The organism is Roseovarius sp. D0-M9 (genome assembly GCF_037083805.1).
In the GTDB taxonomy this organism is placed as follows: domain Bacteria; phylum Pseudomonadota; class Alphaproteobacteria; order Rhodobacterales; family Rhodobacteraceae; genus Roseovarius.
Window position 1 is genome coordinate 1 of sequence record NZ_JBAPKZ010000018.1, and the last position, 57228, is coordinate 57228.

The following is a 57228-nucleotide window of genomic DNA, read 5'->3' on the forward strand; positions in this document are numbered from 1 at the left end:
GCGCGGCTTCGACTTGGGCAAGGTCGATCTCTGTTGACCACAATCCGTCCGCGAGGACGATCTCGATGTCGATGCTCTCACCCAACGTGCGGCGCAGCATATCCTCCATACCGGTAATCACGGCATTTAGGTCGATCACCTGAGGCTGAAGCGCCTGCTTGCGCGAAAACGCAAGAAGCCGATTGGTAAGATCGGCACCACGATCCGCCGCCATGGCGGTGATGTCGGCATAATACCGCAACGGATCACCCTCATCGAGATTGCTTTGAATCAGCTCTGTATTGCCAATGATGATTGTCAGCAGATTGTTGAAATCATGGGCCACGCCGCCAGTCAGTTGCCCGACGGCTTCCAGTTTCTGTGATTGCCGCAGCCGCTCCTCCATTTGCAGCTGGTCGGAAATATCGGACATGCTGCCAAGAACCCGGACGGCACGCCCTTCGCCATCGCGGATCGCAAAAGCACGATCCTCTACATCAGCCCAACTTCCGTCGGCCCGGCGGAAACGATAACGGTCGTGAACTGCGTCGATTTCTCCCTCCAGAAGCTTATCTGTTGTTTCATTGATCCGCTTTTCATCGTCGGGATGCAGGTTCTCACGCCAGACGGCCAGAAACGTGTCTTCGGGATCGGGATGATGTCCGAATTGCCGCGCCATCCCGCCGCTCCACCAAAAACTACCTTCGGCGATATTCCAATCCCAAACCGTGTTCCCCGAAGCTTCCGCGATCAGGCGAAACCGCGTTTCGGAGAGGCGCAATGCCTCCTCGGCGCGACGCCGATCGGTGACATCGCGCTGGACCGCAACGAAATGCGTTGCCGCCCCCGCGTCGTTCGTGATGGGCACGATGTCGAGCTCCAGCCAGTATTCCCGACCGTCTTTCGTATAGTTGATGAGTTCTGCTCGCACCGGCGACTGCGTTGCCATTGCCGTCCTGATGCGTTCCAATTCGGAGCGCTGCGTTCTTGGACCTTGGAGGATGCGCGGTGTCTGACCGATTGCCTCCTTGCGGGTATAGCCAGTGATGCGTTCGAAGGCATCGTTGACATAAACGATCGTGGAGTTGCCGGGCGCGTCCGCCGTCCCCGCTTTCGTGATGATGACGATATCGTTGATCTGCGCGACGGCAGCTTCCAGCAGCCGCAACTTTACGGTCTGCCTTCGCTCTTCGGTGATGTCAGAGAAGTAGACGGCAAGTCCGTTGGGAGTCGGATGCGCACTGACGCGGAAGGTGCGGCCAAGCGGACGATAGAGCTGTTCGATGCGCACGGTCTCGCCAGTGCTGAAGGCGCGTGAATATTCGGTTTCGAACACGCTGCCCGAAATCTCGGGAAACTCATCAATGATACGGCGTCCCATCAGCTCTTCTTGCGTGCGCTCCAGCAAGGACGCGGCCCTGCTGTTGAGGTAGGTAAACCGCCAATCGTTGTCCAGCATGTAGAATGCGTCGCCGATACTCTCCAGCGTCTCGGCAAGGCGCGTGGTTAGCTCGTCCGCTTTTCGCTGGGCGGCCGTCAGTTCTGTGACGTCCTGCATCGCGCCCTGCACGGCGATGATCTTGCCGCTATCATCCGTAACCGGAACCGCCATCGAGCGAACCCGAACCCGGTTTCCCTTGGCCGTGATCAGGTCGCGAACAGTGTCGAAAGGTTTTCCGTCTCTGGCGCAGTCTTCGAAATCCTTGACGGCTGCTTCGCGCTCTTCCGGCGCGAAATAGCCGAATCCGTCACCGACAGTCGGCGGCGTGCCGGGTGGCAGTTCGTGGATCGCTGCGACGCCATCCGTCCAGGATACCTTGTGCCCCTCCAACGTCACCCGCCAACCGCCCAGCTTGACCGCGCGCCCGGCAATCTGAAGTAACCTTTCGGACTCTTCCGCCCGGTTGCGCACCGTCACAAGCTCGGACACGTCCTGAAACGATCCGTGAAGAGCGATGATCTTGCCGGTTTCGTCCCGCTCTGCTTCGCCGGTCACACGAACCGATAGCCTGCGCCCTATGGCGGTATTGATCTGGAATGTCTCATCGAACGGTTTTCCATCGTCACGGCAGATCTGGGCCAGATGCGCAATCCGAGGTCTGTGTTCGGGTATGTAATAGTTGATTCCCTCCGCGAGCGAGGGCGAAAATCCGTCTGGTTCGTCGTGGATGCGGGCCGTCTGGGGCGACCACTCCAGCCGGTCAGCCTGCACATCATAGTGCCAGGCGCCGAACTTGGCCGATGTGCCCGCGATTTCCAGCATCCTGTTCGCATGTGCCAGAGCGTTCGCCGCCTCGACGCTTTGGGTGACGTCCTGCACCACACCGCGCAGCACGGGCGCGTCGGCAGGGCCGCCTATCTCCGCCACGCCGTGGACATGAACGACGCGCCCGTCAGGATGAAGGGCCGCGTGAGCAAAGGAAAAAAACGTATCCCCAGAGGCCATGAATTCATCGACACTGGCGCGCAAGGCCGCGCGATCATCGGGATGAACCAGCGCGAAGTAATCCTCGAAACTGTGCCCGAACTGATCGGCAGTGGTGCCATACATGCAATAGACATTATCCGACCATTTCAGCCGGTCTTCGGCAATCGCATAATCCCAGGTTCCGGTGCCAAGCAGCCGCTGCGTGATCCGTAGCCTCGTGGCAAGCTCGGAGAGGTGCAGATTATCAGATTTCAATGCGCGCGTGTGCGCAACAAGGTCAATCTTCGCCGGTTCCAACCTTAGGCCATCCTCGACGGCGTGATCGCCTCCAACCGCGTCGATTGCGTCGGTCACGTCCTGCATCCGAAGAATAAGGTGAAGGAGGCGGTCGTCGGGGCCAGTCACCGGCGTGCAGGATACGGCCCAATAGCGCTCTTCGCCGCCGGGCAACAGAAAGCTCTGAAATTCGAGCAGATCGGGTGCGCCCGTGGCAATGACACGGTCAAATGAACCGCGCAGCTTCGCGTACTCAGTGTCGTCTGGCTGGTCTGGCAGCGCGTCGAAAAGACCATGACCCACAACATTCTGGCGCTGGAGCTTTACCGCCGCAAGATAGGCGTCGCTGACGGCGACGACGTCAAAACTGGTCGGTGAAAACACGAGGAACATGCCCGGCACCGAGTCGAACATGATCTGAAACTGCCGAACCAGCCTATCGCTTGATTGGCGTGCCACCTCTTCGCGCGCGCGCGCGTGCTGCGCCGCCTGCTCGGCGATCACGAAACGCGAAACATCCCGCGCGACGATCAGTTCGGCGCATTGACCGTGGTGGTCGATCGTGTGGCCGGTGATGTCGACGTAGATCACCGCGCCAGATTTCAGCTGGTGCCTCCAGACGCCTGCCTCGTCCCGGCCTTCCGTGACCGACGTGACATTTGCATGCAGGGCCCGCAGATCCTCATCCGGGCGAATATCCGCGATGGTCATCGCAAGAAATTCCTCGCGCGAGTATCCGTATTTGGCGATAGCAGCGTCGTTGACAGCCAGAAATCGGAGCGTGTCCAGTGCGTAGACCCACATCGGATCCGGATGATGCACAAAGAAGCTGTCGGTGACTATGTTCAACCTGAAGCCTCTCGTCGTTCAATTTCTCCGAAGCGGTAGGATCGTCATGTAATTGAACAGGAAAATTACATCACGCACATTGATATCCAGATCAAACCTTACACTGACCGCATTCGGACGTTTTTTCAAGTTTGAAGGCGGATGGCCGAGGAATCGTTCCATGAAGCCCGGTTGATCGTGCGCGCACTGGTCTGTCATTCTCTGGTGCATGCCTGTGTGCCGGAACACGCTTGGCCGCGGCGGCGGCGTCGGTTTCGCCGGCCTTAAACAGCCAGCCGAACGCCCCCGATCGTTTCAAGACTATGCTTCGGCCCGACAGAGTTCGGGGCCGCTGCGAAACTCCTCCACGAGGAAATCGACGAACACCCTGATCCTGGGCGCGAGGTTGCGCTTGTCAGCGAAGAGCACCGCGATTTCAGCGTTCTGCTGGGAATAGTCAGGCAGCACGCGGATCAGTTCTGCTGATTGCAGCTTGGCTGCGACCAGATAGGACGGCAGCCGCGCAATTCCGAGGCCTGCAAGCGTCGCATGAAAGACCACGTCGGTGCTGTTGCCCTCGAAGTTGCCTTTTGCCTCGAAAATCGCGCTGTCGGCATCACTGTGCCAGATCCACTCGTTGCGCTCATGACTTCCTGCGATCCGCAGGCAGTTGTGCTGCGCCAGATCCGCAAAGCTCTTTGGCTGGCCCGCGTGCTGCAAGTAAGCGGGCGCAGCGCAGAGAATCCTGTGGCTTTGCATCAGCTTGCGGACCACGATGTCGGGCATCTTGCGCTGCTCGGCAAAGCAGATGGCCGCGTCGAAGCTTTCCGCTTCGATGTCGATACCCCGGTCGGTCAGGTCCAGCTCTACGCTGACATCTGGGTAAGCCTTGAGGAACTTGGGTAGCACCGGCACCAGCTGCGACTTTCCGAAGGCCACGCTGGACGCGATTTTCAGCTTGCCACGCGGGGATCCGTCGAGGCTCTGAATATGTGCCTCGGCATCGGCAAACTTCTCGGCCAGCGCTTTGCACTTGGCGTAGAATTCATGGCCTTCAGGGGTCGGAATCACCCCCTTTTGGGTGCGGTTCAGCAACCGCTGGCGAACCTGATCCTCCAGCAGCCCGACCTGTTTGCTGACCGCCGAGGGCGTCTGGCCCTCAGCGCGCGCGGCGGCGGATATGCTGCCGCGCTCGACGACCTTAACAAAGAGCAGCATCTGGGACGAAATATCCATCCGTGCGGGCCTCCTGTTCCATTCTGTCATAGCGGCTATGCGGACTTGGTGAGTTGTGAGCGCAACCAAAGCCCCCTACCTCTGCAGTGCAGCATAAATTCCGCGCTGCAGCAATCACCGGAGAGTAATCATGAAAGATACCCAATCACTTCAACAACTCGGCGGCGATTTTCTAGGCACACGCATGGTTTTTCAGCAATGCGTGGGCAGTATCCGGGCGGCCATCGGCCGCCGCAGACTTTATTACAAGACAATGAGAGAGCTCTCGGCCCTGCCGGATCGAGACCTCTCAGAGCTAGGAATTCCCCGCAGCCACATCACGCGCCTTGCATGGGAGACAGCATATGGCAGTTAGCATCAAACAGGTCGCACTCGACGTGCGCCGCTTCACCTTAAACGACGTTCACCTGTTCAACTGGACAGCGCCGGTCGGTGCCGCACTCATGCGCTCCGGAGCGGGCACGGTGCGCATGAGTGCGGCGCTGATGCACTCGGTGCAGGTCAGCCGTGTAGAGAAAATCCTCCACGAGATGAACGACCATCAGCTGGACGCGATCGGCATCAAGCGCTCTGACATCAACGCCTACGCCAAGAGCCTGATGACGGAGAAATCCGGCGAAAGCTGAAGACCGCGCAANGCGATCGGCATCAAGCGCTCTGACATCAACGCCTACGCCAAGAGCCTGATGACGGAGAAATCCGGCGAAAGCTGAAGACCGCGCAAGCGCTGAATATTCTGACTGATTGCGCCTCCGCGCAACGGTCGTCCCGAGAAAGTGCTGGTTCTTACTCCTCCCGGAACCAACCAGCACGAGCGGCACAGTCCTGCCTTCCTTGGCTGACTGCCGCAGGGGCCGGCATCCTCACCTCCTCCCGAGGATGCTGGCCCAACCTTCCCCACGCATAAGACGGGCCCACTGAGCGGCCTTATCGATCGCGCTTTTCTGGCCCGCCTTATCCGATGTCATCCGAATTGGGGCGCGCAAGCTGATCAGGCACTTGGTGAAGGCAGAGCTGCCCGCGCCGATGGCCGCTGGCATTGGTGACGCGATGAAGAAGGCGCAGGGATGCCAGTAATTGTTTCTGGCGTCGCAAGCACATGCGGTGGCATGGGAACCGGCGCCGCGCCGAGGTGGTTTGATAGACGAGTGAGGCTTGGACCAAGCTCGATCAAACGGAGAAGACATATGACATACGTCGATGCATTGTTGTCCGGTCAGGAGGGGCCTCGCCCCGGAAACCCGGGCGAGCCAAATCCCGGCCCCGCAAACCCCGGGCGTCCCGAGCCGGGAAAGCCGCCCTCGGAAGTGCCGCAGGACCTGCCGCCTGAGGATGTGCCCGAACCGCCTTCGGAATTACCGCCCGACCTGCCGAACGAGGTGCCCCCCGGGGGACCGAATGAAGCGCCACCCGGCACGCCGAACGAAGTGCCGACGCGCTGAAGCGCTCCACCAAAACTCTGAATCACAGCTTTGTCGAAGCGCAGTGCGTGACATGGAACGATGCGCGCGCTGCGCTTATCGCAGGGTGCGCAAAAGCTCTTGCGAAGGCTCTCCCGTGGCGGGCAATCCCTGACTGCGCTGGTAGGCGCTGATGGCGCTGCGGGTGTTGGGGCCCACGACCCCGTCGGTGCCGCCCGTGTCAAAGCCGCGTGCCGTCAGCCGCGTCTGAAGCGTGACGCGGTCGTCCTTGGTCAGACCGGTGGCGTCTGGTGGAAAGGTGCTGCGCAGCGGGCCTGCGCCGCCGATGCGGTCCGCCAGATGGCCGACACCGATCGCATAGGCATCCGAATTGTTGTAGCGCTTGATCACACCGAAGTTGCTGGTGACGGCAAAACGCGGACCACCCGGCTGCGGCTGGATCACGTTGCCCGAGGCTGCATCGCCGGGCATCAGCTCGCGGCCCCAGGATGTGCCACGGCTCCATCCGTTCTTGGAAAGGTAAGCGGCGGTGGAGGCCAGCGAATCGCTGGGATCCTCGGACCAGATATCGCGCCGCCCATCGCCTGTGTAATCCACCGCAAAGAGTTCGTAGGACGTGGGGATGAATTGGGTGTGACCCATCGCGCCCGCCCACGATCCGGTCATGCGCTCCGCGTCGATATCGCCGTTCTGGATGATTTTGAGCGCTGCAACCAGCTGCTTTTCAAAGAAACTTCCGCGCCGCCCATCAAAGGCGAGCGTCGAGGTGGCCGAGATGACGGGCACATCTCCGCGGCGCTCACCATAAAAGCTTTCAAGGCCCCAGATCGCCGTGATGATCTCGGCGTCGACGCCATAACGCGCCTCAAGCGCGTTTAGCGTGCTCTGGTGCCGCGCGAAGGCGGCGCGGCCCTTGGCGACACGTTCGTCCGAGGCGGCGATCGACAGATAATCTTCGAGCGTGCGGGTGAACTCGGTCTGGTTGCGGTCACGCTTGACCACACCCGGCAGGTAACCGGCCCCGCGAAAGCCCGCCCGCAACGTCGCGTCCGAAATGCCATACCCGCCCGCGCGCTGGCGAAATGAGGCGACCCATGCATCATAATCGGCATTGGGTGTGGGCCTCAGGTCGTCGTCCAAGGGTTTGGAGACGGCTGCACCGCCTGTTTCGGCGGCCCCGGCCATGCCCAGGCCGCGCATGTCGCCGCAGGCCGATAGGCCGAATGCGCCAAGGGCGAGGCCAAAACCGCGCCGTGTCAGGCCCGCAGGCCGATTTGCCGCTCGGGCGCTGTCGCCATCGGGTTGTGCCGCGCCGTGAAGGCGCGCGCTGCTCGCCTTGAGATCACTCGTCATGCCTGCCTCGCTTTTGCTATTATTGCGTCCAGCCTATGGTATTGCTGGCGGCTGCAAAAGTGGCCCTGCACGCTATGTGGGGGATTCTTGCCGGTCCGGAAGACTGCGCAGGCAGGGCGCTGCCCGATCCAGGCGCGAAACACCGCCGAGCCTTGGTCGCAATTTCGCCGTAGGGTTGAACTATGGGATCATTTGACGCAGACTAGGCGGAATTTGCGCCATCATGTGGCTGACCGGGTCTCCTTTTTATTGCTGCCGGGCCAGCGGTCTCTGAACGCACCGCTAGGAATTTGCACCCAGAATGCTAAACGGGGCTCTTACATTTCTTCTGAAGCTCAAGCGCATACACAAGCGCGTCCTTCAGCTGTGCGCTGATGAAGGCCAGCATCGAGGGCAAGGTTGTCATGGTCACCGGGGCCGGCGGCTCGATCGGGTCCGAGCTTTGCCGGCAGATCATCCAGCAGCGGCCCCGCGCGCTGATCCTGTGGGAGATGTCCGAACTGGCGCTCTACACCCTGAACAACGAGCTGTCCGAGACCATCGAGGCGCGCGGCCTCGACGTGCGGCTTCTGCCCTTGATGGGGTCGGTGCAAAATCCGCGCCGCCTGACCGAGACGTTGACGCGTTTCGGGGTCCAGACGATCTACCACGCCGCCGCCTACAAGCACGTTCCCCTGGTCGAGCAGAATGTCGTCGAGGGATTGCGCAACAACGTATTCGGGACGGTCACGGTTGCCCAGAGCGCGATCGAAGCCGGTGTCGAGGCGGTCATCCTGATCTCATCCGACAAGGCGGTGCGCCCCACGAATGTAATGGGCGCGTCCAAACGTCTGGCAGAGCTGATTTTTCAGGCCGCGGCGCGGCGCCAGAATCAGACGACCTTTTCCATGGTGCGTTTCGGCAACGTGCTGGGCTCGTCAGGGTCGGTCATTCCGCGTTTCCGCCGCCAGGTCGAGCAGGGCGGGCCTGTCACCGTGACGCACCCTGAGATCACGCGGTACTTCATGACCATCCCTGAGGCGGCGCAACTGGTTATCCAGGCTGGCGCGATGGCGACCGGGGGCGATGTCTTTGTGCTGGATATGGGCGAGCCGCTCAAGATCGTGGATCTGGCCGATCGCATCATTCGGCTGAGCGGGCTGAAGCCCTACCGCGTGCCGCCCGAAGGCGAGGCTGCCGCCGTCGATGGTGCGCCTGCCGATGGCGACATTGCCATTCATTTCACAAGCTTGCGCCCGGGGGAGAAGCTCTTTGAAGAGTTGCTGATCGGCGAGACCTCGGGGCACACCCTGCATCCGCGCATCATGACAGCGAGCGAGACATGCATTGCGCCAGAAGTTCTGGACGATCTTCTCGACGATATCCTGACCGCTTGCCAGATGCATGACATAAACGGGCTGCGCGGACTGATTACGGCTGCACCGCTGGGGTATACGCCCGCTGGCCCCGCCGCGGATCTTCTGAGCGGCGAGGATGACACCTGGTCGCGCGAGGCCGCCGAGTAACCCATTGGATGAGAGACCCATTCGGCGTCGACATTGAGTGGTGGTGCGCACCTTTAAGAAGCAGTTCGGACGTGCCGGCGAAGGGCCCAAATAAACCACAGAGCCGTTGCTCATTCCGGGGTTCTGTGGCAAAACTTGGCAGAGCAGATTGAACGGAAGAGTTTAGACATGACCGACTATGCCGCGCGCCGCACAATGATGGTCGATACGCAAGTCCGCCCGGCGGATGTCACCAAGTTTCCCATCATCGATGCGATGCTGAGCGTGCCGCGCGAGGCGTTCGTGCCCCGCGGTCTGCGGGAGGCGGCCTATGTTGGTGAAAACCTTGATCTGGGGTCGGGCCGGGTCCTGCTTGAGCCGCGCACTCTGGCCAAGATGCTGGACGCGCTCGACATCCGCGGCAACGAGTTGGTGCTCGATGTGGGCAGTGCGCTGGGATATTCCTCGGCGGTGATGGCGCGGATGGCCGAGGCTGTCGTCGCGCTCGAGGATGATGAGGCGATGAGCGACGAAGCCCAGGACCTTTTGCTGGAACATGGGGCAGACAACGTCATCGCCCATGCCGCCCCTCTGGCGGGCGGTGCGCCCGAGCATGGGCCATATGATGTGATCGCCGTGCAGGGCGCTGTGCACGAGGTGCCCGACGCGCTGATCGACCAACTGAAAGAGGGCGGACGGATGGCCTGCCTCTTCATGGATGGTGCGCTGGGCTCGGTGCGTGTGGGTTACAAACTGAATGGCAAGATGAACTGGCGCTTTGCGTTCAATGCATCTGCGCCGGTTCTCCCTGGATTTGAAAGGCGACCAGCCTTTGTATTTTAACGCCAAACCCCCCAACGCCGGGCGCCGTGATGATTTGCGAGTACGTTTTGAAACTGGCATGGCCGAAAGGACGACACCGATGATGACCCCACCCAAGACGGCAGGGCGCAGGGCGCCGCGCCTTCGCACCGGGGCCGCACGCGGCTGGCTGGCCGCGATGGCCCTCTCCCTCTTTGCGCCCGCAGCCATGGCCGACACTCTGGCTGATGCGCTGGCCGGGGCCTACAACACCAGCGGCCTGCTGGAGCAAAACCGCGCCCTGTTGCGCGCCGCTGACGAGGATGTGGCCAGCACGGTAGCTGGCCTTCGCCCGATCATCAGCTGGTCGACCGACATCACGCGATCTTACAATCGACGCTCGGGCGGCGTGGGCGCTGGCGCTGGCCTCGGCAACACCAGTTCCGGCGCGACCAATCTCAACGCCGGTATCACCGCCGAGTGGCTGCTTTACGATTTCGGACGCACGCCGCTGAGTATCGATGCCGCCAAGGAGCTGGTCCTTGCAACGCGCCAGTCGCTGATCGGGATCGAGCAGCAAGTGCTCTTGCGCGCGGTGCAGGCCTATATGAACGTTCAGCGCAATACCCGCTTTGTCGCACTGCGCGAGAACAACGTCCGTGTGATCAATGAATCGCTGCGGGCGGCGCAGGACCGGTTCGAGGTCGGTGAAGTGACGCGCACGGATGTTGCGCAGGCCGAGGCGCGCCTGTCGCTGTCGCGCAGCAATCTGGCCACCGCGCGCGGTGATCTGGAGCGCGCGATCGAGGAGTATGTCTCGGTCGTCGGCAAGCGCCCCGGCGCCCTCGAGCGGGCGCCCAGCCTGCCGCGCCTGACCCGGGCCGAAGAAACGGCCAAGCAGGTCGCACTGCGCAGTCATCCCGAAATGCTGGCCGCGCAATACAATGTCTCGGCGGCCAAGCTGAATGTGCTCGTGGCTGAGGCGGCGATGAAGCCGCGCGTGTCGCTGAATGCCTCGGTCGGGGTCAGTGAGCGCCTCAACGGCGATAGCGAAAACGAGACCGGCAATTTTGGCATTCAGATCGGTGGCCCGATCTATCAGGGCGGCGCGTTGTCGTCGGCCAAGCGCCGTGCATTTGCGCAGCGCGATGCCCGGCTGGGCGAGCTACACCAGACCCGTGACCAGATCCGCCAGAATGTTGGCGTTGCCTACGCGATTCTCGAATCCGCCCGCGCCTCGGCTGAAGCGTCGGCCGAGCAGGTCCGCGCGGGCCGTGTTGCCTTTGAGGGCGTCAACGAGGAGGCCAATCTGGGCGCGCGCACGACGCTGGATGTGCTGAACGCCGAGCAGGAGTTTCTTGACGCGCAGGCCAACCAGATTTCTGCGGAGGCCGATGTGATCATCGCGGCCTATTCGGTGCTGGAATCCACGGGCGAGCTGACGGTGCGCAATCTCAACCTCGCCGTGCAGACCTATGACCCTTCGGCCTACTACAATCTGGTCAATGACGCGCCCGCCGCGCTCAGCGAGCGGGGCAGATCGCTGGACCGGGTGCTGCGCAAGATCGGAAACCAGTAAAACTGCGCCTATCTGTTGTGCGAAACCCTCCGGCCCGGTAACATCGGGGCCGAGGCAAGAAACGAGGGCGATAAAACAATGTCCGATCCCGTCACGAATGTCGAAATCGAGGATGTGCTGTCGTCGATCCGGCGCCTTGTATCGAACGACGGGCGCGCCCTGAAGCCGGAGGCAGAGGCCACGAAACCTTCGCCCGAACCTGACAGATTGGTGTTGACGCCATCGCTGCGCGTCGATGAGGCCGCGCGCAACGCGGCGGCTGATACCTCGGGCAGCGTCGATGCTCCGGCACCGTTGGATTTGACCGAGAGCGACCGCGTGATCGACCCCGCCCCAGAGCCGGGTCAGTCCCATGGGGATCAGATTCTGGCCGATAACAGGGAGGATGACGACCCGGCGGACGAGATCAGGACATCCGGGCAAGGGGATGCAGACTGGGATGAGGCGGACCTGAACGACCCGGCGCAGGACGAGGAGTCTGGGGCTGACTCATCGGAATTCGGCGATGAAGTCGATAGCAACGTGGCCCAGAACGACATTGCGGGTGGCGATGATCCGTCGCCGGACGCCGATCGGATCTCACCGGAGGCCGGTCCGCTCAAGTCAGGCGATGAGCCCATCGATCGCACCGATGCGCTGAAGATGCGCGTGGCCGAGCTGGAGGAGGTGGTGGCGCGCCAGTCCGACCAATGGGAGCCTGACAGCCCCGATACGGGCGATAATTCCGGCGGCACCGTCTCACCTCTCCCTTGGGAGGATTACACCCCCGGTGATGACGACGCAGAGGCGCAGAGCGGACCCATTGATGACGCAGCGCAGGCCATTGAGGATGCGATTGCCAAGGCCGCCAACCGACCCACCGCCGCAAGCGGCGATGATGCGGGCGATGAGGACGACGATGTTCCTCATAATTTCGCCGCGCCGGAGAGCGGATCGAAAGAGAGCGATACAATGGCCGCAGGGGCGGCGCGCGGCGACACTGCGGATTTTCTCGCTGGGAGCGATGAGTTTCTCGACGAGGATGCGCTGCGCGATCTGGTCGCCGACATCGTTCGGCAGGAGCTTCAGGGCGCACTGGGCGAGCGCATCACGCGGAACGTGCGCAAACTCGTGCGCCGCGAAATACATCGCGCGCTGGCGAGCCAGGAGTTGGACTAGCTTCTGGCCGCCTGCGCCGCTGATCTGCGGCGGTTGCAGGCATTGCCCTACTTGTCAGCCCACCACTTCTGCCAGTGACAGCAGGCGGTCTATGTCCATGTGCTGCTCCAGATGATCTGCCAGCGCATCCAGCGTGGCCTCGACACTCGCCTCGAACTGCACGGTCGATGCGCCGCCCAGTGTGGCAAGATAGGCCGCCCGAAAACTATCCGATGCCAGCAGCCCGTGAACATACGACCCAAGGACGAGCCCATCTGCGCTGCTTGCACCCTCGGGCGCGCCGCCGATCTCGAGCCATGGGCGCGCGCAATCAGGGCCTGTCGTCTGCCCCATGTGGATTTCGTAACCGCTGATCTCGGCGCCGCTGCCGGGGTGCCGGCCGGTGGCAAGTGACAGGCGCTTGGCGGGTTGCAGAACCGTCTCGACGTCCAGATGTCCAAGGCCGGGCACCGTGCATGCCGGCCCTTCGACGCCGTCGGGGTCAGACAGGCGGCGGCCGAGCATCTGATAGCCACCGCACAGGCCCAGCACCGGACCGCCGCGCCGGACATGCGCGGCCAGATCAATGTCCCAGCCATTGGCGCGAAACGCGGCCAGGTCGGCTATGGTCGATTTGCTGCCGGGTATCACGATCAGATCCGCGTTGCCGGGCAGGGCGCGCCCCGGCTCGATCATGCGCACGCAAACGCCCGGCTCGGCGCTGAGCGGGTCCAGATCATCGAAATTGGCGATCCGGCCAAGGCGCGGCACTGCGACGATGAGATCACCGCCAGGCCGCTCAACGATGTCCAGCGCATCCTCGGCTGGCAGGCGCCACGCATCCTCGAACCAGGGGATCACGCCCAGTGAGGGCCATCCGGTTCGTGTCTCGATGGCCGTCAGCCCATCGTCAAAGAGACGCGGATCCCCTCGAAACTTGTTGACGGCAAACGCCTTGATCCGCGCCGCATCGCCGGGTGCGAGCACAGCTTGCGTGCCAACGATCTGGGCGATCACACCGCCCCGGTCAATATCCCCGATCAGCACCACGGGCACGCCCGCGGCCTCGGCAAAGCCCATGTTGGCGATGTCGCCCGCGCGCAAGTTGATCTCGGCCGGGCTGCCCGCACCCTCGACCAGCACCAGATCGGCGGTTGCGCTGAGGCGTGTGAAGCTCTGCATCACGGCGTGCATCAATTCGCCTTTGCGCTGTGGATAGGCGCGGGCCTGCCAACTGCCGATGGCGCGGCCTTGCACAACGATCTGCGCGCCTGTTTCGCTCTCGGGTTTGAGCAGAACGGGGTTCATATCCGTATGAGGTGCGCGCCCCGCCGCGCGCGCCTGCAATGCCTGCGCGCGGCCGATTTCGCCGCCCTCCGAGGTGACGGCGGCGTTGTTCGACATGTTCTGCGGCTTGAAAGGTGCCACGCTAAGCCCGCGCCGGATGCAGGCACGCGCAAGCCCTGCAACCAGCATGGACTTGCCGACGTTCGAGCCTGCGCCCTGTATCATGATTGCCCGCGTCATGTGCCATTCCGTGCTGAAGCCTGAGCCGGGTTTACGGAGTGCCGCCCCCGGAGGGAAGTCGCAACGGCGAAACACGCAGGTGGCGCACCATTAAAAAACGCCAAAGCCCCGCCGCGGAGGGCAGGGCCTTGGTGCGCTTGTTCAGCACGGATAGTTGGCTCAGGCGGCTTCGGCCTGCGCAGCAGCAGCGTGGCGACGCTCGCTCTCTTCGCGCGACAGCGCGACAGAGGTGCGCACACCCTTCGACACGAAATCCATCAGGCCCGATACGACGCGTTCGTTCGGGTCGATTCCGGCACAGGAAAGCACCTCACGCCCGTCGCGCGAGCGCGCCCAACGCGCTATTTGATCAGGGCCGTTTCCATACTTCTTGTCGTCAGAAATGGCATCATCGAGTGCAGCCAGTACGACGGCTGCGAAAAGTTTGCGTGCGCGATTGCCTTGCTCGTTATTGAAGGCGGCGCCGTCAACGAAATCCTTCATGGTTCGTCCTTGTTTTATTAGTCTTGTGTTTTCGGCATGTCGCTCGTTATGACTGAGTTTAGGCGATTCGGATAGAGCATATATGCATACCTCTTATGCGCCTTTTGCATGGCTGGGGCCGTCACGACGCGATATATCGTTGGCTTGCCCCATTGCCTATCACCAGATATAGGGTCGTGCGGAATTCTATCAACCTTTTGTCGGGATTTTGACATAATGCCCAAGATCAACGGAAACGAGATCCGCCCCGGAAACGTGCTGGAGCATAATGGCGGCCTCTGGTCGGCTGTGAAGGTCGATCACGTCAAGCCGGGCAAGGGCGGCGCCTTTGCCCAGGTCGAGATGCGCAACCTGCGCAACGGCTCGAAACTGAACGAACGGTTCCGCTCGGCAGACAAGGTCGAGCGTGTGCGCCTCGAGCAGAAAGACCAGCAATTCCTGTACGAAGTGGACGGAATGCTGGTGTTCATGGACTCCGAGACCTACGAGCAGATCGAACTGCCCGCCGAGATCCTGGGCGAGCGGCGCCCGTTCTTGCAGGATGGCATGACCGTCCATATCGAGTATCACGAGTCCGAAGCGCTGAACGCCACGCTGCCGCAAAAGGTGACCTGCGTTGTCGTCGAAACCGAGCCGGTGGTTAAAGGTCAGACTGCGGCCAACAGTTTCAAGCCCGCCGTTCTCGACAATGGGGTCAAGGTCATGGTGCCGCCCTTTGTCGGTCAGGATGAGGCGATCATCGTCAACACCGAGACGATGGAATATTCCGAGCGCGCCTGAGGCGGCGCGAAGGCTTGAGTATTTTCAGAACAATGAAAGCGCTGCGGTGTCCATGTGGAGGCCGCGGCGCTTTGCTTTTCCAAAGGCGGGGCGGCGCATCGGTGATGGTGTGCACTGGACACCGATAGACGCTGTGATCCGGGCTTTTGCTGGAAGGCCTTAGCGCCAGAGCGCGGCGCGCGAGGCAAAGAGGCCTTGCAGTTTGGACAAGGCCCGATTGACTGGGCCGGGATGAGGCACAGCGCCGGAGGCCAGACGGGCAAGCACAACCTCGGGCGGGCAGGGCAGGCCGCTCTGCGGATCGAAGTAGCGCGGATAATCAATCAGCGCGGCATGGACGAGGCCGGCAAGGGTGGGGCGCGCGCACCGGCGCGCTGGAATGGCGCCCAGATCGTGCGTGAGGCCCCAGCCTGCATAGAATGGCGCGCCGGTGGTCGTGACCGGCACCCCGCGCATCAGCGCCTCGAAGCCCATGAGCGAGGTCATCGTCCAGACCTCATCGACCTCTTGCAAGAGGGCGGCGGCATCGGAGCCTGTCAGCACCATGTCCGCCAGCTCTGTCGCCTCCTGCTGCGGTATGGCGCCTCTCCGCAGGCCCGCCTCAACGTCGGGATGCGGTTTGTAGAGAAGGATCGCATCAGGATTGGCGGCGCGCGCGGCGGCGAGCAGGGCGAGGTTCGTGCAGATCCGCCCGGCGCCGGTCCGGATCGACGCATCATCCTCGACCTGTCCGGGCACGAGGATGCGGTGCCCTTTCGGCAGATGGGGACGTGTGCCGCCCAGATTGTATTTGGTCACGCCCAGGGATGCGATGCGCGTCATCAATGCCTCGGCCCGCTGCGTTTGGTCCGGGCGCATTACACTTCGGCGGATGATCCAATGTTCGAGATCGCTGGACCGTGCCGGATCGTAGTAGATGCCGCGCGTGTCCAGCACCAGTGAGAGGGGCGGAACCAGCTCGGCTCCGAGGCCGCGCGAGCGCAGAAAGCCGTCTTCGACACGCACAGCCTCCTCGGGCGCCTCATCGGCCTTGCCCGCCCAGACCATGTGGCGGGCGCCGCTGGGCGCGTTACCCTGAAAGGTCATGCGCGCATGGCGGCCGAAGACGGCGCTCAGCGGTCCCCGCTTCCACAGGCGCATGCCATGGGCGCGCCAACCGCGATGGTCCTCGCGCCATTCGCGGGCCGCCGCCTCGAGCGTGCCGATGGCCTGCTCGACCTCGCAGAGCGTGTCGGAATAGGGATCATACCACTTGGGATAAAGGATCATCGCCGCCGCAAAGAGCTGCGCCCGGCTGAGTGTCCGGCCGCGTCGCGGCAGTGGCAGTGGGCTGCGATCTTCCGTCAGGCCCCATCCGGTGTAGAACGGACGACCAAAGACGCGCGGTTTGTGTCCGGCATAAATCGCCTCGAAGCCTAGCTGGCTGGACACGGTATAAACCGCAATCGCGCCCTCCAGAAGGGACCACGGGCTGACAGGGGTCTGCAGCAGCGCGATGTTCGGGCCGGTGTCCTCTGGCCCGAAATAGCCCGCGCGGTGGCCTTGCAGTGTTTCGGGGTGTGTCTTGATGAGGATGCGTGCGCCGGGGTTATCCTCCTGCGCGTAATAGAGCATCTCGCGGAACGTGTTGGCATCCGCGCCGCCGACACGCACGGCGGCGTCGCCCACGGTCTGATCGATCACCAGCACATATCCCGGATCGGGGCAGGGCGCCGTGGGCATGAAGGCGTTGTATTTGCTCAGATGTGCCTCTTGTATCCGAAGGACGGCAGCGCGCGCGCGGTTCATGAGCGCCGTGTCGTCCAGAGGATGGGTGGCCAGAATATGCTCGAGATCCGAAGGCTGCGAGGGATCGAAATGCGCGCCGCGCGTGTCGATCAGCAGGCCGAGAGGCGCGCCACCGCTGCGGCCCGGGTGGACCGACCGCAGCCACGCATCCTCGAGCCGGATGAGGCTGGCACCGGTGCGCCGCGCCACGGCCTCGCCGCGCTTGGCATAAGGGCTATGACCCCAGACCGCGACGCTGTCGCCCGCGTCCGGCCAGCCAAGGCGCATGTCATGGCCGGCCAGCGTCATGATACGCTTCAGCCGGGGTTGGCGCAGAAAACCGCCGTTGAAATAGAAAACCCGCCGGCGCCCTTCGGCCCCGGCGGGATCACATTCGCGATCGGCGTGCATTAGTCGCCGCCAAGGGCCGTGGATGCGGTATCTACACTGCCGATCACACCCAGCGTGCCGGTCAGCGCGCCGATGACCTTGCTCCACTGGGCAAAGGGAGCCTCCGTGACGTAGAGCGTATCCTGATCGCGCACCGAGAAATCGCGCGCCATGAACATGCCGTTGGGCTTGGTCAGATCCAGCACATAGACAAGCCGCTGATCGCCGATCAGATCGTTGCGGCCCAGAACCTGATTGGCGATCTCGGCAGGCTCGTTGCGCAGGATAAAGACGCCAGTCGGATCAGCTGCCGCCGACTGAAGACCGCCGACAGTGGCAATCGCCTCTATCGCGCTTAGGGTCTGCGTCTCGAACGTGACACGCGACTGCGCGCCTGTCGCGCCAAGTGCGGTAAACGCACGGGTGTCCTGTTCGACGAGGATACGGTCGCCGCCGCGCAGCGCGATATCAAATTCGGGGTGTTTGTAGAGATCCTGAAACCAGACCTTGCTGCGTTCGCCGCCGCGCAGGACGGTGATCTGCGCCACCTCGGGCGGGATCACGATACCGCCCGCCGCCGACAGCATCGCCGACAAGGTGCGCGTCGGTCGCTCGATCGGATAAACGCCCTGCGCCCCGATAGAGCCCACCAGCGACACGGTCGCGCCGTCACCGGCGAGGCGCCGTACCTGCACCTGAGGGTCGGGCGTCTGCTCGTCCAGCTTGGAGGTGATGATCCGGCGGATCGCTTCGGGCGTGTTGCCCGCCGCGCGGATGCGGCCCGCGTAGGGCACAAAGATGAAGCCGCTGCCGTCGACCTGCACTTCCTCTAGGATGGTCTGGTTGGTCGCCTCGCCAGCCAGCAGGCCGTCATCGACGTTCTCCCAGATCGTCAGGCCCAGCGTGTCGCCTGCGTTGATCGTGTCAGAGCCGAGTTGCCCCGCATTGCGGAAACTGTCGCTGAAGCCAAGTGCGGGCTGAACTGCGGTCGCGCGCGTCACCCGGTCGTTGACCGAAACGACAAATGCATCGCCCGAGCGTTGGACCGAACCAGCGTAGATCTGTTTTTTGCTGGGTCCAACTTGCGGCAGAACGCTGCAAGATGCGATGACCATTGAAATGGCCATGGCCGCGACGGCCCGCGCCCATCGGCTTGTTTGGATATTCACTGCTCGGTCTCCTCGACCTGATTTCCTGCCTCGATCTTCTTATTTCGCCGTCTTCGCGGCGTATCATTTTTTTGACGGTAGACGAAAAGAATTCGAAAATAAAGCGCAACGCGCGCAAGGGCCTATGTCACCACGCGCAACTGTTGCCTCGGTGCCGCGGTCCCGCTGCTGAGGGCATCATAGGGATCATCCGCGCTCAGCATCATGTCGACCGCCTGCCGCAGGAGTTGCCGCCGCCCTCGGGCCGAGTAGAAACCGCCCGCGATCTGGCTGGTTTCAAGCAGATAGCGCCGATAGTCGGTGTATGCCTTGCGATCTGGGCGCTCGGCCCCGGCAAAGAAGTCGGCAAGCGGTTTGGTCGACACGAATTCGGGCTTGGCATAGACGGCCGCGCCGAAGGTCTTGAGCGGAATGCCCCGCCAGAGCACCTGCTGCGCGGCGGTTGAATTGACCGTGACGGCACTGCGCGCCTCGTCCAGAAGTTGCGCCAGCTTGCCACCGCGCACGTAATGCACGCGCCCCGCGACCCCATGCGCGCGCGCAAGGCGGCGCAGATCGCGCCGCACAGGCACGCGGCCGTCCTCCAATGGATGCGCCTTGACCACGAGGTGATGATGCTGCGGTGCGCCATGCGCAAACCCGGTCACCACCGTTTCCAGGAAATCGGCCATCGTCTCAAAGGGTGAATGCATCTGGAAACTGCTGTCATGCTCCAGTTGCAACAGCGCAAGATGATAGGGAAATCCGCCATGACGAATGCGCCATGTCGCCAGCCGGCGGTCGATAGCCTGCACCGGCATCAGCAGAAGGCGCTTGAGGTAGAGGCCGAATTCCTTGCGCACGGTAATCGACCGGTGCGGCCTGAAATCGCGATAGCGCCAGTTCAGCGCGAGCACACAGAAGTGATAGAGCGCACCGTAGAAGACATGATGGCGCATGTCGCCCCAGCTGGCAGGTGGCAGGGCGCTGTCCATGTCCGATTGTTCCAGATCGGCGCGCATCTGCTCGACGCTCAGCTCCATCAGCCGCGAATTGCCGTTGGCGCCGCCGCGTTCATAGGTCACCCAATAGGGGCGCATGTACCCCTCCTCGAAGACATGAATGCGCAGCCCGCGCGCGCGCGCCTGTCTGACTGCCTCGGCATGGATGGGGCGGGTGTCCCCATAGAGGACAATATCGGTCACGCCCTTTTCGGTCAGAATGCGCTTCAGCGCCGGAGCCCAATCGTCTGGCGCGCCCTTGTAGGGCAGGTAGCTGGCCCGGTCAGGCCAGAACAGACTGTCGCCCGCGTTGAATCCGGCGCGCCACACATCCGCCCCGGCCCGGCGCAGCATGCGCCCCAGTCTGGCGAAAAAGGGCCCATGAGGCCCTTGCAGGAACAAAAAGACATGATGCGTGCCGGCGATGTTGCTCATGGTCCGCTGATACTCGCTAAAACTTACCAAATCCCGCTACACGCCGTAGACTACGCCGCAAACGGGGCGAAATTAAGACAAATGCCGCGCACTGCCTTGCCCGGCGCCGCCCATACCGCTACGTCCGTGCCACAGATCAGACAAGGACGCATCCCCATGTTTACCGGCATCATCACCGATCAGGGCACCATCCGCACGCTTCATCAGCAGGGCGACCTGCGCGCGCGCATCGGCTGCGGCTATGACATGGACACCGTCGCCCTCGGTGCCTCGATCGCCTGCGACGGTGTTTGCCTGACAGTGATCGAAACCGGCAGTGACTGGTTCGACGTTCAGATCTCGGCCGAGACGGTGTCCAAGACCAACCTGCCTGATTGGACCGAGGGCCGCACCGTCAATCTGGAGCGCGCGCTCAAGGTCGGGGATGAGTTGGGCGGACATATCGTGTCGGGCCATGTCGACGGCATCGCGCGCATCACGGCCATGCAGGACGAGGGGGACAGCACGCGCGTCACCCTTACAGCTCCGGACGATCTGGCGCGCTTCATCGCGCCCAAGGGCTCGGTTGCGCTCAACGGCACGTCGCTTACGGTCAACGAGGTGGATGGCTGCACGTTCGGCATCAATTTCATCCCTCATACCAAGGATGTCACCACCTGGGGCCGCGCCGCGGTGGGCGATGCCGTCAATCTCGAGATCGACACAATGGCCCGCTACGTCGCGCGCCTGCGCGAATTCGACTGAAAAGCGCTGCTGTTCGCCTCCAGCTCTTTCATTGTTCGTGAAATACTCCCGCCGGAGGCTTCGCCGTTGGGGCTGGGCGTCAAGCGCGCCCTGACGAAAATGAGGCGCGAAGCTGGTCGCAAAGCTTGATCAGGCATAAAAGTTAGACCATCCTGCCGGCCAACAGCAGGCCGCTCCGGAGCGTTGGTTCCTTCAGCCAAAACAATACTATAAGGCGATACCTTGCCCAGACGCAGAAGCGAGGCCAGGGTTTTGATTTTTGAGGTGGCGCACGATGTCTAAAAAGCCTGAATCCGCGGACACGAAGAATGTGGCGCCCCTTGCGTCGCAACACGTGGAGAGATTGAAGGCAGCCGTGCTGAGCTCATGCTCGGCGGAGTGTCGGTCTGCCTGTTCTGACATCAGAAGCGCCGGTGTGAGCTTGGATGACCTTACCGACCGCTATATTCCCGCCGTCGCTCGTACGCTAGGCGATGAATGGTCTGAGGATCATGTCACCTTCGCGTCCACAACGGTGGGTGTTGCCCGTCTACAGTGGTTGGTGCGGCTGCTGGAGCCTGCACCCACGGATTCCCCAACGGCCGCCGATGTGCCGGGCATCTTGATAGTCGTTCCCGCCGGGGAGCAGCATACGCTTGGCGCCATCTTGTTGAGCAGTCAACTGAGGCGCCGGGGGTTTGGCGTCAGCCTGATACTGGAGGCAACTGTCGCTTCTGTAGAGCCCCGCATGCGCAAGGCGAATTTGCAGGCCACGATGATTTCGACTTCGCCTGGACCTCACATGAGTGATCTGCGCGCCCTCGTCGACGCGTCACGGCGTGTCATGAAAAAGAATGCACCCGTCCTGATTGGGGGCACCGTCACAAAGACAAGTCTCGACATCAAAGATCTCTCGGGCGCCGATCATGTCGCGACCGATATAGATGACGCAATTCGCCTCTGCGCGTTGGAGATCAGCGGCGCAGAAGTAGAGACAGCTTGAGCGATCCCACCAGTCCGCGCGCCAGAGCGTAATCGGCGCCCTGACCCGGTCGTTTCTGGCCATCACAGTGAATACAGACCGCATCAGCTCGCGGAGCTGGCGTTATCGATGACGGCTGATGCCTCCAGGCATGGCTTTCCCCGGCGAAACCGGTCGACCGAAAAGGCGGCCATGCGGCTATCGATCTCGCCGGTTGCGATGGCCTTGGACATGAGGTCCGCCGCGCCCGGTCCGCCCGCTATACCATAAGTCCAGCCAGCGTTGATCCACAGGTCACGAATGTCCGGATGTGGCCCCAGCAGTGGGCCGCCGTCCGGGGCCGGATGGAGGTAGCCTGACCACTGCCTGAGCACGCGGATATTCCGGAGCTGTGGGAACATTTCGAGCAAGTGCTTGGCATAGCGCGGCAGGACGTAGGCGGTGGATTTAAGGTTCCTTTTGGCGCTTTCCCCGGGCAACTCGCTGCCACCAACGATTTCACCCCGCGCCGTCTGATGCAGATAGGTCATGCGATCGACCAGAGCGACGGCCGGATAGATCAGCGGTCGCAGAGGCTCAGTTGCCGCCGCTTCGATCCGGAACGGCATGGCTTCGAGGTCTACCCCCGCCATATTGGCAAGGTCGGTCGACTGCCCCCCTGCGGCGATGACGGTCAGATCGGCCTCAACCCGCGCGTCGCCAACCTGCACGGCAGACACGCGGCCGTCAGTCGTCTCGATGCCGGTCACTGCAGTCTGGTAGTGAACCTGAATACCTTGCGCCCGCGTCACGTCCAGCGCCGCCTTCATGACAGCGTGGTGCGGCGCGGTGCCCCCGTCAGACAGATGTATCGCGCCGCTGACGCGTTGGTGCTCGATGGCCGGCAGAATCTCCTTCAGTCGGAGACTGCTCAGCATCTCTGTCTTGATTCCGAGCGCCTTTTGGTTCTCGTGGGCGACTTCCAGCATCGCGCGGGACTTGTCGGACTCGGCAATGACGCTGTAGCCACGGCGGGTGAACATGACGTTTCGGCGCAGACGCGAGGACAGGGCCTTCCACTGCTCGACGGAATGGTGAAAAAGCCCGATCCATTCGGGCGACGAAAACCCGCTCCGCACAAGGGTTCCGTTTCGTCCCGACGCGCCGCCCTGCCAGTAACCCGCGTCGAGCACGAGGATATCCCTCTTGCCACGTTCGGCCAGATTAAAAGCGAGCAGGAGCCCTTGGATTCCTGCGCCAATGATCACTATCTCGCACCGCTTGGGTAGGCGCGCGGTCATGTCTCGACCTCCGTGATGTCGGCCAGTCCCGCTGCCTGCCCAATGGTCAATGCCGCGCGGGTCGGCCTGTAGGTTGGATGACCGATGTCATCGGGGCACTTGCCGGTTGCATCGGCAATGACAGCGGCGAGGTAATCCCAGCATGGCACACCCTGACAGGTGCCCATCCCGCAGGTCGAGCGTCGTTTAAGCTCTTCGATATGCGTGACGCCAAGTTTGATAAGATCCAGGATTTCGTCGACCGTCACGTCCATGCAAGGACAAACCAAGGCGCGTCGGTCAAGCGCGCGGCTAAAGCTGACAGCCTCGTTCGGCTCGCCGCAGGCACCTGTCAGTGAGATGTGGTCAGGCAGGGCCCCGGCCGTCAGGCGAAGATCACCGTCCGCGCCCGCCTGAAAACCCAGTGAAGGATCGGATCGCCATGGCCCGGCATGAACAACCGCGTCGCAGGCAATCTTTCGGCCGTGGGTGCGGACTGAAGAAACGGAACCATGCCCCTCGATCCGCTCTACATCGGAAACATCTATGAAATCTATGATGTTACACCCCAGTTGCGACAAGTTTTCCGCAATCGCTTGCCCCGACCGCGTGCCGATGACCAAAACACGCTGTCCTGGCGAAACGCCGTGTCTTGCAGCAAGGTGCAGGGCCGTTCTTGCGTCCAGAACGCCAGGCAGGGCGGCACCGGCCACCAAGGGCGGAACGGATCGCGTACCGGTCGCGAGGATGACACGATCCGCTTCGATCAGAACGCCCGGCTCTTGCGGATTGTTGGGCGCCGCCATGGCAATCCGCGCATTATCGAAAAGGCCATATACCTCGTGGTCGGTCAAAACCGTCACCGTGCCGGGCAGCGATAAAGATGCGGCGTCACGTCCGAATGCCATGCCGCCGACGTCGCGGGATCGTGTCACGAGCACAACGCTGCCGGAAGCCGATTGGGCGGCTGCCAATCCCGCGGGACCACCCCCGATGATCAGGGTGTCGGCCTTGATGCGCCGACCAGGGATCGCATCCAGGTCGTTGACCTCGGGTGGATCGGCCTCGCCAGCCATATGCCACAGAAATTTTTCCCAAGACTTCCAGGCAAAGGAGCCATCGGGGATGAAACGCGGGTGCTCGAACCCTGCGCGGATCATCTTTCGTGGAAGAAGTCGTGCCATGTTCAGCAGATCGACTTTGGCCGATGGCCAAACATTCTCCATCTCGACGCACTGGTTCTGTGCCGTCGCCACGCGATCCAGACGAGAATGCGGAATTCCATTCACCGAAGCCAGATGACCGGCGGAAAAGCTGCCTGACAAACCGCGCGGTTGGTGGAATTTTCGCGATTTCGTAAACGCGCGAATACCTTGCCCATAGAGCGTTGCGGCGACGGTGTCGCCCTGAAGACCCTTCACTGGCTTGCCGTTCCAGGAGATCGTGACAGGCTCACGCTCAACATGAGGCAAGCGGGATGGAGATTGAGTCATTGTCGTTCACTTCAGCCGCAAAAAGGTAAGCGGCTGCAAGTTCAGCTATTGCTGTACCGATTGCAACCAGACGACAAGATCGGCAATGGGCCGGCTGGTCGTGATAGATTGTCCGGAGGTGTTTTTCAGGACTGTATTCCGCCCTTCGAAAAAGTCCCCGTAGACAGGCATCGGCGAGCCATGGCTGACCAGTGGATCACGCCCATCGATCCGCCAAACAACCCTTTTGAGAGGGAACTGACCATCGTTCTTACGCTCCAGGCGCGTCAAATCGGTCGGTTGCAACAGCAAGGCGGGCGCCATGGGCCCGTCTCCATCCGCGTTGATCCCATGGCACGTCGCACATCTACTCTCGAACAGTCGCTTGCCCTCTGACACGTCCTGAGCCGTGGCGGGCCAGCCAACCATTGTCGTCAGTAACACCCCTGCAAATAAACTTCGCATGGCAACCTCCTTGTTATGGAGTGATCATGGCATGGAAATGCTGGAATCTCATTGATCAGGGTCAATCCGGTGTGCTGGCACGGGCCGGGATGAGGGGGCCATATCATCTTTTGCCCAGATTTCTGGGTTACCAAGGCATAGGCCAATCTCTATCCGGCTCGTCATCCAGCCTCGGGGCAGGCGTGAACTGAAAAGCATTGAGCAACCCGAAACGGTGTGCGACACGGTGAAGACAGAAGCGGTCTTGGGGCAATCGACAGCCACGCAGGCGGCTCTCTTCCGACCGGCAGTACAGTTAGACACGACGGGGCGCACGCAGGTGGCTTGCCCAGATTTTTAGGAGGCCCTGATGCATTGGCTCTACTTGGCGCTGGCAGTTTTGTTCGAGACCATCGGCACTTCGGCGTTGCAGGCAAGTCAGCAATTCACCCGTATCGGCCCCTCGATCGTCATGGTGGCGAGCTATGCCATATCCTTTTACCTGCTGGCGCTGATGCTGCGGGTCATGCCGGTGGGCATTGTCTATGCGCTCTGGTCGGGTCTAGGCATCTGCTTTATCGCCTTCATCGGCTATGTCGTTTTCGGGCAGAAACTGGACCTTGCCGCAGTCATCGGGATGGCGATGATCATTGCTGGAATCGCGGTGATCAACCTATTTTCAAACGCGACCAGCCACTGACGGCGACGCTGTCTGGTAGACCTTCAAGAAGGTAGCCAAGCGCTGGGCATCTTTATTCCCAGCGGCGCCGCTGGGCCGGATGTCAGGAACAACTAACAGCAGTCACTACTCCGTCTTTGGACGATAGTCTTGCAAAACCTCATGTACCAAACCCTTCATCCATGCGGCGGTGCGAGGCGTGGGCACTGACCGGCGGCCCAACCGCTCGGGGACTTCCCTTGGGTCGCGGCCATAAATCATCGCGAAATGCGCTAGTGCAATCAGATAGGTGCCCGCGTCACTCAGGTGGATTTGGTCAGAGAACAGGTCCGCGAAATCCGAAAGCCCTGGCGCCTGCCCCTTGGCAACAGCATCATAGGCGGCCGCCATGATCGCCGGACCCGGAATGATGCGCATCGGCGGCGCCATGCCTGGGCGGTTCGCGTTCACATGATCGGCGATAGCCTGCCAATTTGTCATTTCGCGATCCAGGCGGATACGAAAGGGCAGGTGTCCATCTGGGTCGTTGTCGGGGTTATCAAAATCAGGGCCGCTGTTGATGTGCACCCAAGTCGCATACAAGAAGCTCTGGGCGCCTTGCCCTTCATTCCCCTCACGCCAAGCATGTTTGACCCAACGTAGCGCCATCTGTGCCGAATCGTGCCAAGGCATGGTATTTGAGAGCGGCGCCCGTTCGGTGATGACCAGGACATCGTAGCGTGAAATATCGTGACGAGCGTCGGGCCCGTAATCTGGGCTGTTGTTCCAGCGCCAGTCCATTGGGCTGCCGGGGATTGTTGATGCGTCAATAACGCGTCCACGCGCCGCCTGCCCACCTACGGCGGCGACCATGGCATCCAGCATCGGCACCACTGGATCTGTCAGTGAGTGGCCCGACTGCACGACCCGTGCCGCAAATGACTGGCTATCGGGTGGCGCCGCCATGGCACGGCTTGCCAACAGAACACCGGGCAATGCCACTGCTGCACGCAATATTGCCCGGCGGCGAATATGTTTGGCCGGCTTGAGTTCGCCGCTACTCACGCTGGAAAAATGGTGCTCGGATCGTGGTGACACTTGGAACCCCTTGCAAATTTGCGCCATCACTGGACTGCCCCATTCAAGGTGTCGGGGCTGATAATTGGTGCATGACGTGCCTGTAATAGAATTACACTTTTGATATGTATACACTTTCTCACTTGAAAATACCCTCGCCGCTGGCCTCGGGCGTCAGGCGCGCCCTCAGCAGCGCCAGGGGGTGTGTTTTCAGGCTCAGCCGGGTGGTCACGTAATCCTCCACCATTTCCTCGCCTTGCGTCATCTCGGGCAGGTATGCGGCGGGCTCGTGCAGGATCTCCTCGCCCAGATCCCCGGTGAAAAGGGGCAAGGGCCGGTCCGCCGTCAGCGCCTTGGCCTGCCAGAGCGCCTCGCGCCGGCTCAACCCCTCGCTGGCAAAGCAATCGGCCTCGGCGAGCCGTGTGATGACGCCGGGCGGCAGCCCCGCGCGCCGCCAGACATCGCCGGGCGTGCCATAGCCATTGCCGCGCGCCGCGCTCAGCCAAGTGGCGCTTTCCTCGTCAATGCCCTTGATCTGGCGATAGCCCAGCCGCAGGGCCAGCCCGCCCATCCCATCGGGCTCGACCGTATTGTCCCAGAAACTTGCGTTGATGCAGACGGGGCGCACGGTCACGCCATGCTCGCGCGCGTCGCGCACGATCTGGGCGGGCGCATAGAACCCCATCGGCTGCGCGTTCAGCAGCGAGCAGGCAAAGATCGCGGGGTGGTGGCACTTGATCCAGGCCGACGCATAGACCAGCAGCGCGAAACTGGCGGCATGGCTTTCGGGAAATCCATAGCTGCCAAACCCCTCGATCTGGGCAAAACAGCGCTGGGCGAAATCGTCCTCATAGCCATTCGCCTTCATGCCGCGCAAGAACAGCGTGCGAAACTCGCTGATATTGCCCAGTTTCTTGAACGTGGCCAGCGCGCGGCGCAGCCTGTCGGCCTGATCGGGGGTAAATCCAGCGCCGACGATGGCGATCTGCATCGCCTGCTCCTGAAACAGCGGCACGCCCAGCGTCTTGCCCAGCACCGCCCCCAACGCGTCCGAGGGAAAGCTGACCTTTTCCTCGCCGTTGCGGCGGCGGATATAGGGGTGGACCATATCCCCCTGAATGGGGCCGGGACGGATGATCGCGACCTCGATCACCAGATCATAGAAGCAGCGCGGCCGCATGCGTGGCAAGAAGTTCATCTGCGCGCGGCTCTCGACCTGAAAGACACCGACACTGTCTGCGCGGCAGAGCATGTCGTAGACGCGCCCGTCCTCGGGCGGCAGCGTGGCGAGGCTGTAACTGCGCCCATGATGCTGCGCCAGCAGGCCGAACGCCTTGCGGATGCAGGTCAACATGCCCAAGGCCAGCACATCGACCTTGAGGATGCCCAAGGCCTCGATATCGTCCTTGTCCCAGCAGATCACCGTGCGCCCCTCCATCGAGGCATTCTCGACCGGCACCAATTCATCCAGTCGCCCCTCGGTGACGACGAAACCGCCGACATGCTGGCTCAGGTGTCTTGGAAACCCCTCGATTTCATGCACCAAGGCCATCGTCTGCTTTAGCCGGGGATCGTCGGGATCAAGGCCGATTTCCTGCATCCGCTCGCGCTCTACCGCTCCGGTCGAGAAAAACCCCCACAGCTGCGAGCTGAGCGCGCCGATGGTATCCTGAGACAGCCCCATCGCGCGTCCCACCTCGCGGATCGCGCGCTTGCCGCGATAGTGGATCACGGTTGCACAGAGGCCCGCGCGGTGGCGGCCATAGCGCTCGTAGATATGCTGGATCACCTCCTCGCGGCGCTCATGCTCGAAATCGACGTCTATGTCGGGTGGCTCGTCGCGCGCCTCGCTGACGAACCGCTCAAAGACCATCGTTCCGATCTCTGGGCTGACCGAGGTGACGCCAAGGCAGTAGCAGACCACCGAGTTGGCTGCCGATCCGCGCCCTTGGCACAGGATACCGCGCTCGCGCGCGAAGGCGACGATATCGCGCACTGTCAGGAAATAGGGCTCGTATTTCAGCTTGGCGATCAGGACCAGCTCATGCTCGAGCAGCTTGCGCACCCGCGCGCTTGCCCCTTGGGGATAGCGCCACGTCAGCCCCTCTTCGGCCAAGCGGCGCAGGCGGGCGGTTGGCGTCTCTCCTTGCGCGATCTCGCTGGGATATTCATAGCGCAGACTGCCGAGGCAAAAGCTCAGCGATGCCGCCACTTCTCCGGCCCGCGCCACCGCGCCCTCGTGACCCTTGAAGAGGCGCCGCATCTCGGCTTCGCTGCGCAGGCGGCACTCGCCATTGGCCAGCGCGGCGCGCCCCAGATCATCGACGCGCACACCCGTGCGCACCGCCGTCAGCACATCGGCAAGGCGGCGGCGCCGCCCATGATGCATGCGGGGCATCGCGCTGGCGATGGTCTCGACCCCGAGGGATGCAGCCAGCCGGGCCTGCGCCTCAAAGCGGCGCGCATCGCGCCCGTCATACTGCGGCGCCATCACGAGAAACATATGACGCCTAAGGGTTTGGACGACCCGGCGCGCATGTTTGCGCCATGCCGCATGACCCCCATCAGGCGCGTGCAGCAGCAGCGTAAGACCCTCGGCACCCTTCAGAAGATCATCAAGATGAAGCTCGCACTCCCCCTTGGGCGCCCGCCTGCGGCCCGTGGTCAACAGGCGACAAAGGCTGGCCCAGCCGGTGCGATCCCGCGGCAGCGCGGTCAGGGTCAGCCCCTCGGTCAGCACCAGCCGCGCGGCAGGGATAAGGCGCGGCACGGTCGCCCAAGCGGGCACGCCGGGCTGTGGCGCGGGCGGGCCGATGGGACCATCCCGCGCCTCCAGCGCCTGCCGTTCGGCCACATGGCGGGCGATCTCGCGCGCCGCCGCATAGGCCCGCACGATGCCTGCGACGGTGTTGTCATCGGCAATGGCAATGGCTGGCAGACCCAGAAGCGCGGCACGCTGCATATACTCCTCAGGGTGCGATGCCCCGGTGAGAAAGGTGAAATTGCTGAGGGCCGAAAGCTCGGCGAAGGGGGGGTGATCTCGCATGACGAGTCACCTTATATTCACTTTTTGTTCTTATGCCGAGTCCCTATGACAAGGGATTATTCCAAAACGCCATTGGTGCTACGGCTGCTCGGGTTCGCACGGGCCGCCGGTAAAGCAGCGGTGCGCCTTGTCCAGCATGTCAGGCTCGGGCGCAAAGAATGCGTCACCGCCGCAGGGATCGACCGTCAGGGTGAGCCCCTCGGCGTCCTGCCGCACGAAGGCCAGCACGTCCCCGCCTGCGGGTGGCTGGGCGCACCAGGGGCCAAAGCATTTGCTGATCAGGGTGACCGGCCCTTCGAAAGGGCGGTTGAAGCCGATGCGCCCCAGCGCCTCGCCAGATATCCGCGCGGGGATCCGCGTCTCGGGCGGGGCGGCCTGCTGATCGGCCATATCCACCTCGGGCAAGAGGGACGCGTCGAACTCGAGCGTGCCGTGCAACGCGAAATATGTCTCGGGGGCGGAATTGACCCGCTCAAACGTTCTGGCGAGATCATGGGGCAGGCAAGACAGCGCAGTGGCGGGGCCAGCAACCGCAAGGCCGAGCAGCATGGCAGTGGCAGTGCGTATCATAGCAGATCCTTGAATTCAGAGAGAACGGAGGCATAGACCGCGCGCTTGAACGGCACGATCTGCGCGACCAGATCATCTGCGGGCAGCCAGCGCCATTCGGAAAATTCAGGGTGCGCCGTGGCGATGTCGATCTGGGCATCTTGGCCTAGAAACCGCATGAGAAACCATGTCTGTTCCTGTCCGCGATAGCGACCCTTCCACATGCGCGGCACCAGATCATGGGGCAGATCATAGCGCACGGCCCCCGTCGTTTCAGCCTCGATGCGGACAAGATCGGCGGTCACGCCGGTTTCCTCGACAAGCTCGCGCACGGCCGCGTCGCGGACCGTCTCGCCGGGATCGACGCCGCCTTGCGGCATTTGCCAGGCGGGCTGCGGGGTGTCGATGCGCTGCCCGACAAAGACCTCGCCCCGCGCGTTGGCCAGCATCACACCGACGCACGGACGATAGGGCAGAAGGGCGATTTCGTCAGGGGTCATCTGGGTGGCCTTGGGCAGGAAACGCATAACGCTGAGCGGTGCGGGGGCAATACGCCCGGCCACTCGCACGTGAGCAGCCGGGCGAAAATGTTGCTTGGCGCCCTCTTACTTGGGGCCGTTCAGCGTGGTCAGACCCTTGAGGATATCGACCGCATAGGCCAGTTGATAATCCTCTTCGCGCAGCTTTGCGCTTTCCTCGGCACGCTCGCGCGTCTCCTCGATATGCTTGATCTCGTCCTCGGTCAGGCTGTCGTTGCCGAGGCTGCCGCGCAGATCAGCTTCCGAGCGCAGGAGCGGCGGCACGCTGCTTTCGCTCTCTTCCTCGCTTTCTGGGGCGCGGCGAGGCTGTGCAACGAGGATATCGGGCGACACGCCAAGCGCCTGAATCGATCGGCCAGAGGGCGTGTAATAGCGCGAGGTGGTCAGACGCATTGCCCCGTCACCGCGCAGGGGCATGACCGTCTGGACCGACCCCTTGCCAAAGCTCTTGGTGCCCACGACGACAGCGCGGTTGTGATCCTGAAGCGCACCGGCGACGATCTCGGACGCCGAAGCCGAGCCACCGTTGATCAGCACGACGATGGGCTTGCCCTCCGCCAGATCCCCCGGCGTCGCGTTGAAACGCTCGCCATCCTGGGCCTCGCGGCCACGGGTGCTGACGATTTCACCCTTTTCAAGGAATGCGTCCGACACCTTGATCGCCTGATTGAGCAAACCACCGGGGTTGTTGCGCAGATCGATGACAATGCCGTTGATCTGGTCGATGCCGCCAGCTTTCTCGATCTCTTCGGCCAGCCCGTCCTCGAGGTTTTGATAGGTCTGGTCGCTGAAGCTCGAGACGCGCAGCACCACGGCCTTCTGCTCGGTCCGGGCGCGCACGGCAGTGACCTTGATCGTGTCGCGGATGATGGACAGATCGAATGGCTCGGCCTCGCCCTCGCGCACAACGGTGATGACGATCTCGCTGCCCACGGGGCCGCGCATCATGTCGACTGCCTCGTCAAGATTGAGGCCCAGCACGCTTTCGCCATCGACATGGGTAATATAATCGCCCGATTCGACCCCCGCGTTGAAGGCGGGCGTCCCGTCGATGGGCGAGACAACCTTGACGAAGCCCTCTTCCTGCGTCACCTCGATCCCGAGACCGCCGAATTCACCGCGCGTCTGCGCCTGCATGTCCTCCGCATCTTCGGGTGGCAAGTAACTGCTGTGCGGGTCAAGCGAGGTGAGCATGCCGTTGATGGCCGCCTCGATCAAATCGCCCTCGTCCACGTCTTCGACATATTGCGCCCGGATCCGCTCGAAAATGTCGCCAAAGAGGTCCAGCTGTTCATAGACATTGGTGTTGCGCTGCGTCTCTTGGGCCATGAGGGGGGCGGCGACCTGCGTGGTCACGATCACTCCGGCGAGGGTGCCGGCACCGGCAGCCATCAGGAATTTCTTCATTGCTCACTCATCCTTGTCTGTCTTGAACCACAGCGCGGGATCCACGGCGGTGTCATCTTGCCTGACCTCAATATAGAGGGTTTGCGTCCACTCGGTAGCTGCTTCCAGCAGCTCGGCGGGCACGATTTCGTCATCGCTGGCCCTGCCCGATGTCCCGAGACCCCCCATGAGGCCCACGGGACTGCCACCCGGCAGCACCTCACCCGTCTCGCCATAGACCACGTCCATTCCTGCAAAGACCAGCAGAATCCCGGATTGCGGTTCCAGAATGGCGACATTTCCGTAATCCAGCAAGGGGCCGCGATAGCGCAGCGTCGCGGCGGCCGGTGTGGTCACCAGCGCGCGGGGCGGCGCGGCCATCACGATGCCGGGTCGGGTGATGCCGGCTGCGTCCGCCTCGCCCGCGCGGCGCAGGATGCGGCCCTCGACGGGCAGGGGCAACTGGCCCTTGCGATCGGTGATACCCGGCAGGCTGCCCGGCGCCTCGTCCACGGCGATCTGGCTCAGCCCACTGGCAAACCCGTCCAGCGATTCGGCCGATGCGATCAGCAGCGCGGTCCTGACCGGATCCTCGGTAAAGCGGCGGGGCAGGTCGGTGCGTTCGGCAATCGCCTGACTGAGCTGCGTGCGCGCCTCCTGCGCGGTCGCCAGCCCCTCCGCCAGCTTGTCCGCCGCGCTTTGCTGCAAGGCACGGAGCGCGGCCAGCTCTTCGAGATCAGCCCGCAGCACGGCGGCTTGCGCGTTGAGCGCGGGCGTCACATCGGCCAAGAGCATGCCCGACCGCGCAGTGCCGACGGGCCCCGAGGGATGCAGCAGCGTCACAGGCGCGGGCGTCGCGTTGATCGAGCCGAGAACACCCAGGAGCTGCGCGATCTCGGCCTCGCGTGAGGCCAGATCAAGCTCCAGCGTCTGGGCGCGGACCGCCGCCTGCCGCATCCCGACGCGCATCGCGCGCAGCCCCGCCTCGAAGGCGCGCACCGTCTGGCTGAGCGCCTTGACCCGGCTGGCGGCGCCATCGGCCTCGTCGAGCGCGCGCGTTGCCTCGGCCAGCATGTCAGAGGCGGTGCGCGCCTCGTCGCCGGCATCCCCCTGCCCAAGGGCGACTAGCGGCGCGCAGGCCAAGGCCGCTGCGGCGATCCAGCGAATCATTCAGGCGTGCCTGGCGGCGACGTGACCAGCGACCGGCCCGTCATCTCGGGCGGTGTCTCAAGCCCCATCAGCGCCAGAAGGGTCGGGGCCAGATCGCTGAGCCGCCCATCACTGAGCGCCGCGCCCTCGGGGCCGCCGATCAGGATGGCGGGCACGGGGTTGGTGGTGTGGGCTGTGTGCGGCGCGCCGGTGACCTCGTCGATCATCGTCTCGCAATTGCCGTGATCGGCCGTGACGATCATGGCGCCGCCCGCCTGCTTCAGCGCCTCGATCACTCGGCCGAGGCCTGTATCCACCGCCTCGCAGGCGGCGATTGCCGCGGCCAGATCGCCGGTATGACCCACCATGTCGGGATTGGCGTAATTGGCGATGATAAGGTCATAGCCTTCGCCGATGGCCCGCGTCAGATGATCCGTGACCTCGGGCGCCGACATCTCGGGTTGCAGATCATAGGTGGCGATACGCGGCGAGGAGGCCATGTAGCGATCCTCGCCCTGCTCTGGGGCCTCGCGGCCGCCATTGAGAAAGAAGGTGACATGCGGATACTTCTCGGTTTCCGCGATGTGAAACTGCCGCAGGCCCTGCTTTGCGACCCAGATGCTGAGCGTGTTGTCTGGCATCTCGTCGGGAAAGATGCAGTCCATATAGGTTTTGTGCCGCGCGGAGTAGTCGGTAAATCCGCTGACGATCGCGAATTCGGGCCTGCGTCCGGTGTCGAAATCGTCAAACTCGGGATCGGCGAAGGCGGCCAGAATCTCGCGCGCACGGTCGGCGCGGAAGTTGAGGCACATCAGCCCGTCGCCATCCGACATGCCGGCATATTGACCCAGAACACGCGGCTTGATGAATTCATCGGTGCGGCCCTTGCCATAGGCATTGTCGATCGCCTCGGCTGCGGTCTCGGCGTGATAGCCTTCGGCGGCGGCGATGGCGGCATAGGCGAGCGATACGCGCTCCCACCTGTTGTCGCGATCCATCGCGTAATAGCGCCCGGACACGGTCGCGATGCGCGCACCAAGGGGCAGGGCCTCCTGCAACTCGTCAAGGTAGGACATCGCCGAGACCTGCGCGACGTCGCGCCCATCGGTAAACGCATGGATGGCAACCGGAATGCCCTCGCCGGCCAGCGCGCGGGCGGCGGCGATCATATGGCTGATATGCGAATGCACGCCCCCATTCGACAGCACGCCCATGAGATGGGCAGTGCCGCCCGAGGCGCGCATCGCGTCGATAAAGCGGCGGATGCCGGGAAGGGCGGCAAAGGTGCCCGTCTCGACCGCGCGGTCGATGCGGCGCAGATCCATCTCAATGATGCGGCCCGCGCCGATGTTGAGGTGCCCGACCTCGGAATTGCCCATTTGCCCCTCGGGCAGGCCCACGTCGAGGCCATGCGTGACCAGCCGAGCATTGGGGCAGGACGCCATCGCGGCGTCGAAGTTCGGCGTGAGGGCAAGCGCGGGTGCGTTGCCCTCGGTCCGCTCTGACAAGCCCCAGCCGTCGAGGATGCATAGAACCACGGGTTTGGGGGTGCTCATCTGCTGCTCCGGAATGTGACTGCCTGCCTCGTTCTACTGAAGATGGCGGGGCTTTGAAACAGGGCGCGGATTGGTGGTTGCGCTAAACCTGCCGCGCGTGGGGCGGCTAGCCATGCAATTTGAGTATTTTTGCCAAGATGAAGCCAAAGCTCGCGCCCAACCATCAGGCCCGGTGATATGGTCCGCCAGCAAGGATGGTGGTGGCACGATAGATCTGCTCGGCCAGCATGACGCGCGCCAGCATGTGGGGCCAGACCATCGCGCCGAAGGACAGGCTGAAATCCGCCGTGGCGCGCAGTCCGGCGTCGATGCCGTCGGCGCCGCCGATGACAAAGGCCAGATCGCCGCGTCCGGCATCGCGCCACTCGGCCAACTGGTGGGCGAATTTCGGTGACGGGGTGAGCTTGCCGCGTTCGTCCAAGGCGATGCGCACGGCGCCTTGGGGCAGGGCGCGCTCCAGCAGGGCCGCCTCGGCGGCTGGGCCGCCGCCCTTCTTGTCCTCGACTTCGTGTAGGCTGGTGGGCCCTAGGCCAAGCGCGCGCCCGGTGCGATCGGCGCGCGCAATATAGTCGTCAAAGAGGGCGCGCTCGGGGCCGGCACGCATCCGGCCCACCGCGCAGATATGCAGACGCATCAGCCGGGGTTGGCGGGCGATGATACCTCGGCTGCGGGTCCACCTGCGGGAACCCACATCTTTTCGAGTTGGTAGAACTCGCGCACTTCGGGGCGAAAGACATGGACGATTACATCGCCCGTGTCGATCAGGACCCAATCACCCGTCTCGCGGCCCTCGGTGCGGCTGGCGCGGCCAAGGTCATGCTTGAGCTTGTCGACGAGCTTCTCGGCGATGGCGCTGACCTGGCGTGACGAGCGGCCCGAGCAGATGACCATGTAATCCCCGATGGCCGACTTGCCGCGCAGATCGACCTGCACGATGTCTTCGGCCTTGTCGGCATCCAGCGACGCAAGAACAAGCGCAAGCTGCTGCTGACTGGTTGCGGTATCGGATGTTGCGGGGCTAGGTCCCCCGGTCTTGGTGGCGGTATCGGCGGCGGTGGCCGCGTGGGCGGAAATGGACAGAACGTCGTCCTCCTGGCTGCGCACCTGATGCTGCCCCGGTGCCGGACATGGGATGAAAATAGCGATAGCGCGGGCAAGTTTCAACAAAGCATGGTCATAGATCGCGCCTGTCAGCAAAAACACGTTATCCGCAAGGCGCCTTGCGGCGTCAATCGATTGGTAATGGGGGCGCTTTTTCGTCATCGCCCAGCATCCGCACCTCGCGCTGGGGGAAGGGAATCGAGATGCCATTGGCCTGAAACGCGTCCCACAGGGCCAGATAGACGTTGCCGCGGATATTGGTCAGGCCCTGCGTGGGGTCGCGAATCCAGAATCGCAGGATGTAATCGACACTGCTGTCCCCAAAGCCGACGATATGGCAAACCGGCGCCTTCATGCTGAGCACGCGCGGCACGCTTGCGGCGGCGTCTATGGCGATCTGGCGCACCTTGTGCGGGTCATCGCCGTAGGCTGTGCCGAAATAGATGTCGAGCCGCACGAACTCGTTGGAGTGTGACCAGTTGACCACCTGGCTGGTAATCAGATCCTCGTTCGGGATCAGGTATTCCTTGCCATCGCGGGTGATCACGCTGACGTAACGCGCGCCGAGGCTGTTGATCCAGCCGAATGTCTCGCCAAGACTGATGACGTCGCCCGGCTTGATCGACTTGTCCAGCAGGATGATGACACCGGAGACAAGGTTCGACACCACCTTTTGCAAGCCGAACCCGAGGCCGACACCAATGGCACCCGAAAGGACGGCGAGGCCCGTCAGATCGATGCCGACCGTGCGAAGCCCGATGAAGAACGCCGCCCCATAGAGCAGGACCTGGAGAAACTTGACCGCGAGAACCTGCATTGAGGGTGAAATCTCGTCATTGCGCGCGATCCGGGCCGAGGTTGTCCGCGACAGTAGCCGCGCGGCAAAGAAAAGCACCCCGAGAATGAAGATCGCCTGCACGACCAGCCAGACCGAGATGCGTGTCTCGCCCAAATGCAGCGCCAGGCTGTCCATCAGACGCTGTGCATCGTCCGTCAGCTCCAGAACGATGAGCGTCGCCCAGATCCAGCCCGCGTAGCGCACGATGCCGCGCAGAAATCCGTTTGCGATCAGCCGTGTGACGAAGGTAATCACCAGCCAGGCCAGCGCCAGGCTGGCTGCAATCTCGATCAGGTACGATCGGCTGGGCCATGTCACCTCCTGCATGACGGCGAAGGTCAGCCAGGCCAACATCATGAAAAAGATCAGGCGCAGGCGCCGGTGAATCATGACCAGCAGGCGCATGCGCCATTTGGGCCAGCCCTCGCGCGTGCGCATCCATGCATGCATACGCGGGCCGAGGAGCACGCTGAGGATATGCGCAACGACGATCAGCGCCAGAATGATCCCGATCTGATAGGCATTCCACGGGCGCAACAGCGCCGTCGAAAACGCATGTGCCTGCGTCCAGAGGTCGAACGCGATGTCCTGTGCCTGCTCGATCGGCGGAAGTGTTGGGTCCAATTCCATGACGTTCAGATTTGCATGCACCGCATGGCGCAGCAAGGCGGGACTGGACAGGCGCGCGGCTTTTGCGTTTGCTGGGCAGGCCCAATCAAAGGTGCCTTGCCATATGACCACCGCCCTGATCACTCATGCCGCATGCCTCGATCACCGCGTTCCCGAGGGGCATCCCGAGTGCGCCGCGCGCCTTGTCGCCGTGCTGGGCGCCCTCGAGGACAAGGCGCTGCTGCGCTTCGACGCCCCGCTGGCGACGGATGCACAGTTGCGGGCGGTGCATCCGCAGGCGCATATCGACGCGCTCGAGGCGATGATGCCGGATGCGGGCGGCGTGCCCATCGACGGGGATACGTGGATTTCGCCGGGCTCCATGCGTGCGGCGCGGCGCGGCGCGGGCGGCGCAATCAGCGGCGTCGATAGGGTGATGTCGGGTGGCGCGCAGAACGCCTTTGTCGCCACGCGCCCGCCCGGCCACCACGCCGAGCCGTCGCAGGCGATGGGGTTTTGCCTCTTGGGCAATGTGGCGGTCGCGGCCAATCATGCGCTTGACCATCATGGCCTCAGCCGTGTCGTGATCGTCGATTTCGACGTGCATCACGGCAATGGCACACAGGAAATGACCCAAGGCGACGCGCGCATCGCTTATCTGTCCAGCCACCAGATGCCCCTTTTCCCCGGCACCGGTCATCCGTCAGAGACCGGCGTGGATGGCAACGTGGTGAACGTCGCACTGTCCTCGGGCGCGGGCTGCAAGGCGTTTCGCGCCGCCATGACGGATATCATCCTGCCCGCTGCCGATGCTTTTGCCCCGCAGCTGGTGCTCGTTTCGGCCGGCTTCGACGCGCATCGGGACGATCCGCTTGCGGGCCTGATGCTGGACACCGCCGACTTCGTCTGGATCACCGAGGCGCTGTGCGATCTGGCCGACAGGCACTGCGGCGGCAAGTTGGTGTCCTGCCTTGAGGGCGGCTACGATCTGGATGCGCTGGCCGCCAGCGCCGCGGCTCATGTGGATGTGCTCATCGCGCGGGGTGGCAAGGGCTGAGCGCTCTCCAGCTTTCATTGTTCCAAAAATACTCAAGAGCACCGCAAGACACCGCCGCGCCGGCGCTTGCCAGTGGGGCGCGCCCATGCCACGAAAGGCGCCAATTCGCAGCGGAGGAACCCCATGCGCGCCGGCCTTTCGCTTTTGTGTCTTACCTATGTGCTCAGCCAGTTCTACCGCGCGTTTCTCGCCGTTCTCGGCGGCGTGCTCCAGCGCGATATCGGCGCGGGGCCCGATGATCTTGCGACGGCTTCGGGGCTGTGGTTCCTCGCGTTTGCCTTGGCTCAACTGCCGGTCGGCTGGGCGCTTGACCGGCTCGGGCCGCGGCGCACGACTTCGGCAGTGCTGCTGGTCGGCGGGGCGGGCGGCGCGCTTCTCTTTGCCTTGGCCGCGGCGCCGGTGCATATCAATATCGCCATGATGCTGATCGGGGCCGGCTGCGCGCCGGTGCTGGTCTCGGCCTATTACATCCTTGCGCGGCAGGGCAGCCCTGCGCAATTCGCCACGATGGCGGCGCTGCTGCTGGCTATTGGCTCGGTCGGAAATCTGGGCGCGTCATGGCCGATGGCCTACGCGGTCGAGACCGTGGGCTGGCGCTTTGCCCTCGTTATTCTGGCTGGGCTGACCGCGCTGGCGGCAGGGGCGGTCTTCGTGATCGTGCGCGACCCCGAGGCACCCGTGGACGGCCGGCGCGGATCGATTCTGGACTTGCTGAAAATGCGGGCCCTCTGGCCGATCATCCCGATGATGTTCGTCTGCTATGCCCCCGCTGCCGCCGTGCGGGGCCTGTGGATCGGCCCCTATCTCGGCGATAGCTTCGGCCTCACCACGACGCAGATCGGGCAGGCATCGCTGGTGATGGGCATCGCGATGATCTGCGGCACGCTCATCTGCGGCCCGCTCGACCGGGTCTTTGGCACCCATAAATGGGTTATCCTCGTCAGCAATGTCCTGTGCGCGCTGTCCGCGCTGGCGCTGTCGGCCCTTGTCGGTCACAGCGCGGCGCTGGGGATCGTGCTCTGCGCGGCGATTGGCCTTTTCGGCAGCACCTTCCCGGTGATGATCGCCCACGCGCGCGGGTTCTTTCCCGCACATCTGGCGGGGCGGGGCGTGACGCTGATGAACCTTTTCGGCATCGGCGGCGTGGGGTTGACGCAGCTTGCATCGGGCAGCATCCATGCAGGCGTTTCCGCCGGGCCCGGCGCGCTTGCAGCCTATCAGGTACTCTTTGCCTTTTTCGGAATTGTGACATTGATCGGGGCCGTGGCCTATCTTTTCAGCCGCGACGCGCCCGCCTGACCCCTTTCCTATGGTCGCGAGGCGCGATATGACGCCCGCAGCCATACCGGATTTTGCATCAGGAGTTATCACAGATGGGCTACAGGGTCGCCGTCGTCGGCGCCACGGGCAACGTGGGCCGCGAAATGCTGAACATTCTGGCCGAGCGCCAGTTCCCCGCCGACGAGGTCGTCGCGCTGGCCAGCCGAAAATCGCTGGGCAGCGAAGTCAGCTATGGTGACAAGACGCTCAAGACCAAGGATCTCGACACCTTCGATTTCACAGGCTGGGACATCGCACTGTTTGCCATCGGCTCGGATGCGACCAAGATCTACGCCCCCAAGGCGGCCAAGTCGGGCTGCATCGTGATCGACAACAGCTCGCTCTATCGCTACGACGCGGACGTTCCGCTGGTCGTCCCCGAGGTCAATCCCGAGGCGGTCGAAATGGTGCACAAGCGCAACATCATCGCCAACCCTAACTGCTCGACCGCGCAGATGGTCGTGGCGCTCAAGCCGCTGCATGACCGCGCGCGCATCAAGCGTGTCGTCGTCAGCACTTATCAATCGGTCAGCGGCGCGGGCAAAGAGGGCATCGACGAGCTTTGGGATCAGACCAAGTCGATCTACAACCCGACCGACGACAAGCCCGCCAAGAAATTCACCAAGCAGATCGCCTTCAACGTGATCCCGCATATCGATGCCTTCATGGACAGCGGCGACACCAAGGAAGAGTGGAAGATGGTCGCCGAGACCAAGAAGATCGTCGACCCCAAGATCAAGGTCACCGCGACATGCGTGCGCGTCCCGGTCTTTGTCGGCCACTCCGAGGCGATCAACATCGAGTTCGAGGAATTCCTCGACGAGGATGAGGCGCGCGACATCCTGCGTGAGGCACCGGGCATCATGGTGATCGACAAGCGGCAGGACGGTGGCTACGTGACTCCCGTTGAATGTGTTGGCGACTTTGCGACCTTTATCAGCCGCATCCGTCAGGACAGCACGATCGACAACGGTCTGAACCTCTGGTGCGTCAGCGACAACCTGCGCAAGGGTGCGGCCCTCAACGCCGTGCAGATCGCCGAGACGCTGGGCCAGCGCGTGCTGAAAAAGGGCTGACCGGCTCTGCCGTGTCTCGGCGCCATCCGCGCTGGGATACGGCGTTAGTCCGCGCGGCTGTCATGGTTTGCCTTGCCGGTGCAAGGCAAGCCATCACAAGTACTGTTGTGAAAAACATCCATATCATGACGCCAGAGTGCCCCGCCCGCGTTAAGATAGCGTAAATCCGCGCATTCTTGCTGAAACTCGCTTGCAATCGGGCCTCATGCGCCAAAGATGCGTCGGACATTTCCGGAGAGTTCATCATGCGCGCCTCAATCCCCACTCTACTGCTGACGCTCGCCCTGCCGGGCACGGCCCTCGCGGACGATATTGCGCTGACCAGCCGCGTCTCGGCGGTAACGCTCTATCCGCAAGGCGCGACCATCGAGCGTGACGTCACCTTCGAGGCACCTGCGGGGCAGCATGATCTGATACTCGTCGATTTGCCCCAGGACACCGATCTGACGACCTTGCGCGCCAGCGTCAGCGGTGCCGAGATGGGCAGCGTCACCACCCGCCGCACCGCGCAGTTGCCCCGGAGCGAGGATCAGAGCGCGGCGATCGAGGCCGCCCGCGAAGAGGTGGAGCGCCGCGAAGAGGCGCTCGAGGCGGCGCGCGCCGATATTGCGCGCCTTCGCCTCGCAGTCGATGCGGCCGATGCGCAGGCCACGTTCCTGGCGAAGCTGGGGCAGGGCGAGGGGATCGCATCGCAGGGCGTCGATACGCTGCGCGACATGGCGCAGATGATCGGGCAGCAGACGCTTGCCGCGCGCGAGACGGCCCATGATGCCGCCCGCCAGGCGGCCGAGGCAGAGCGCGGGTTGGAGGACCAGATCGACGCCCTGAAGGACGCGCGCCAGGCGCTTGCCGCGCTGGTTCCCGAGGATGAGGACCGCGCGATGCTGGCCGTCTCGATCACTGCAGAGGCCCAGACCAGTGGTACCCTCAGCATCAGTTACCAGACGTGGAATGCCGGATGGTCGCCCGTCTATGACATGACGCTGACGCGTGAAACGGGCGCTCTGGATATTGCGCGTGGCGCATATGTGACGCAATCCACCGGCGAGAATTGGCAGGATGTCGCGCTGACCCTCTCGACAGTGCGCCCCAGCGGTCAGACCCGGCCCAGCCAGATCGACCCGCTCCTGCGCCGGATCGGCCCGCCCCCGCAGATCATGCGCAAGGAGGCGCTGGGCGCGCAGATGGACAGTATGGCGATGGAGGAGCCTGCCGCCGAGTCGGCGCGCGCGCCCGCCGCAGTCACCGCATCGGCGGCGTTCGACGGCCTTGCTGTGACATATGATTATGCCCCGGCCGTTTCCGTCGCCTCGGGGGCAGACGCGCTGCGCATCGCGCTGGGCACCCTCAACACCCAGGCGACGGTGCAGGCCCGCGCCGTGCCGCTCTACGACAGCAGCGCATTCCTCATGGCCGAGTTCACCAATGACACGGGCGAGCTGATCCTGCCGGGCGAGACGCATCATTATCTGGGCGAGACCTATGTGGGCCAGACCATGGGTGAGCTGATCGCGTCAGGTGCCACCAGCTAGGCGTCCTTTGGCCCGATCGACGGGCTGACCCTGACGCGCAAGGTGCTCGACCGCGAAGAGGGTGACAGCGGTCTGATCCGGAAGTCCAGCGACCTTACCGAGACCGCCCGCATCGAAGTTGAAAACCTGACGGGCGAGGCATGGCCACTGCGCGTGCTCGACCGCGTGCCCTACTCCGAACAGGAAGATCTGCAAATCGACTGGCAGGCAGAGCCGCGCCCGGATGAGGTGGATGTCGAGGACCAGACGGGCGTCATGGCGTGGGAGTTCGATCTCGAACCCGGCGCGATGCGCACGCTGCTGCTGGAGTACGCGATGCAATGGCCCGAGGATCAGGTTCTGCAATAGGCGCGGGCGCCCTGGCTTCATCTTGGCAAAAATACTCAAATTCCGCCGGATGAATTATGGAGTCACGCTTTTGTCTTGAGGCTTCGGCTAGGGGCGAGGCGCGCGCATCTTCCAGCTCGTGCGCCGCGCTTGAGGTGTGCGGATAAGGCGCTCAGAGATCCTTGCGCGCGCTCAGCGCCGCGCTGATCGTGCCGTCATCGAGGTAATCAAGCTCGCCGCCGATGGGCACGCCTTGGGCGAGCGAGGTCAGGCGGACGCGGCCTTCGATCTGGTCGGCGATGTAATGGGCGGTGGTCTGCCCGTCGATCGTGGCAGCGAGGGCGAGGATCACTTCCTCGATGCCCTCCTCGTCCAGTCGGCGCATCATCTGCGGAATGCGCAGCTGCTCAGGGCCGACCTGGTCAAGCGCGCTCAGCGTGCCGCCAAGCACGTGATAGCGCCCCTTGTAAGCTCCGCCGCGCTCCATCGCCCAGAGGTCCGACACGCTTTCGACAATGCAGAGCATGCCATTGGCCCGCTTGGGCGCGAGGCAGATATCACAGATTTCGGTGGTGCCGATATTTCCGCATCTGGCACATTCGCGCGCCGTCGCCGCAACCGTCTGCATCATGTCGGCCAAGGGCAGCAGCTTCATCTCGCGCTTGGCGATCAGGTGCAGCACCGCGCGCCGCGCTGAGCGCGGGCCAAGGCCCGGCAGGCGCGACATCATCTCGATCAGGCTGTCGATATCGCGGGTCGAGTTCAAACCGGAACTCCTGGCATGAGGCGGCGCCGCCTTCGGCGAGAGTATTTATAGAACAATGAAAGACAGGCGCGGCGTGTCAGAACGGCAGCTTCATGTCAGCAGGCAGGCCCATGCCTTCGGTCAGCTTGCTCATTTCCTCCTGAGCGCGGTCGCTGGCCTTGCCTTGGGCATCCTTGATCGCCGCGAGGATAAGGTCTTCGACGACCTCCTTGTCGTCACCGGAAAAGATGCTGGGGTCGATGTCGAGGCTCTTCAATTCGCCCTTGCAGGTGGCGACCGCCTTGACGAGGCCGGCGCCGCTTTCGCCAGTCACCGTCATCGTGTGCATCTCTTCCTGCATCTCGGCCATCTTGGCCTGCATTTCCTGCGCGGCCTTCATCATCTTGGCCATGTCGCCCATCTGGCCCAGTCCCTTGAACATGTCGATCTCCGATTGCTGAGGATGTTTGTAGATAGATACGATGTTGGTAGATAGATACGGGCGCGGCCCGTCTCGCACAAGGGGTCCGCCCCTAGGGCGCGGTGCTGCCCTCTCTGGGCTTGCGGCTGGTATAGAGGATCATTCCGCCGCAAAGTGCCGCGACCGCGAGGATAAAGAGCGCGGGCGAGGCGCGGCACCCTTCGGCCATTGCGCCTGCGCGCTGGCCCTCCGGATCGGCGGCGGCGACCATCATAGTCAGGCCCGACCAGAGGACGCAGACAACGAGCGCGCCCCATGCGCTGCGCAGCAAAAGTGCGGTGACCGAGGCGGCCAGCAGGAAGAGGCTCGCCGGGCTGGAGAAGAGCGCGAGCGCCTCGCCCCATATGGTGATGGGCACGCCGTCCCAGCCGGGACGCAGCGTCTCGCAAACCTCTGCCATGGCTGCGCCGGGCGTCAGGGCTGCAGCGGCGATGATCAATCCTCTTCGAACGGGTCCCATTCATCCTCGACTTCGGGCAGGGCATCGGCCATCGCCTCATTCTCGATCTGGCGGGCCGTGCGGATTTCGATGATCTGCGCGCCGGGAAAGGCGTCCTTGACCGCCTGGACCAGTGGATGCCCCTCGGCCTCGGTGCGCAGGGCCATCTCCTCGGCATCGCGCTTGGCGGCGATGGTCTTTTCTCCGCCCTCGTTGACCAGCGTCACCGCCCAGCGATTGCCCGTCCAGCGCTGAAGCGCCGCGCCAAGGCGCTGCGCCAGATCGGCCGGCGCGTTCTCGGTCGGCACGAATTCGATGCGGCCGGGCTGATAGGCCGCCAGCTGAACGCAGGTTTCGACCTCGACCAGAAGTTTCACGTCGCGGTTGGCGCGGATCATCTCGACCACGTGGTGAAAGCTGGGGTAATGCGCCAGCGCCTCATTGGGGGCGACAGCCAGCGCCCCGCCAGCACCGTTCCCTGAAGGGGCGCTGCGCGATTGCTGCGGCTGCGCAGGCGGCGCGCTGTAGGGCGCGCTTGCAGGCTGCGCCGCGGCGCTCGTGCCGCCCGTCGGCGCGGCGCCGCCACCGCCACTCGGGGCACTGGCGGCGCCGGCGGCTGCGCCGGAGGGCACAGGCGTGTCCTTGAGCTTGCGCAAAAGCTCCTCGGGACTGGGCAGGTCGGCAACATGCGTGAGGCGGATGACGGCCATCTCGGCGGCCATCATCGCGTTCGGTGCGCCTGCGACTTCCTCGAGCGCCTTGAGCAGCATCTGCCACATGCGCGTCAGCACGCGCATCGGCAGCGCCTCGGCCATTTGCAGCCCGCGCGCCCGCTCGTCCGGGCCGATGGTCGGATCGTCGGCGGCCTCAGGCGTGATTTTGACGACCGAGGTCCAATGCGTGATCTCGGCCAGATCGCGCAGCACGGCCAGCGGGTCGGCCCCGTCGGAATACTGCGCGCCCAGTTCGGTCAGCGCGCCCGCCGCGTCGCCCTTCAGGATCAGATCAAAGAGGTCGAGAACGCGCCCCCTGTCGGCAAGGCCCAGCATCGCGCGGACCTGATCCGCGCCGGTTTCCCCCGCGCCGTGGCTGATCGCTTGATCCAGCAGCGATGTCGCATCGCGCGCCGAGCCCTCGGCGGCGCGCGTGATGAGCGCCAGCGCATCATCGGTGATCTGCGCACCTTCCTCGCCCGCAATGCGGCGCATGAGTTTCAGCATCACCTCCGGCTCGATCCGGCGCAGGTCGAACCGCTGGCAGCGGCTGAGCACGGTGACCGGAACCTTGCGGATTTCCGTCGTGGCAAAGATGAATTTCACATGCGCCGGCGGCTCTTCCAGCGTTTTCAGGAGGGCGTTGAAGGCCGAGGTGCTGAGCATATGCACCTCGTCGATGATGAAGATCTTGTAGCGCGCGCTGGCGGCGCGGTAGCTGACGGTTTCGATGATGGCGTCGCGAATGTTCTGCACGCCGGTATGGCTGGCCGCGTCCATCTCCATCACGTCGACATGGCGGCCCTCCATGATGGCGATGCAATGCTCGCACACGCCGCAGGGATCGGTGGTAGGGCCGCCCTGACCATCCGCGCCGATGCAGTTCATCCCCTTGGCGATGATGCGCGCGGTCGTGGTTTTGCCCGTGCCGCGAATGCCGGTCATGATGAATGCCTGCGCGATGCGGTCCGCCTCGAAGGCGTTGCGCAGGGTGCGCACCATAGCGTCCTGTCCGACCAGATCGGCGAAGGTTTCGGGCCGGTATTTGCGGGCCAGAACGCGGTAGCCGGTGGGGGCGGTGTCGGTCATTTGGGGCGCCTGCTGGAATCGGGAACACTTGGGCGCTCAAGGTAGTGGCAGGGCGCGCCCGCGTCCACCGCCCGCGCCGTCACAGCGCCCATAATACTGCGCCGGTCCCGATCGTGGCGATGCTCAGCAACAAGGCGAGGCGGCGGAAATTCTTGGCCTTGGTCACATCAGCCTCGCGCGAGGTGAGGCGTTTGTGCGTCTTGTCAGCATGGTGTGCGGCGACCCAGTAAATCACGATGGATGTCAGTAGAAAAAGACTGGCCACGCCCTTGGCCGCCCACGCCGGATCCAACTCTCCAAAGACGGCCTTGAGCGCAATGGCCACGCCGACAGCGCCGAGTGCAAGGCCCATCCATGAATTGAACGTGCGCTCATTGGCCATGATGGTGCGATCTTCGGCCCAGTCGGTTCGCTGCTCGGCTTTTTCGGTCTTGTTCGTGTTGCTCATGGGCAAAGTGTAATGTGGGCGCGTTGCTTTGGCGAGATTGGTTTTGCTGGCATGAGCGCGCAGGCCCGGTATAGCGTAGGGCATGAGTTCAGTACCTGAGAGGGCGCCATGATGCGAAAGGGGTTGCGCCGGAACCGCAATATGGAGGATCGCCGCCAGTCTGGCGCCGAGCCCCTGCAACGGCAGGCCGGGCGCGAGTGGCAGCCCCTCGGCTTTGCCCTCGGCACCCCCGACCTGCGCGGGTGTGCTCGCGGATACGAGCAGGGGCAAATATTCGCCTGCGATATCTTCGCCGCCGAGCGGCTTTAGGAGGGAGCGGGGGATGTCAGGCTTCGTCATCCATGCTGTGCCCGTCCTGCGCGGCATCCTTGCCATCGCGCCGCTGCCTGGGGCGGGCGGCGATTATGACGCCGATCTGGAGCATCTGCGTGATTGGCGGCCCGCGATGGTGCTCAGCATGACCGAGGCGCATGAGATGACCGCCGTGGGCGCGGCCGACCTTAACCACGCCATAGTGGCGATGGGCGCGCGCTGGGTGCATGTGCCGGTGCCCGATTTCGGGGTTCCGGATGCTGCGGGCACGGCGATCTGGCGCAAGCGGGCACCTCTGGCGATTTCGGCGCTGCGGGGCGGGGGGCGCGTGCTGATCCACTGCCGCGGCGGCTGCGGACGCTCGGGCATGGCGGCGCTGCGGCTGATGGTCGAGGCCGGTGAGCCGGCGGAGGCGGCGCTGGCACGGCTGCGTGCCGTGCGCGCCTGCGCAGTAGAGACCAGCGCGCAAAGGCGCTGGGCATTGCAAGGGACGGCGCCGGGCGATGTCGGTCCGGCCGGAAGAGACGGCTGAGAATCCCAGAACACCGCAGGGTCCGTTGATGCCGCCCCTGTGGGGGCATGGTTGAAACGGCGCAGCGCTCGGGCAGGCGCGATTCAGTATCGGGTTTTGCATGGCTGCCTTCGCATGTTGCCGATGTCTCACTTTAAATGCTTGGACATGGCGCGAGGGGACCGGAGCCCTTTTCAGCTCCGATCGTGCTGCGTCGCGCCCTCGCGGATTTTAGCGAGCAGCCAATCGCGAAACCGTGCCGCAACCGGATCCGATTCATTTATGCGCAGATAATAGCCCTCGTTACATGGCACAGCGGCCTCATGCGCCAGGACGAGATGGCCTGCCTGCAGGGCGTGCTGGGCCAGAACCTCGCTCACCAGTGCGACGCCGTTTCCGTGGACCGCAAGGTTCAGGGCTGCGCCGTAGGTATCCACGAATATGCTCGGCTTGGGGTCGCCGCCGATCACCTCCCCCCATGTCTTCCAGCCATCCGATGTGCCGACGGATTCGATCAGGGGCAAGGTATGCAGCTTTCCCTCGAGGCCGGGTGACTTCAGCGGAACAAGCCTGTTCGGCTCCAGCATGATGGCATCGCGTCCAACCTGCTTGGGCGAGCCAAAGGGAATTTCGACGTTTTCCCTCAGCGTGTGAAAATCATCAGGCCAGATGGTGCTGAGAAACCTCAACCGGATGTCCGGATGGCTGTGGGTGAACTCGGCGAGGCGCGGCGAGATAATCCACTGAGCGACACTGACCGAAGAGGCGACCGTCAGCACGTTCTCGGTTGGCACCGTGTTGAACGCAGCGGCTGCGGCGGTGAGCGCCTCAAGCGCCACGCCCACTTGGGGCAGCAGTTTGCGCCCGTCGTCGGTCAGGGTCAGGCCGCGCGCACGGCGGATGAAGAGGGCAGTGCCCAGCGATGTCTCAAGCGAGCGCACGTGCTGGCTGACCGCGGATTGGGTCATGCCCAGCTCTGCGGCGGCGGCGGTAAAACTCAGGCGCCGCGCGGCGGCCTCGAACGCGCGGAACCACCCGAGGGGCGGCAGTGCTTTCACCATGGTCAAGTCACTCATTAGTAATACTGATACCTAAGCCCCCTTATCCTTCATTTGTCAAATGACCCGGCCAGGACCGATAGTCGCCCGGCAAGCGAGAGGGAGACGATCATGCAGCCAGAGATCAGAAAAATAGTGACATACGACGAAGAAATCCTGATCGAAGGGTATCGCGCGGCGACGCGCCCGTGGCGATCGTTCGCTGTGGCTGCCGTCCTGCGCAACCCGTGGGCAGGCCGGTTCGTCGAGGATCTGAAGCCCGAAATCCACGCCTACGGCCCCGTGCTGGGCGAGATGATGACCGAGCGCATGATAAAGCTGGCCGGATCGGGCGATGAGATCGAAGCCTATGGCAAGGCCGCTGTCGTCGGCCTGAACGGTGAGATCGAGCACGCATCGGGGCTGATTCACACGCTGCGCTTTGGCAACCACTACCGCGAGGCGGTTGGTGCGAAATCCTATCTGGCGTTCACCAACACGCGCGGCGGGGCGAATGCGCCGATCATGGTGCCCCTGATGGACAAGAACGACGCAGGTCGCCGCTCGCATTACCTGACGATCCAGTTCGCCATCCCCGACGCGCCGCGCGACGACGAAATTGTCGTCGTGCTGGGCGCTGCGACCGGGGGACGCCCGCATCACCGCATCGGCGACCGCTATCAGGACTTGAAGGATTTGGGCCATGACCTGGACAACCCAGCCGCGGTCTGAGGCCGGGCAGCTTTCCGCGATCACGGCGGGGGACGGCCAGACCGTCCTGCTGATCCACGGCGTCGGCTTGCGGGCCGAAGCGTGGGGCGCGCAGATCGCGGCGCTGGCGGGCTTTTGCCGCGTTCAGGCGGTCGACATGCCCGGCCATGGGCAAAGCGCGGCCTTGTCCAGCGGTGCGCAGCTGGCCGATTTCACCGATGTGATCGCCGCGGCGATCAACGGGCCGGCGGTGGTGATCGGCCACTCCTTCGGGGCGATGATCGCCCTCGATATCGCGATCCGCCACCCCGGCAAGGTAAAGGCGGTCGCCGCCCTCAACGCGGTTCACAGGCGCAGCGCGGCGGCAAAGGCGGCTGTCATGCGCCGGGCCGCAATGCTGGATGGCGTATCGGCAGCGGACCCGACCGCGACGCTCGACCGCTGGTTCGGGCCGGTGCCCTCACCCGAGCGGGAGGCTTGCCGCGAATGGCTGTGCGCGGTGGATCCGGCAAGATACCGCGACGCCTACCGCGTTTTCGCGGCCGAGGACGGCCCATCCGATGAGGGGCTGCACAGCCTTGGCTGTCCTGCACTGTTCCTGACGGGCGCAGACGAGCCGAATTCGACACCGGCCATGTCACGGCGCATGGCAGCGCTGGCGCCCCAAGGGCGGGCAAAGATCATTCCCGGCGCGGCGCACATGCTGCCGATGACCCATGCGGCCGAGGTCAGCGCAATACTTGAACACTTCGTAAAGGGACATTCAGAATGACGCAGATCGACCCCCGCGCGCTTCGCGGCGCGTTTGGAAGCTTCATGACGGGCGTTACCGTGGTGACGGCCCTGAGGCCCGACGGCACCGCCGCCGGTTTCACCGCCAATTCGTTTTCATCGGTCTCCCTCGATCCCCCCTTGCTGCTGGTCTGTCCGGGCAAGTTCCTGTCCAGCTACGAGGTTTTCGCAAATTGCACCCATTTTGCGGTCAACGTGCTGGCCGAGGGGCAGGAGGCGATCTCCAACACGTTCGCCAGCTTCAAGGGTGACCGCTTTGCCTGCGTGCCGCATCATGCCGATCAGCATGGCGTGCCGTTGATCGACGGGGCGGCGGTGCAATTTTCATGCCGCACACATCGCATCGTTCCGGCGGGCGATCACTGTATCCTGATCGGCGAGGTCGCGGATTTCGCGCAGTCGGGGGATGCGGGCCTTGGCTATGTCGGCGGCCAGTATTTCAGCCTTGGGCTGGAGCGGGCGGCCTTTGAAGAGACCAGCGGTCCGGGCATCTGCGGCGCCATCGTCGAGGATGGCGACCGCGTTCTGATGGTGCGCACGGAGGATGGGCTGCGCCCGCCGCACTGCACGCATACCGAGCGCGGCAGGCTTGTCACTGACCTGCGCGAGGCCCTCCTGAGCAAGGGAATCTCGGCAGAGCTGGGGCCGGCCTATTCGGTCTTCGACAGCGCCAAACCGCGCACCCATCACACCTATTTTCTGGCCACCGGCGAGGCCCGGAACGCACCGCCTGACATCGTTGCCATTCCGACCGCCGATCTGCCGCAGCAGACATTCGCCAGTCCCGCGATCGGGCGCATGATGACCCGCTTTGCACTGGAATCGCGCACCCGAAACTTCGCCCTCTACCTCGGAGATACCGAAGAAGGTGCCGTTCACGACCAAAAGACAGGAAGCTGAATAATGGATTTTTCGCTTTTCGCTCATATGGAGCGGATCACACCACAGCAGGAGCAGCGCGTCCTGCGTGAAGAGCTGATCACACTCGCCAAAATGGCGGATGAAGGCGGGATGCGGGCCATCTGGACGGGCGAGCATCACGGGATGGACTTCACCATCGCGCCCAACCCGTTTCTCAGCCTCGTCGATCTGAGCTATCACACCAAGAACCTGCGCCTCGGGACGGGCACCGTCATCGCGCCTTTCTGGCACCCCATCGCCTTGGCGGGCGAGGCAGCCGCGACCGACCTTATCACGGGCGGGCGGGTCGAGCTGGGGATTGCGCGCGGCGCCTATTCCTATGAATATGAACGCCTGCGTCCGGGAATGGATGCCTGGGATGCGGGCCAACGCATGCGCGAAAGCGCGCCCCTCCTGCGACAGCTTTGGGCCGGGGATTGCGCGCATGACGGCAAATACTATCAGTTCCCCGCCACCACCTCGGCGCCCAAGCCGGTGCAGCCCGATGGGCCGCCCATCTGGATCGCGGCACGCGATGCCAATAGCCATGCCTTCGGGGTCGACAACGGGTTCAACGTTCAGGTCACGCCCCTCTGGCAGGGCATGGCCGAAATCGAAAAGCTGATGGCGACGTTCAATGACGCCTGCGCCGCCTCTGCCCAGCCGCGCCCGAAAGTCATGTTGCTGCACCACACCTACGTTGGCTCGGATGCCGATGATGTCGCGCGCGCGGCGCAGGAATTGTCTGAATTCTATTGCTACTTTGGTGCATGGTTCCAGAACAAGCGGCCTGTCAGCCAGGGGCTGATAGATCCGCTCAGCAAAGAGGAGATGGCGGCCAACACCATGATGTCACCGGAGAACATGCAGCGCGATCTGACGTTGGGCACCGCGCAGGAGGTGATCGACCAGATCAAGCGATACGAGGATCTGGGCTATGATGAATACGCATTCTGGATCGACAGCGGAATGACGTCCGAGCGCAAGCGCGCCTCGCTCGCGCGGTTCATCGACGACGTGATGCCAGCCTTTACATGAGGACCGATATGACCCAGCTCCCGCACTTTCAACTCTTCATCGACGGCACCTGGTCCGAGGGGCACGCGGGCCAGACCATGATGACGCAAAACCCCGCGACGGGTGAGGATTGGGCGAGTTTCGCCTGCGCCGCCCTGCAGGACGTGGACCGCGCCATCACCGCCGCGCGCCGCGCGCTGAATGATCCCGCTTGGCGCGACATGACGCAGACGCAGCGGGGCAAGCTGCTCTATCGTCTTGCGGATCTGATCGAAGAGAACGCTCAGGAGCTGGGCCGTCTCGAGACGACCGACAGCGGCAAGCTTTTGGCCGAGACCGCCAGCCAGACGGCCTATGTTGGCGATTACTATCGCTATTACGCGGGCCTTGCCGACAAGATCGAAGGGGCTGTGCTGCCGATCGACAAGCCCGACATGCATGTCTTTACCCGGCGCGAGCCGATCGGCATCGTCGCGGCCATCGTGCCGTGGAATGCACAGATGTTCCTTACTGCGACCAAACTGGGCCCCGCCCTTGCCGCAGGCTGCGCAGTGGTGCTGAAAGCCTCTGAGGTGGCACCTGCCCCAATGCTGGCCTTCGCCAGATTGATCGAACAGGCGGGCTTTCCTGCGGGTGTTGTTTCGGTCGTCACCGGGGACGCCGAGAATTGCGCGATTCCGCTGACTCGTCATCCGGACGTGGACCGCATTGCCTTTACCGGCGGGCCGGATACGGCGCGCCATGTGGTGCGCAACTCGGCCGAGAGCTTTGCTGTGACGTCATTGGAGCTGGGCGGCAAATCCCCGATCCTCGTGTTCGAAGATGCCGATCTCGAAGGGGCGGCGAACGGGCTGATCGCGGGCAACTTCGGCGCATCGGGTCAAAGCTGTGTGGCAGGCTCGCGCGGGCTGATCCATCGCCCGATCCTTGAACAACTGATTGCGGTGATCGCAGAGAAGGCAGCCAATATCGTGGTGGGTGACCCACTCGACGCAGGCTCACACCTTGGCCCGCTCTGCACGTCGGCGCAGATCGACAAGATCGTCACGACGCTCGCCACAGCCAAGACGCAGGGCGCCAAAGTTCATTTTGGCGGCGCACCCGTGGCGGGCGCCGGGAACTACATGGCGCCGACTTTGGTGGAATGCACCAGTACGGACACGGAGACCTTGCAGGTCGAGATGTTCGGCCCGGTGATGTCACTGATACCCTTCGATACCGAAGAGGAGGCGATCAGCATGGCCAATGACACGCCTTTCGGGCTGGGCTCGGGGGTCTTTACGCAAAACCTTGCGCGGGCGCACCGGGTCTCAGCGCGGCTCAAGGCCGGTATCTGCTGGATCAACACCTACCGCGCAATTTCGCCCATCGCGCCCTTCGGGGGGTATAACCAGTCTGGCTACGGACGCGAGGCGGGGATTGATGCGATCCATGACTACACCAGAACGAAAACCACCTGGATCAACACATCCGGCAGCCCGATGGCAAACCCCTTCGTGATGAGGTGAGGCGGGCCCTCCTGACCTGAGCCTGCCTGCATGCGTCGCAGCTGCAAACCGCCGCGCAAGTCGCGCGATCGCACGGCAGGCCATGGTGTGAGGGGGGCGCGAACTACGGGGGGGCCTTGGATGTGGTTCGGTTTGTCTGAACAGGTTCCGGAGCCACCTCTGCCTTAGCAGGCGTGCGCGCCCATGACACTGGCATTCCTGACTGGCGGCGAGGTCGCCAGCGTGCTAGCGCGCTGGCATGATTTCTGCCTCACCCTGCAAGGGATGCCCGCCGACATGCTGCGCGAATTCTGGACTTACTACCGTCCTTGGAAAGGGCTCTTCTGGCTGGATTTCGGCAGTGCTGTGCTGTCGGGCTTGTTGGAGCTGGCTTTTCCGTTCGCGGTCAAGCTCTTCATCGACGTGCTTTTGCCGCGCGGTGACCTGACCCTTACGATCCTCGCCGCAGTTGGCCTCGTGGCCATCTACGCGGTCAACAGCGGCTTGATGGCGGTCGTGGTCTATTGGGGCCACAAGCTGGGTATCAACATCGAGACGGAAATGCGCCGCCGCGCCTTCGATCAGCTACAGCGGCTGTCGTTCTCTTATTTCGACAAGGTGCGCACCGGCAAGTTGGTGGCCCGCGTCACCCGCGATCTGGAGGAAATCGGCGAGGTCGCGCATCACGGCCCAGAGGATCTCTTTGTTGCTGTCATGACGTTCATCGGCGCCTTTGCCATGATGGCTGTCATTAACTTTGAACTGGCTCTGATCACAGCGGCCATCGTGCCGGTGAGCGTCATCATCGTCGCCGTCTTTGGCGGCCGGATGACGCGCACATGGCGCGACATCTATGCCCGCGTCGCTGATTTCAACGTTCGCCTGGAAGAGAACGTCGGCGGTATCCGCATCGTTCAGGCATTTGCCAATGAAGAGCACGAGAAGAAACTTTTTGCCCAGGATAACGCGCGCTACCGCGACACCAAGTTGCAGGCCTACAAGGTGATGGCGGCCACCACGACGCTTAATTACATGGGGATGCGCTTTGTTCAGGTGGCGGTGATGGTGGCGGGCGCGGTCTACGTTCTGAACGGCGATCTGACCACGGGTGGATACGTTGCATTCTTGCTGCTGGTCAGCCTCTTCTTCCGGCCACTTGAGAAGATCGCAGCCGTGATCGAGCTTTATCCCCGCGGCATCGCCGGTTTCCGGCGATATCTGGAACTGATGGCCACCCGCCCGGATGTGGAGGACAGCACCGATGCGCGCCCTGCGCCTGCTTTTGACGGTGCCATCACATTCGAATATGTCGGATTTGGCTATGATCCCGATCGGCCTGTTCTGGGAGAGGTCACGCTGTCCGTTGCGGCGGGCGAGACGGTGGCCTTCGTCGGCCCGTCGGGCGCTGGCAAAACCTCGCTTCTGGCCCTTGTGCCGCGCTTTTACGAGCCGCAGTCAGGCCGGATCACCATCGACGGACAGGATATCGCCGGGCTCACGCTACGGTCGCTACGCCAACAGATCGGCATCGTCAGCCAGGACGTCTTCCTGTTCGGGGGCACCTTGCGAGAGAATATCGCCTACGGACGATTGGACGCGACCGAGGCCGAAATCGTTGAGGCCGCAGCCAAGGCGCGGCTCACCGAGATGATCGCCGGGCTGCCGCGCGGCCTTGATACAATTGTGGGTGAGCGCGGCGTCACCCTCTCGGGTGGGCAAAAGCAGCGCGTGGCCATCGCGCGCATTTTCCTGCGCAATCCACCGATTCTGATCCTTGACGAGGCAACCTCCGCCCTCGACACCGAAACCGAGCGCCTGATCCAGCGCGCTCTGCGCGATCTCGCCCAAGGCCGCACCACATTGGTGATCGCGCACCGTCTGGGCACCATCCGCGACGCGGATCGCATCGCCGTCATGGCCGATGGGCATATCGCCGAGATCGGAACGCATGAGGAGTTGCTCGCCAGCGGCGGGCATTACGCGCGGCTGAGCGCGGTCTGAGCGGCCTCCCCGAGCGCGCCGCCAAGCGCCCTTGCGCGAGGGCGTAGAGTTTGGCATATCCAAACCCGACAAAGTTACTCAGGAATCTGGCAGTCCATGACACCCACCGCGCATATGATCGGCGGCACAATCTCGGTGCGGGGCCTGCGGGTGCGGCGAGGCGGGCGCGAGATCCTTCGAGGAATCGATCTGGACATTGCAACCGGTGGCATCACGGCATTGATCGGGCCCAATGGATGCGGCAAGTCCACGCTGCTCAAGACAATCGCGCGGGTTCTGACGCCATCGACCGGCCAGATCGCACTGGACGGCGCGGCGCTGGACCGCCTCGGTTCACGGAACGTGGCGCGCAGGCTGGCCCTGTTGCCGCAGTCGCCCATCCTGCCCGAAGGCATGCGCGTGCGGGATCTGGTCGCCCAAGGCCGTCATCCCTATCGCAGCCTTTTGCGCCAATGGTCGAAAGGCGACGATGCGGCCATTGCGAGGGCCATGGAGGATGCCGGTGTTTCGGATCTGGCCGAGCGTCCGCTCGCATCGCTCTCGGGCGGGCAACGGCAGCGCTGCTGGATCGCCATGACCCTCGCGCAAGAGACGGGTATCTTGCTGTTGGACGAGCCGACAACCTACCTAGATCTGGCCGTTCAGATCGAGATCATGCGCTTGCTGACCCGTCTCGCTGCCGAAGGGCGCACCATTCTCGTCGTGCTGCATGAGTTGAATTTGGCCGCGGCCTTCGCATCACGCATCGTCATGATGAAAGACGGCATGGTCGCGGCGGATGGCACAGCCCCCGAGGCGATCACCGAGGCATGTCTTGACTCCGTTTTCGGCCTCGACGCCCATGTGATCAGCGATCCCGAGACTGGCCGCCCCGTTTGCCTGCCCCGGATCGAGGCCCGCCGGTGAGAGCGGCACATCGCAGCTTGCCCCTGCTGTTGGGTCTGGCGCTGTTGTCCGCGCTTGCGTGGCATCTGGCAGCGGGCGCCCATTCGGTGCCCTTGCAGAATGTAGTGAAGGCGCTGATTTCGGGCGCGCCGGAGAGCTATGACGCTGTCGTGGTCACCCAGATTCGGCTGCCGCGTGCTGTGGGTGCCATGCTCGCCGGGGCCAGCCTCGCTGCAGCGGGTGCGCTGATGCAGGGCGCCACGCGCAATCCACTGGCTGATCCCGGCCTCTTTGGCCTTTTGGCGGGCGCGGCGCTTGCCGTGGTTCTGGGCCAAGGCACCTTTGGGATGACATCCCCCGTTGCGGTGCCGATACTCGCCGCCGCTGGTGCACTCGCCGGGGCCGTCATGGTCTGGACACTCACCGCTGCGTCAAACGCAGGCGGCACGCTGACGCCAGTGCTGGCAGGGGCCGCCGTGACGGCCTTTCTGGGTGCGGTGAAACTTCTGATGAACCTCATGGACGAGCGCAATTTTGATGCGTTGCGCATCTGGTTGTCGGGCTCGCTGGCAGGCCTACGCTTGCCGGTGTTGATGGTCACTGCGCCTGTCGCCGCGGCTGGGCTGGTTGCTGCGCTGCTGATCGGGCCACGGCTTACTGCTCTCGGGATGGGCGACGAGACGGCCAAAAGTCTCGGCTTCAACCTGCGGCGGCTGCGGGCGGCGACGCTGGTGGCTGTCGTGGTTCTGACCGCCTGCGCCGTGGCGCTGGCCGGTCCACTGGGATTTGTCGGCCTGACGGTGCCGCATGTTGCCCGCCTGATTGCCGGCGTCGATTATGGCCGCATCGTGCCTCTTTCCATGATGCTGGGGGCCATTTGCCTGTTGGCGATGGACACAGCGGCACG

53 protein-coding genes (1 of these 53 only partly in view) are annotated in these 57228 nt (G+C 63.4%); 26 read left to right on the forward strand and 27 right to left on the reverse strand.

Annotation, left to right across the window (positions count from 1 at the left end):
- On the reverse strand, positions 1-3532 hold a 3532-nt coding region (locus tag V8352_RS12520; protein ID WP_336424635.1), incomplete at its 3' end, for a PAS domain S-box protein.
- 300 nt (positions 3533-3832) lie between these two features.
- Positions 3833-4747: a LysR family transcriptional regulator gene (locus V8352_RS12525; protein ID WP_336424636.1), complete on the reverse strand. Its 915-nt coding sequence runs from the start codon at positions 4745-4747 to the stop codon at positions 3833-3835.
- 130 nt (positions 4748-4877) lie between these two features.
- Here V8352_RS12525 and V8352_RS12530 point away from each other — a divergent pair, with 130 nt between their 5' ends.
- The 3 genes from V8352_RS12530 (at position 4878) to V8352_RS12540 (ending at position 6189) form a co-directional block, all read left to right on the forward strand.
- Entirely contained in the window at positions 4878-5102 is a 225-nt protein-coding gene (locus tag V8352_RS12530; protein ID WP_336424637.1) for a DUF1127 domain-containing protein, read from the forward strand.
- Positions 5092-5373: a hypothetical protein gene (locus V8352_RS12535; RefSeq protein ID WP_336424638.1), complete on the forward strand. Its 282-nt coding sequence runs from the start codon at positions 5092-5094 to the stop codon at positions 5371-5373. The genes V8352_RS12530 and V8352_RS12535 overlap by 11 nt, the downstream gene beginning before the upstream one ends.
- Before the next feature lie 561 nt (positions 5374-5934).
- Entirely contained in the window at positions 5935-6189 is a 255-nt protein-coding gene (locus V8352_RS12540) for a hypothetical protein (protein ID WP_336424639.1), read from the forward strand.
- Between the two features lie 75 nt (positions 6190-6264).
- Here the strand turns inward: V8352_RS12540 and V8352_RS12545 are convergent, their stop codons facing one another.
- Entirely contained in the window at positions 6265-7368 is a 1104-nt protein-coding gene (locus tag V8352_RS12545; protein ID WP_336424707.1) for a lytic murein transglycosylase, read from the reverse strand.
- Between the two features lie 527 nt (positions 7369-7895).
- On the opposite strand from V8352_RS12545, the gene V8352_RS12550 reads away from it, so the two are divergent.
- The 4 genes from V8352_RS12550 to V8352_RS12565 all read left to right on the forward strand — a co-directional run bounded on the left by V8352_RS12550 (position 7896) and on the right by V8352_RS12565 (position 12543).
- A complete protein-coding gene (locus V8352_RS12550) occupies positions 7896-9026 on the forward strand; it encodes a UDP-N-acetylglucosamine 4,6-dehydratase family protein (RefSeq protein WP_336424640.1) in 1131 nt (376 codons plus the stop codon).
- A gap of 168 nt (positions 9027-9194) precedes the next feature.
- Complete coding sequence (locus V8352_RS12555) at positions 9195-9848, forward strand: protein-L-isoaspartate O-methyltransferase family protein (RefSeq protein WP_336424641.1); 654 nt, start codon at positions 9195-9197, stop codon at positions 9846-9848.
- A gap of 79 nt (positions 9849-9927) precedes the next feature.
- Positions 9928-11385, forward strand: a complete 1458-nt coding sequence (locus V8352_RS12560; protein ID WP_336424642.1) for a TolC family outer membrane protein — start codon at positions 9928-9930, stop codon at positions 11383-11385.
- Between the two features lie 78 nt (positions 11386-11463).
- Positions 11464-12543, forward strand: a complete 1080-nt coding sequence (locus V8352_RS12565) for a hypothetical protein (RefSeq protein ID WP_336424643.1) — start codon at positions 11464-11466, stop codon at positions 12541-12543.
- Positions 12544-12597: 54 nt separating this feature from the next.
- Here the strand turns inward: V8352_RS12565 and V8352_RS12570 are convergent, their stop codons facing one another.
- Positions 12598-14049, reverse strand: a complete 1452-nt coding sequence (locus V8352_RS12570) for a cobyric acid synthase (RefSeq protein ID WP_336424644.1) — start codon at positions 14047-14049, stop codon at positions 12598-12600.
- Positions 14050-14208: 159 nt separating this feature from the next.
- The gene (locus V8352_RS12575) at positions 14209-14532 is read right to left on the reverse strand and encodes a DUF6280 family protein (protein ID WP_138935153.1); all 324 of its coding nucleotides are present in this window, start codon (positions 14530-14532) and stop codon (positions 14209-14211) included.
- Between the two features lie 216 nt (positions 14533-14748).
- Here V8352_RS12575 and efp point away from each other — a divergent pair, with 216 nt between their 5' ends.
- Positions 14749-15312: an elongation factor P gene (efp, locus tag V8352_RS12580; RefSeq protein ID WP_336424645.1), complete on the forward strand. Its 564-nt coding sequence runs from the start codon at positions 14749-14751 to the stop codon at positions 15310-15312.
- A 159-nt stretch (positions 15313-15471) separates the two neighbouring features.
- Here the strand turns inward: efp and V8352_RS12585 are convergent, their stop codons facing one another.
- The 3 genes from V8352_RS12585 to V8352_RS12595 form a co-directional block, all read right to left on the reverse strand.
- Entirely contained in the window at positions 15472-17490 is a 2019-nt protein-coding gene (locus V8352_RS12585) for a capsular polysaccharide biosynthesis protein (RefSeq protein ID WP_336424646.1), read from the reverse strand.
- Positions 17490-18596 carry a polysaccharide biosynthesis/export family protein gene (locus tag V8352_RS12590; RefSeq protein WP_336424708.1) on the reverse strand — a complete coding sequence of 369 codons (1107 nt, stop codon included), beginning with the start codon at positions 18594-18596 and terminating at the stop codon, positions 17490-17492. The genes V8352_RS12585 and V8352_RS12590 overlap by 1 nt, the downstream gene beginning before the upstream one ends.
- A gap of 164 nt (positions 18597-18760) precedes the next feature.
- Positions 18761-20053: a capsule biosynthesis protein gene (locus V8352_RS12595; RefSeq protein ID WP_336424647.1), complete on the reverse strand. Its 1293-nt coding sequence runs from the start codon at positions 20051-20053 to the stop codon at positions 18761-18763.
- A 156-nt stretch (positions 20054-20209) separates the two neighbouring features.
- Between V8352_RS12595 and V8352_RS12600 the strand changes: the two genes are divergently transcribed.
- Positions 20210-20797 carry a riboflavin synthase gene (locus tag V8352_RS12600; protein WP_336424648.1) on the forward strand — a complete coding sequence of 196 codons (588 nt, stop codon included), beginning with the start codon at positions 20210-20212 and terminating at the stop codon, positions 20795-20797.
- Positions 20798-21218: 421 nt separating this feature from the next.
- Positions 21219-21779: a cobalamin B12-binding domain-containing protein gene (locus V8352_RS12605; RefSeq protein ID WP_336424649.1), complete on the forward strand. Its 561-nt coding sequence runs from the start codon at positions 21219-21221 to the stop codon at positions 21777-21779.
- A gap of 83 nt (positions 21780-21862) precedes the next feature.
- Here V8352_RS12605 and V8352_RS12610 read toward each other — a convergent pair whose 3' ends face one another.
- The 3 genes from V8352_RS12610 to V8352_RS12620 form a co-directional block, all read right to left on the reverse strand.
- Positions 21863-23038, reverse strand: coding sequence for an NAD(P)/FAD-dependent oxidoreductase (locus V8352_RS12610; RefSeq protein ID WP_336424650.1), 1176 nt, complete (start codon positions 23036-23038; stop codon positions 21863-21865).
- Positions 23035-24489, reverse strand: coding sequence for a 2Fe-2S iron-sulfur cluster-binding protein (locus tag V8352_RS12615; protein WP_336424651.1), 1455 nt, complete (start codon positions 24487-24489; stop codon positions 23035-23037). The genes V8352_RS12610 and V8352_RS12615 overlap by 4 nt, the downstream gene beginning before the upstream one ends.
- A gap of 66 nt (positions 24490-24555) precedes the next feature.
- Positions 24556-24954, reverse strand: a complete 399-nt coding sequence (locus V8352_RS12620; RefSeq protein WP_336424652.1) for a c-type cytochrome — start codon at positions 24952-24954, stop codon at positions 24556-24558.
- Between the two features lie 349 nt (positions 24955-25303).
- Between V8352_RS12620 and V8352_RS12625 the strand changes: the two genes are divergently transcribed.
- Positions 25304-25633, forward strand: coding sequence for a DMT family transporter (locus V8352_RS12625; RefSeq protein ID WP_336424653.1), 330 nt, complete (start codon positions 25304-25306; stop codon positions 25631-25633).
- A 105-nt stretch (positions 25634-25738) separates the two neighbouring features.
- Here V8352_RS12625 and V8352_RS12630 read toward each other — a convergent pair whose 3' ends face one another.
- The 10 genes from V8352_RS12630 to V8352_RS12675 form a co-directional block, all read right to left on the reverse strand.
- Positions 25739-26689 (reverse strand): hypothetical protein, encoded by a 951-nt coding sequence (locus tag V8352_RS12630; protein WP_336424654.1) that lies wholly within the window; start codon positions 26687-26689, stop codon positions 25739-25741.
- 118 nt (positions 26690-26807) lie between these two features.
- Positions 26808-29714, reverse strand: a complete 2907-nt coding sequence (locus V8352_RS12635; RefSeq protein WP_336424655.1) for an error-prone DNA polymerase — start codon at positions 29712-29714, stop codon at positions 26808-26810.
- Between the two features lie 78 nt (positions 29715-29792).
- Positions 29793-30284: a hypothetical protein gene (locus V8352_RS12640; protein ID WP_336424656.1), complete on the reverse strand. Its 492-nt coding sequence runs from the start codon at positions 30282-30284 to the stop codon at positions 29793-29795.
- A complete protein-coding gene (locus V8352_RS12645; protein ID WP_336424657.1) occupies positions 30281-30763 on the reverse strand; it encodes an RNA pyrophosphohydrolase in 483 nt (160 codons plus the stop codon). Before V8352_RS12645 ends, V8352_RS12640 begins: the two co-directional genes overlap by 4 nt.
- A 105-nt stretch (positions 30764-30868) precedes the next feature.
- The gene (locus V8352_RS12650) at positions 30869-32209 is read right to left on the reverse strand and encodes a S41 family peptidase (RefSeq protein WP_336424658.1); all 1341 of its coding nucleotides are present in this window, start codon (positions 32207-32209) and stop codon (positions 30869-30871) included.
- Positions 32210-32212: 3 nt separating this feature from the next.
- A complete protein-coding gene (locus V8352_RS12655; protein WP_336424659.1) occupies positions 32213-33358 on the reverse strand; it encodes a murein hydrolase activator EnvC family protein in 1146 nt (381 codons plus the stop codon).
- A complete protein-coding gene (gene gpmI / locus V8352_RS12660) occupies positions 33355-34893 on the reverse strand; it encodes a 2,3-bisphosphoglycerate-independent phosphoglycerate mutase (RefSeq protein WP_336424660.1) in 1539 nt (512 codons plus the stop codon). The genes V8352_RS12655 and gpmI overlap by 4 nt, the downstream gene beginning before the upstream one ends.
- Positions 34894-35056: 163 nt before the next feature.
- A complete protein-coding gene (rlmH, locus tag V8352_RS12665; RefSeq protein ID WP_336424661.1) occupies positions 35057-35527 on the reverse strand; it encodes a 23S rRNA (pseudouridine(1915)-N(3))-methyltransferase RlmH in 471 nt (156 codons plus the stop codon).
- On the reverse strand, positions 35527-35967 hold the full coding sequence (gene rsfS, locus V8352_RS12670; protein WP_336424709.1) for a ribosome silencing factor: 441 nt from the start codon (positions 35965-35967) through the stop codon (positions 35527-35529). Before rsfS ends, rlmH begins: the two co-directional genes overlap by 1 nt.
- A gap of 154 nt (positions 35968-36121) precedes the next feature.
- The gene (locus tag V8352_RS12675) at positions 36122-37462 is read right to left on the reverse strand and encodes a mechanosensitive ion channel family protein (protein ID WP_336424662.1); all 1341 of its coding nucleotides are present in this window, start codon (positions 37460-37462) and stop codon (positions 36122-36124) included.
- Positions 37463-37565: 103 nt separating this feature from the next.
- Between V8352_RS12675 and V8352_RS12680 the strand changes: the two genes are divergently transcribed.
- The 5 genes from V8352_RS12680 to V8352_RS12700 all read left to right on the forward strand — a co-directional run bounded on the left by V8352_RS12680 (position 37566) and on the right by V8352_RS12700 (position 42774).
- A complete protein-coding gene (locus V8352_RS12680) occupies positions 37566-38498 on the forward strand; it encodes a histone deacetylase family protein (RefSeq protein WP_336424663.1) in 933 nt (310 codons plus the stop codon).
- A 123-nt stretch (positions 38499-38621) separates the two neighbouring features.
- On the forward strand, positions 38622-39797 hold the full coding sequence (locus tag V8352_RS12685) for an MFS transporter (RefSeq protein ID WP_336424664.1): 1176 nt from the start codon (positions 38622-38624) through the stop codon (positions 39795-39797).
- A gap of 74 nt (positions 39798-39871) precedes the next feature.
- Positions 39872-40894, forward strand: coding sequence for an aspartate-semialdehyde dehydrogenase (locus V8352_RS12690; protein WP_336424665.1), 1023 nt, complete (start codon positions 39872-39874; stop codon positions 40892-40894).
- Between the two features lie 245 nt (positions 40895-41139).
- Positions 41140-42426: a mucoidy inhibitor MuiA family protein gene (locus tag V8352_RS12695; RefSeq protein WP_336424666.1), complete on the forward strand. Its 1287-nt coding sequence runs from the start codon at positions 41140-41142 to the stop codon at positions 42424-42426.
- A gap of 15 nt (positions 42427-42441) precedes the next feature.
- The gene (locus V8352_RS12700) at positions 42442-42774 is read left to right on the forward strand and encodes a DUF4139 domain-containing protein (RefSeq protein ID WP_336424710.1); all 333 of its coding nucleotides are present in this window, start codon (positions 42442-42444) and stop codon (positions 42772-42774) included.
- Between the two features lie 151 nt (positions 42775-42925).
- Here the strand turns inward: V8352_RS12700 and recR are convergent, their stop codons facing one another.
- The 5 genes from recR to V8352_RS12725 all read right to left on the reverse strand — a co-directional run bounded on the left by recR (position 42926) and on the right by V8352_RS12725 (position 46668).
- Entirely contained in the window at positions 42926-43519 is a 594-nt protein-coding gene (gene recR, locus V8352_RS12705) for a recombination mediator RecR (protein ID WP_336424667.1), read from the reverse strand.
- 76 nt (positions 43520-43595) lie between these two features.
- Entirely contained in the window at positions 43596-43940 is a 345-nt protein-coding gene (locus V8352_RS12710; RefSeq protein ID WP_336424668.1) for a YbaB/EbfC family nucleoid-associated protein, read from the reverse strand.
- A gap of 91 nt (positions 43941-44031) precedes the next feature.
- Positions 44032-44418 (reverse strand): hypothetical protein, encoded by a 387-nt coding sequence (locus V8352_RS12715; RefSeq protein ID WP_336424669.1) that lies wholly within the window; start codon positions 44416-44418, stop codon positions 44032-44034.
- The gene (locus V8352_RS12720) at positions 44415-46220 is read right to left on the reverse strand and encodes a DNA polymerase III subunit gamma/tau (RefSeq protein WP_442971028.1); all 1806 of its coding nucleotides are present in this window, start codon (positions 46218-46220) and stop codon (positions 44415-44417) included. Before V8352_RS12720 ends, V8352_RS12715 begins: the two co-directional genes overlap by 4 nt.
- A 79-nt stretch (positions 46221-46299) precedes the next feature.
- Entirely contained in the window at positions 46300-46668 is a 369-nt protein-coding gene (locus tag V8352_RS12725) for a YidH family protein (RefSeq protein ID WP_336424670.1), read from the reverse strand.
- A 108-nt stretch (positions 46669-46776) separates the two neighbouring features.
- Between V8352_RS12725 and V8352_RS12730 the strand changes: the two genes are divergently transcribed.
- Positions 46777-46977, forward strand: a complete 201-nt coding sequence (locus V8352_RS12730; RefSeq protein WP_336424671.1) for a hypothetical protein — start codon at positions 46777-46779, stop codon at positions 46975-46977.
- Positions 46978-46990: 13 nt separating this feature from the next.
- Positions 46991-47512: a protein-tyrosine phosphatase family protein gene (locus V8352_RS12735; RefSeq protein WP_336424672.1), complete on the forward strand. Its 522-nt coding sequence runs from the start codon at positions 46991-46993 to the stop codon at positions 47510-47512.
- 173 nt (positions 47513-47685) lie between these two features.
- Here V8352_RS12735 and V8352_RS12740 read toward each other — a convergent pair whose 3' ends face one another.
- Positions 47686-48567 (reverse strand): LysR family transcriptional regulator, encoded by an 882-nt coding sequence (locus V8352_RS12740; protein WP_336424673.1) that lies wholly within the window; start codon positions 48565-48567, stop codon positions 47686-47688.
- Between the two features lie 93 nt (positions 48568-48660).
- Here V8352_RS12740 and V8352_RS12745 point away from each other — a divergent pair, with 93 nt between their 5' ends.
- From V8352_RS12745 to V8352_RS12780, 8 genes are all read left to right on the forward strand, one after another.
- A complete protein-coding gene (locus tag V8352_RS12745) occupies positions 48661-49260 on the forward strand; it encodes an amino acid synthesis family protein (protein WP_336424674.1) in 600 nt (199 codons plus the stop codon).
- Entirely contained in the window at positions 49232-50011 is a 780-nt protein-coding gene (locus V8352_RS12750; RefSeq protein WP_336424675.1) for an alpha/beta fold hydrolase, read from the forward strand. The genes V8352_RS12745 and V8352_RS12750 overlap by 29 nt, the downstream gene beginning before the upstream one ends.
- Complete coding sequence (locus V8352_RS12755; protein WP_336424676.1) at positions 50008-50931, forward strand: flavin reductase family protein; 924 nt, start codon at positions 50008-50010, stop codon at positions 50929-50931. The genes V8352_RS12750 and V8352_RS12755 overlap by 4 nt, the downstream gene beginning before the upstream one ends.
- Positions 50932-50934: 3 nt before the next feature.
- The gene (locus V8352_RS12760; protein WP_336424677.1) at positions 50935-51969 is read left to right on the forward strand and encodes an LLM class flavin-dependent oxidoreductase; all 1035 of its coding nucleotides are present in this window, start codon (positions 50935-50937) and stop codon (positions 51967-51969) included.
- Between the two features lie 8 nt (positions 51970-51977).
- A complete protein-coding gene (locus V8352_RS12765) occupies positions 51978-53456 on the forward strand; it encodes an aldehyde dehydrogenase (protein ID WP_336424678.1) in 1479 nt (492 codons plus the stop codon).
- A 276-nt stretch (positions 53457-53732) separates the two neighbouring features.
- Entirely contained in the window at positions 53733-55436 is a 1704-nt protein-coding gene (locus tag V8352_RS12770; RefSeq protein ID WP_336424711.1) for an ABC transporter ATP-binding protein, read from the forward strand.
- A 96-nt stretch (positions 55437-55532) separates the two neighbouring features.
- Positions 55533-56342, forward strand: a complete 810-nt coding sequence (locus V8352_RS12775) for an ABC transporter ATP-binding protein (protein WP_336424679.1) — start codon at positions 55533-55535, stop codon at positions 56340-56342.
- Positions 56339-57228, forward strand: partial view of a FecCD family ABC transporter permease gene (locus tag V8352_RS12780; RefSeq protein ID WP_336424680.1) — the 5' portion only. 94 nt of this gene lie beyond the right edge of the window; 890 of the gene's 984 nt are visible here — the first part of the coding sequence; the start codon lies at positions 56339-56341; its stop codon lies off the right edge, out of view. The genes V8352_RS12775 and V8352_RS12780 overlap by 4 nt, the downstream gene beginning before the upstream one ends.

Bases quoted from the DNA above. Each gene is read 5' to 3' on its own strand.
- V8352_RS12740 (WP_336424673.1), bottom strand. From the start codon at position 48,567: ATGAGTGACTTGACCATGGTGAAAGCACTGCCGCCCCTCGGGTGGTTC.
- V8352_RS12570 (WP_336424644.1), bottom strand. From the start codon at position 14,049: ATGACGCGGGCAATCATGATACAGGGCGCAGGCTCGAACGTCGGCAAG.
- V8352_RS12655 (WP_336424659.1), bottom strand. From the start codon at position 33,358: ATGATTCGCTGGATCGCCGCAGCGGCCTTGGCCTGCGCGCCGCTAGTC.
- V8352_RS12535 (WP_336424638.1), top strand. From the start codon at position 5,092: ATGGCAGTTAGCATCAAACAGGTCGCACTCGACGTGCGCCGCTTCACC.
- V8352_RS12735 (WP_336424672.1), top strand. From the start codon at position 46,991: ATGTCAGGCTTCGTCATCCATGCTGTGCCCGTCCTGCGCGGCATCCTT.
- V8352_RS12640 (WP_336424656.1), bottom strand. From the start codon at position 30,284: ATGATACGCACTGCCACTGCCATGCTGCTCGGCCTTGCGGTTGCTGGC.
- V8352_RS12760 (WP_336424677.1), top strand. From the start codon at position 50,935: ATGGATTTTTCGCTTTTCGCTCATATGGAGCGGATCACACCACAGCAG.
- V8352_RS12680 (WP_336424663.1), top strand. From the start codon at position 37,566: ATGACCACCGCCCTGATCACTCATGCCGCATGCCTCGATCACCGCGTT.
- V8352_RS12710 (WP_336424668.1), bottom strand. From the start codon at position 43,940: ATGTTCAAGGGACTGGGCCAGATGGGCGACATGGCCAAGATGATGAAG.
- V8352_RS12585 (WP_336424646.1), bottom strand. From the start codon at position 17,490: ATGCACGCCGATCGCGAATGTGATCCCGCCGGGGCCGAAGGGCGCCGG.
- V8352_RS12695 (WP_336424666.1), top strand. From the start codon at position 41,140: ATGCGCGCCTCAATCCCCACTCTACTGCTGACGCTCGCCCTGCCGGGC.
- V8352_RS12525 (WP_336424636.1), bottom strand. From the start codon at position 4,747: ATGGATATTTCGTCCCAGATGCTGCTCTTTGTTAAGGTCGTCGAGCGC.
- V8352_RS12555 (WP_336424641.1), top strand. From the start codon at position 9,195: ATGACCGACTATGCCGCGCGCCGCACAATGATGGTCGATACGCAAGTC.
- V8352_RS12745 (WP_336424674.1), top strand. From the start codon at position 48,661: ATGCAGCCAGAGATCAGAAAAATAGTGACATACGACGAAGAAATCCTG.
- V8352_RS12675 (WP_336424662.1), bottom strand. From the start codon at position 37,462: ATGGAATTGGACCCAACACTTCCGCCGATCGAGCAGGCACAGGACATC.
- V8352_RS12775 (WP_336424679.1), top strand. From the start codon at position 55,533: ATGACACCCACCGCGCATATGATCGGCGGCACAATCTCGGTGCGGGGC.
- V8352_RS12755 (WP_336424676.1), top strand. From the start codon at position 50,008: ATGACGCAGATCGACCCCCGCGCGCTTCGCGGCGCGTTTGGAAGCTTC.
- V8352_RS12690 (WP_336424665.1), top strand. From the start codon at position 39,872: ATGGGCTACAGGGTCGCCGTCGTCGGCGCCACGGGCAACGTGGGCCGC.
- gpmI (WP_336424660.1), bottom strand. From the start codon at position 34,893: ATGAGCACCCCCAAACCCGTGGTTCTATGCATCCTCGACGGCTGGGGC.
- V8352_RS12720 (WP_442971028.1), bottom strand. From the start codon at position 46,220: ATGACCGACACCGCCCCCACCGGCTACCGCGTTCTGGCCCGCAAATAC.
- V8352_RS12590 (WP_336424708.1), bottom strand. From the start codon at position 18,596: ATGGCCATTTCAATGGTCATCGCATCTTGCAGCGTTCTGCCGCAAGTT.
- V8352_RS12645 (WP_336424657.1), bottom strand. From the start codon at position 30,763: ATGACCCCTGACGAAATCGCCCTTCTGCCCTATCGTCCGTGCGTCGGT.
- V8352_RS12600 (WP_336424648.1), top strand. From the start codon at position 20,210: ATGTTTACCGGCATCATCACCGATCAGGGCACCATCCGCACGCTTCAT.
- efp (WP_336424645.1), top strand. From the start codon at position 14,749: ATGCCCAAGATCAACGGAAACGAGATCCGCCCCGGAAACGTGCTGGAG.
- V8352_RS12750 (WP_336424675.1), top strand. From the start codon at position 49,232: ATGACCTGGACAACCCAGCCGCGGTCTGAGGCCGGGCAGCTTTCCGCG.
- V8352_RS12770 (WP_336424711.1), top strand. From the start codon at position 53,733: ATGCTGCGCGAATTCTGGACTTACTACCGTCCTTGGAAAGGGCTCTTC.
- V8352_RS12610 (WP_336424650.1), bottom strand. From the start codon at position 23,038: ATGACCGCGCGCCTACCCAAGCGGTGCGAGATAGTGATCATTGGCGCA.
- rlmH (WP_336424661.1), bottom strand. From the start codon at position 35,527: ATGCGTCTGCATATCTGCGCGGTGGGCCGGATGCGTGCCGGCCCCGAG.
- V8352_RS12595 (WP_336424647.1), bottom strand. From the start codon at position 20,053: ATGAGCAACATCGCCGGCACGCATCATGTCTTTTTGTTCCTGCAAGGG.
- V8352_RS12575 (WP_138935153.1), bottom strand. From the start codon at position 14,532: ATGAAGGATTTCGTTGACGGCGCCGCCTTCAATAACGAGCAAGGCAAT.
- V8352_RS12540 (WP_336424639.1), top strand. From the start codon at position 5,935: ATGACATACGTCGATGCATTGTTGTCCGGTCAGGAGGGGCCTCGCCCC.
- V8352_RS12620 (WP_336424652.1), bottom strand. From the start codon at position 24,954: ATGCGAAGTTTATTTGCAGGGGTGTTACTGACGACAATGGTTGGCTGG.
- V8352_RS12565 (WP_336424643.1), top strand. From the start codon at position 11,464: ATGTCCGATCCCGTCACGAATGTCGAAATCGAGGATGTGCTGTCGTCG.
- V8352_RS12530 (WP_336424637.1), top strand. From the start codon at position 4,878: ATGAAAGATACCCAATCACTTCAACAACTCGGCGGCGATTTTCTAGGC.
- V8352_RS12685 (WP_336424664.1), top strand. From the start codon at position 38,622: ATGCGCGCCGGCCTTTCGCTTTTGTGTCTTACCTATGTGCTCAGCCAG.
- V8352_RS12560 (WP_336424642.1), top strand. From the start codon at position 9,928: ATGATGACCCCACCCAAGACGGCAGGGCGCAGGGCGCCGCGCCTTCGC.
- V8352_RS12725 (WP_336424670.1), bottom strand. From the start codon at position 46,668: ATGAGCAACACGAACAAGACCGAAAAAGCCGAGCAGCGAACCGACTGG.
- V8352_RS12650 (WP_336424658.1), bottom strand. From the start codon at position 32,209: ATGAAGAAATTCCTGATGGCTGCCGGTGCCGGCACCCTCGCCGGAGTG.
- V8352_RS12550 (WP_336424640.1), top strand. From the start codon at position 7,896: ATGAAGGCCAGCATCGAGGGCAAGGTTGTCATGGTCACCGGGGCCGGC.
- V8352_RS12730 (WP_336424671.1), top strand. From the start codon at position 46,777: ATGATGCGAAAGGGGTTGCGCCGGAACCGCAATATGGAGGATCGCCGC.
- V8352_RS12765 (WP_336424678.1), top strand. From the start codon at position 51,978: ATGACCCAGCTCCCGCACTTTCAACTCTTCATCGACGGCACCTGGTCC.
- V8352_RS12625 (WP_336424653.1), top strand. From the start codon at position 25,304: ATGCATTGGCTCTACTTGGCGCTGGCAGTTTTGTTCGAGACCATCGGC.
- V8352_RS12635 (WP_336424655.1), bottom strand. From the start codon at position 29,714: ATGCGAGATCACCCCCCCTTCGCCGAGCTTTCGGCCCTCAGCAATTTC.
- V8352_RS12545 (WP_336424707.1), bottom strand. From the start codon at position 7,368: ATGCGCGGCCTGGGCATGGCCGGGGCCGCCGAAACAGGCGGTGCAGCC.